The following is a 56,868-nucleotide window of genomic DNA, read 5'->3' on the forward strand; positions in this document are numbered from 1 at the left end:
CGATCGCTACGGGTACGCCCCGTGGCAGTACGGTCTGGTGTTCGCGGTGCCGTGCGGCGGCGGCCTGGTCGGCTCGCACCTCGCGCACCGGCCGGTGCCTGCGGGGTCTGGCCGGCGGGCGGGGCCGGGGGCTGCTGGGGCTGCTGGGGCTGCGCCTGCGGCTGCTGCTGCGGAGTCGGAGGCGTGGTCATCGGGCTTCCTCGCTGTCGCGCTTGGTCATCTCGGGGGACGCGGGGGCCTGCGGGGCGGCACCGGCGTACGGGTTCGGCTGCGCGCCCGCAGGCGCGCCCGGCGCGCCCTGCGGCATCGCGAACGGCTGACCGCCCTGCTGGGGCGGCGGCGGGGCGTACCAGCCGGGCTGCCCGTGGCCGGGCACCGGCGCCTGCGGCTGCGGCACGGCGCCGGGCGGGAGCTGCTCCTGGAGGCCCGCGCGCTGGTCGACGGTCGAGCGGTAGTCGACGGCGCCCTGCGTCATCCGCATGTACGCCTCCTCCAGCGACGCCTGGTGCGGCGACAGCTCCCAGAGGCGGACGTCGGCGTCGTGCGCGAGGTCGCTGATGCGGGGCAGTGCCAGGCCCATGACACGCAGCGCGCCGTCCGCCTCGGGCAGCACCTGGCCGCCCGCCTCGGTGAGCGCGGCGGTCAGCTTCTCGCGCTGCTGCGGCTCGGTGTCCGGCGTCCGCACCCGGGCGAAGTCCGCGGAGTTCGCCGAGATGAAGTCCCGGACGCTCATGTCGGCGAGGAGCTGCCCGCGCCCGATGACGATGAGGTGCTCGGCGGTCAGCGCCATCTCGCTCATCAGGTGCGAGGAGACGAAGACCGTACGGCCCTCGGCGGCGAGCGACTTCATCAGGTTCCGCACCCAGAGGATGCCCTCGGGGTCGAGGCCGTTGACCGGCTCGTCGAAGAGCAGCACCTGGGGGTCGCCGAGCAGCGCGGCGGCGATGCCGAGGCGCTGGCCCATGCCCAGCGAGAAGCCCTTGGAGCGCTTCTTCGCCACGTCCTGCAGGCCGACGACGCCGAGGACCTCGTCCACGCGCCGCGCCGGGATGCCGGAGAGCTGCGCCAGGCACAGCAGGTGGTTGCGGGCGTGCCGGCCGCCGTGCACCGCCTTGGCGTCGAGCAGGGCGCCGACCTGGCGGGGCGCGTTGGGGAGCTTGCGGTAGGGGTAGCCGCCGATCGTCACCTGGCCGGCCGTGGGCGCGTCGAGGCCCAGGATCATGCGCATGGTCGTCGACTTGCCCGAGCCGTTCGGCCCCAGGAACCCGGTCACGGTGCCGGGCCGCACCTGGAAGGAAAGGTTGTACACGGCTGTCTTGGCGCCGTAGCGCTTCGTCAGGCCGACTGCCTCGATCATTCTCCGCACCCATCGAACCGTTCAGGACGTCGGGGCACACGCCCCCGTAAGGGTTAGGAGGATATCCGCGGGCTGACGGTTCCGCCCAAGGCACTTCTGGCGGGGCGCCCTCCGCGAAGCCTGGCACGGGCGCCCTGGGCGGGGTTTGGCGTGGGCGCCCTCGGCGGAGCCTGGCGCGGGCGCCCTGGGCGGGGTTTGGCGTGGGCGCCCTCGGCGGAGCCTGGCGCGGGCGCCCTGGGCGGCATCACCCCGCCAAGCTCTGGCGGCCCGCTCCTCCCTGGCGCCTGGCTCCTTCCTGGCGGCCTGGCTCCTCCCTCCCTCCCACCCGCCCGCCCGTGCTGCCCCGGCGCCCCGCGCTGGCGGCTGGCGCCCCACGCCTCGCCCCTGCCGCGGCGGCCCACTTTCCCACCCACCCACCCGTGCTGCCACGGCGGCACACGGGAGCCTCGGCCGGCGGTGCAGGGTCCGTGCACGGGACGGGCAGTCGGGCCTTCCAGCCCGTCCGGCGTTTGAGGACGAGCGCGGAGCGCGATGGGGGCGGGTGGGTGGGAGTGCCCCGCGGGAGCGGAGCCGGGGCCGGGCCCGGGGGACCGGTCGAGGCGCCCCGCCAGGTCACGCGTCGCGCCTGCGCAGCAGCACGTACCCCCCCACCAACGCCGCCACCGTCCACGCCACCATGATGGCGAGGCCGCCCCAGGGGCCGTAGGGCGTGTCGTCGTCGAAGGGGGCCTTCACCTGCATGATCCTGCTGCCGGCCTGGTCGGGCAGGAAGCGGCCGATCTTCTCGGTGGCGGAGACGTTGCCGAGGATGCTGGAGATCAGGAAGAAGAACGGCATCAGGATGCCGAGGGACAGCATCGGGCTGCGCAGCATCGCGGCCACGCCCATGGAGAACACCGCGATCAGCGTCATGTAGAGCCCGCCGCCGATGACCGCGCGCAGCACCCCCGGGTCGCCGAGCTGCGCCCGGTGCGAACCGAGCATCGCCTGCCCGGCGAAGAAGGCGGCGAAGCTGGTGACGAGTCCCACCACGAGGGCGAGCGCCGCGGCCACCAGGACTTTGCTGAAGAGAAACGTGCCGCGCCGGGGGACCGCCGCGAGGGAGGTGCGGATCATGCCGGTGCTGTACTCGTTCGACACGACCAGGACACCGAAGACGATCATCGCGAGCTGGCCGAGGGACATGCCGGCGAAGCTGATGAAGGTGGGGTCGAAGGTGAGCTTGTCCTCGCGGCTGAGGTCGTCGTAGTCGTTCTTGGACAGGGCGCTGATCAACATGCCGAGCGCGATCGTGACGACGGCCGCGAGCGACAGCGTCCAGACGGTCGACGCCACCGAGCGGATCTTCGTCCACTCGGACTTCAGGACCTGTGTGGCGGCCATGGCGGCCTCACACTCCCTTCCGGCGCCGCTGCCAGCCCTCGCCCCAGCCGGCGCCGCCCGGCCCCGACGGCGTCCCACCCGGCCCCGGTGGCGTCCCACCCGGCCCCGGTGGCGTCCCGTCCGGCCCCGGCGGCGTCCCGCCCGGCCCCGGCGGGGCCCCGCCCGGACCGGACGGGGCCGTCCGGGGGTCCGTGTGTGCGTGGTACTCCACCGACTCGGCCGTCAGCCGCATGAAGGCCTCCTCCAACGACGCCTGCTGCGGGCTGAGTTCGTGCAGCACGAGCTGGTGGTGCGCCGCCAGCTCCCCGAGCCGCTCGGCGCTCGTGCCGTCCGCCTCCAGCGCCCCGTCGCCCGCCTCGGCCACGGTGACACCGGCCTCGTGCAGCACGTCCAGGAGGCGTTCGCGCTGCGGCGAGCGCAGACGTACGTACGACCGGGAGTTCTGGCGGATGAAGTCCGCCATGGACGTGTCGGCGAGCAGGCGGCCCTGGCCGATGACCACGAGGTGGTCGGCGGTCAGCGCCATCTCGCTCATCAGGTGCGAGGAGACGAAGACCGTGCGGCCCTGCGCGGCGAGGGACTTCATCAGGTTGCGGATCCAGTGGATGCCCTCGGGGTCGAGGCCGTTGACCGGCTCGTCGAACATCAGGATCTCGGGGTCGCCGAGCAGCGCGCCCGCGATGCCGAGCCGCTGGCCCATGCCGAGGGAGAAGCCCTTGGCCTTCTTCTTCGCCACGGCCGTCAGGCCCACGGTGTCCAGGACCTCGTGGACGCGGGCGCGCGGGATGCCGTTGGACTGGGCGAGGCAGAGCAGGTGGTTGAAGGCGCTGCGGCCGCCGTGCACGGCCTTGGCGTCCAGGAGCGCGCCGATGCGCTTCAGCGGGTCCGTGAGCTGCTCGTAGTGCTTGCCGTCGATGCGTACGTCGCCCGCCGTGGGGTGGTCGAGCCCGAGCAGCATCCGCATCGTCGTGGACTTGCCCGCGCCGTTCGGGCCCAGGAAGCCGGTGACCACGCCCGGCCGGACCGTGAAGGTAAGGTGGTCGACGGCCACCTTCTCGCCGTACCGCTTGGTCAGACCCTCGAGTTCGATCACGCCGGCACCTCGGTCATGCGGACACGCACCTCGGTCATGCGGACACGCTAGAACGTGACGAGGCCCCCTGCCACTCGGCTCGCGCCGGTCGGCAGGGGGCCCGTCCCGTTCACCCCGTGCTTGGTCGTTCCGCGTCAGCGGCTCTGCTGTGCCGGAACCCCCCGAGAGATCGGCTCGTCCTCCGAGGGCGTGCCCGCGGCGGCCACGGCGGCACCGGTGAGCGTCGCGAGCATCTCGCGGACGTTCGTGAGCTGGGCGTTGATGGAGTCGCGGCGGTTGGTGAGCGCCGCGAGCTCGCGCTCGGACTCGCTGCGGATGCGGTCCGCCTTGGCGTTCGCGTCCGCGACGATGTCCTCGGCCTGGCGCTGCGCGGTCTCCACCGTCTGGCGGGCCCGGCGCTCGGCGTCCGTACGCAGCTTCTCGGCCTCCAGGCGCAGCTGCTCCGCCCGGTGCTCGATCTCCGCGAGCCGCTTCTCCGCCTTGGCCTGGCGGGAGGCCAGGTCGCGCTCGGACTGGTCGCGCCGCTTGGCCAGGTTGGTCTCGAAGTCGGCGGCGGCCTGGGCCGCCTTGGCGCGGGTCTCCTCGAAGAGGGCGTCCGCCTCCTCGCGCTTGGACTGCGCGTCCTTCTGCGCCTCGGCCCGCAGTGCGTTCGCCTCGCCCTTGGCCTTCTCGACGATGCGGACACCCTCGTCCTCGGCCTTCGCCTTGCGCTCGGCCGCGAACGACTCGGCGTCGTTGCGCACCTGCTGGGCGGCCGACTCGGCGAGCTCGCGGTGCTGCTCGGCCGCGCGCCGGGCCTCCTCGCGCAGGTCCTTCGCCTCCTCCTCGGCGAGGCGGAGGATCTTCTCGACTCGGGCCCCGAGCCCGGCGTACGACGGCTCGGCGTCGGCGACCTGGGCCTGGGCGTTCTGCGTCTCGAGGTGCAGCTCCTCGATGCGCTTTTCCAGAGCAGTGATTCGGGTGAGGGCGGAGTCTCGGTCGGAGACGAGCTTGGAGATACGTTCGTCCACCTGAGCGCGGTCGTACCCACGCCGCACAAGCTCGAAGCCGTAGGGGGAAGTGTCGCTCATGGGGTTCCTGTCGAATGAGACCGGGTGAGGTGATAGAGGGAATCCTAGGGGGCGTTGCGGCGTGTCATCGAGCGTATGCCCGTTTGATCTGGAGAATGACACCCCTTTTGAGTGGTCAACCGCCAGAGTGCTTGCCAGCAACAGTGCCGAAGGTCCCGCTCAAGCACGCAAAAGGTCTCCTGGCTAGCCTTCTGACGACTTGCCACCCGAACGTGTAGCCCCCGCCGTGGCCCCCGCCTTGACGCCCGCGTCCTTGCCACCGCCCTGCGGGGCCTCGAACGATTCCAACGCCTCGAGCACGTCCTGGACACGGGAGATCTCCGCATTGATGTCCTCGCGGCGGCGCATCAGCACCTCCAGCTCGTGCTGGCCCTCGGCGACGACGCGCTCGGCCTCCGCCTGCGCCTCGGCCCTGATCCGCTCGGCCTCGCGCACCAGCTCCGCCTTCTTCTGCTCCGCCTCCTTGAGCAGCCCCTCGGCCTTCTTGACGGCGGCGATCCGCACCTTGCTGGCCTCCGAGTTGGCGTCGGACACCAGCTTCTCGGCCTTCGCCCGGGCCTCCTCGGCCTTCTCCTCGGCCTGCGCCAACTGCTCCTCGGCGGCCTTCACCAGGGCGTCGCAGCGCTCGCCCGCCGTCTTCATCGCCTCGGCCGACTCGCGCCGGGCCCGCTCGTGCAGCTCCTCGATCTCCGTGGTGACCCGGGCGCGCTGCTCCTCCGAGCGCTCCCTTATCGCGGTCGCGTCCCGGCGGGCGCCGATGAGCAGCTCGTCCGCGTCCGTCCGCGCCTTCTCCACCGCCATGTTGCCCTGGACCGTCGCCTCGGCGACGATCCGCTCGGCCTCCTTGCGGGCCGCGCCGACCATGGTGTCGGCCTGCGCCTCGGCGTCCGTGGTCGCCTTGAGCGCCTTCTCCTGGGCGTCCGCGGCCAGCTTCTCGGCCTCCGCCGTCGCCTCCGTGATGAGCTTGTCGACCTGCTCCGCGGCCTCCGTACGCCGCTTGTTGGCGGCCTGCCGCGCCTCGTCCAGGGTGCGCTCGGCCTCCTCGCGGGCCTCGGTGCGCAGCCGCTCGGCCTCGTCCCTGGCCTCCTCCTTGACGCGCTCGGCCTCGGTGCGGATCCGCTCGGCGTGCTGCTGCGCGGAGCCCACCGCCTCGGCCGCGTCCGCGCGCAGGCGCTCCGCGTCGCCGGTCGCGTCCGCGATCAGGCGCTCGGCCTGGGCGACCGACTCGGCGCGCACCCGCTCCGCCTCGGCCGCGGTCTCCGTACGGAGCTGCTCGGCCTCGGCGGCCGCCTCGGCGCGCAGCCGCTCGGCCTCGGCCGTGGACTCGGCGCGCAGCCGCTCCGCCTCGGCGGCCGTCTCGGTGCGGATCCGCTCGGTCTCGGCCGCCGTCTCCGTCGTGAGCCGCTCGGCCTCGCTGCGGGCCTCGCCGATCAGCGTGTCCGCCTGGTTCGCGGCGTCGCTGCGGATGCGGTTGGCGTCCTCGCGGGCGTCGGCACGGGTGCGCGCGGCGTCCTGGTCGGCCTGCGCGATGGTGTCCGAGGCCTCCGTACGCACCCGCTGGGCGTGCTCGGAGGCGTCCGAGCGCATCCGCTCGGCCTCCGCCATGGCCTCGGTGACCGTGCGCTCGGCCAGGGCCTTGGCGGCCTCCGCCGCCTCCGCAGCCTCCCGCCGGGTGCGGCTGGCGTCCTCGCTCGCCCGCTCCCGCTCGGCGTAGGCGTCGGCGCGCACGCGGTCCGCCTCGTCCTGCGCCTCCTGCTTCGTGCGCTCCGCCGCGTGCTCGGCGGCCGAGCGCAGGCCCGTGATCTCCTCCTGGGCCTGCTCGTGCATCCCGGCGACCGAGTCCCGTACGGACTGGGCCTGGGTCTCGGCGGCCGTGACCAGCTCCGTGGCGCGCGCCTCGGCCTCCTCGGTCAGGCGCACCGCCTCGGCCTCGGCCTCCTCCACGCGCTTGCGCGCCGCGGCGAGGAGCTCCTCGCTCTGCTCGCGGGCCCGCTGGCGCTCCTGGTCGGCCTCGGTGCGCGCGGCGCCGAGGGTCTCCTCGGCCTCGCGGCGGCGCCGGGCCGCCTCCTCCTGCGCGGCCGCCAGGGCCTCGGCGGCCTCCGTGGCGACGCGCTCGGCGGCGGCCGCCGCCTCCGCGCGCACCCGGTCCGCGCTGTCCTGGGCCTCCGTCTTCAGGCGCTCCGCCTCGGCGGCCGCCTCCGAGCGCAGCCGCACCGCGACGGCCTCGCCCTCGGCGCGCGACTGCGACGCGTCCGCGGCGGCCTCGTCGCGCAGCCGCTCGGCCTCGGCCTCGGCCTGTGCCTGGAGCGTCCGGATCCGCTCGGCGGACTCCGTGCGCAGCCGCTCCGTCTCCTCGGCCGCCTCGCGCCGCATGCGCTCGGCCTCGGCGCGCGCGTCGCCGAGCGTCTGCTCGGCTGCGGCCAGCTTCTCCTCGGCCTCCGACCGCAGCCGGGCCAGCTCCGCGTCGGCCTCGGCCCTGCGGGCCGCGATGGTGCGCTCGGCCTCCTCGCGCAGCTCGCGCGCGGCCGTCTCCGCCTCGGCCCGGACGGCCTCGGCCTGCTCGTCGACCTCCGTGCGGTGCCGCTCGGCCTCGGCGCGGGTGCGCTCCAGGGTCTCCTCGGCCTGCCGGCGCAGCGACGTGGCGCGCTCCACGGCCTCGGCGCGGACCCGCTCGGCCTCGGCGGCCGCGGCCTCACGCGCCTCGGCGGCGTCCGCCTTGGCCTTGGTGAGCAGCTCCTCGGCGGACCGGGCCGCCTCCTCGATCTGCTGGACGGCCTCGCGCCGCGCCTCGCCGCGGATCTTCTCGCCCTCGGCGACCGCGTCGGCCCGCAACTGCTCGGCCTCGCCGCGCAGCCGCCGCGCCTCCTCCTGGAGCTCGACGGTCTTGGCGCGGTACTCCTTGGTGTCGTCCTTCGCCGCGCCCTTGAGCTGCTCGGCGATGTCGTGCGCCTCGCCGCGCAGCCGGTCCGCCTCGGCCTCGGCCTCGGCGCGGACCCGCTCGGCCTCCTCGGTGGCGGCGCGCGTGGTCGCCTTCGCCTCCTCGGACGCCTTGGTCAGCACGTCCTCGGCGGTCTTGGCGGCCTTCGCGATCTGCGAGGCCGTCTCCTCGGCCGTGATCGACCGGGCCTTCTCCGCGGCCTGGGAGATCAGCTTCTCCGCCTCGGCCGCGGCGTCCGCGAGCTTCTGCTCGGCCTCCGCCTTGGCGGCCTCGGCCTCCTTCGTGGCCTCGCCGACGAGCCGGGCCACCTGCTCCTTGGCCGTCCGCGTGCGCTGCTCCCCGGCGGCCTCGGCGGCGGCGAGCTGCTTGGCCGCGGCCTCCTTGGCCTCGGCGACGACCTTCTCGGCCTCGGCGCGCGCCTCGCGCAGCGCCGCTTCGGCCTCGGCCATCCGCTCCTCGGCGGCGCGGCTGAGCTCCGTGGACCGGCGGCGCGCCTGGTCGGACTCGGCCGCCGTCGTCGAGCGCAGCGTCTCCGCGTGGTCGGCGGCCTCCTGGGCCTGCGTGGAGGCGGCGTTCAGCAGCCGCTCGGCGTCGGTGCGGGCGCGGCGCAGGATCGCCTCGGCCTCGGCGCGGGCGCTCTCGGTGTCGGCGGCGAGCCGCTGCCGGGCCGCCGCGGCGAGCCGCTCGGCCTCGGCGCGGGCGGCGGCCAGGGCCTGGTCGGCCTCGGCGCGGGACTCGTCGAGCAGGCGGCGGGCCTGCGCCTCGCTGCGGGCCCGGAGCTGCTCGGCCCAGGCCACGTTCTCGTTGACGTGCGACTCGACGGTCTGGCGGCGCTCGTTCAGCTCCTGGTCGAGCTGCTGGCGCCGGGAGACGGCCTCGGCGTGCAGCTCGGCCTGGAGGCGCGCCTGCTGCTCGGCGTGCTCCTGGAGGATGCGCTGCGTCTGGGCGCGGGCCTCGCGCAGCTCGCGCTCGGCGTCGGCGCGCAGCTGCTCGGCCTGGATCTGCGCGTTCCGCAGCATCTGCTCGGCCTGGTAGCCGATGTCCGCGCTGTCGTAGGCAGGCCGGGACGCGAGGTTGCGGCGCGCCTCGTGCAGCTTGGCGCGCAACACCTCGACCTGGTAGCCGAGGTCCTCGGCGTGCTGGACCGCCTTCTCCCGATCGGTCTTCAGCCGGTCCATCTCGGCTTCGAACCGCGAGAGGTGGTCGGCCTCAGCCGGTCGTCGGCTGTCCTGGCTCTCGTAGCCCCGCACTGCGCGGTCCCATCCGTCCCCTGGTCGCAAGTCTTCGACGTACGAGCCTCATCCGCCCTGGCGAACGAGGCCCCCGGGGAATGGTGTCAGATCAACAGCGGAGCTTGGGCTGCTGCCCCGACGCTCGTCCCCCGAAACCCGGACCCCGGCAAGCGACCGCCCACGGTGCGGACGGCCGCCCCTCACCCTACCGGCCCCGATAAGGGGAGGTCAGTGCTCGGTCCCCTCGGCGGGCGCGGAGGTCACGAGTTCGGTGAGGACTCCGTGGCAGTCCTTGGGGTGCAGGAAGGTGATGCGCGAGCCCATGGAGCCGACCCGCGGCTGTTCGTACAGGACGCGTACGCCCTTGCCGCGGATGGCCTCCGCGTCGCCGTCCACGTCCGCGGTGCCGAAGGCGATGTGGTGCACGCCCTCGCCGTTCTTGGCCAGCCACTTGCCCACGGCGGAGTCCTCCCGGGTGGGCTCCAGGAGCTGGAGGTACGAGGCCCCGCCGTCGGAGGTCTCGTTGATCTTCAGCATGGCCTCGCGCACGCCCTGTTCCTCGTTGACCTCGGTGTGGAAGACCTCGAAGCCGTAGGTGGCACGGTAGAACTCGACGGTGGCGTCGAGGTCACGACAGGCGATCCCGATGTGGTCGATTCGCGTCAGCATCTCTCAAGTGCAGCGCCTGCGGCCGTGATTACGCAACGTGCGCGCGATCACACTCGCCGCCCGGTGACGCGCGCCGTACCGCTCAGTACATTCGAGTAAACCCTCGTTCACAACTCCTCAGCTCCCCAGCTGGAAGGGGCCGTGCCACATGTCTGGAACGACCGGAACCACCTCAGTGATCGTCGCGGGCGCGCGCACGCCCATGGGGCGCCTGCTCGGCTCGCTCAAGTCCTTCTCCGGCGCGGACCTCGGCGGCTTCGCGATCAAGGCGGCCCTCGACCGGGCGGGGATCGGCGGCGACCAGGTGCAGTACGTGATCATGGGGCAGGTGCTGCAGGCCGGGGCGGGGCAGATCCCGGCGCGCCAGGCTGCGGTCAAGGCGGGCATCCCCATGAGCGTGCCCGCGCTCACGGTCAACAAGGTCTGCCTCTCCGGCCTGGACGCGATCGCGCTGGCCGACCAGCTCATCCGCGCGGGCGAGTTCGACATCGTCGTGGCCGGCGGCCAGGAGTCGATGACCAACGCCCCGCACCTGCTGCCCAAGTCCCGCGAGGGGTACAAGTACGGCGCGGTCGAGATGCTCGACGCGATGGCGTACGACGGGCTCACCGACTCCTTCGAGGGCATCGCCATGGGCGAGTCCACGGAGAAGCACAACGTGCGTCTCGGCATCAGGCGCCCCGAGCAGGACGAGATCGCCGCGCTCTCCCACCAGCGCGCGGCCGCGGCCCAGAAGAACGGCGTGTTCGACGCCGAGATCACCCCCGTCGAGGTCCCGCAGCGCAAGGGCGACCCGGTGCTCGTCTCGAAGGACGAGGGCATCCGCGGCGAGACGACCGTGGAGACGCTCGGCAAGCTGCGCCCGGCGTTCGCCAAGGACGGCACGATCACGGCCGGCACGTCCTCGCAGATCAGCGATGGCGCCGCCGCCGTCGTCGTGATGAGCAAGGCGAAGGCCGAGGAGCTGGGCCTCGCCTGGATCGCGGAGATCGGCGCGCACGGCAACGTGGCGGGCCCGGACAACTCCCTGCAGTCCCAGCCGTCCAACGCCATCCGGCACGCGCTGAAGAAGGACGGCCTCACGGTCGACGACCTCGACCTCATCGAGATCAACGAGGCCTTCGCGGCGGTCGCGGTGCAGTCAATGAAGGACCTCGGGGTGTCCACGGAAAAGGTGAACGTCAACGGCGGCGCCATCGCGCTGGGTCACCCGATCGGGATGTCCGGCGCGCGCCTCGTGCTGCACCTGGCCCTGGAGCTCAAGCGGCGCGGCGGCGGCATCGGCGCGGCGGCGCTGTGCGGCGGCGGGGGCCAGGGCGACGCCCTCATCCTGAAGGTCGCCAAGGCCTGACCCGGCCCGGCGGCGGCCCGCCCGGCGCCGAACCTCCCATTCTCGTATCCCCGCCGAGCACGCAGCACGCAGTACGCAGCACGTACGGAACGGAGCCGCTCATGCAGGACGTCCCCTCCCTGGTGGCGCAGGCCCGCGAGGGCAGGCCGCGGGCCGTGGCCCGGCTGATCTCGCTGGTGGAGGGGGCGTCGCCGCAGCTCCGCGAAGTGATGGCGGCCCTCGCCCCGCTGGCCGGGCACGCCTACGTCGTGGGGCTCACGGGCTCGCCCGGCGTGGGCAAGTCCACGTCCACGTCGGCGCTGGTCAGCGCCTACCGGCGGGCGGGCAAGCGGGTGGGTGTCCTGGCCGTGGACCCGTCCTCCCCCTTCTCCGGCGGCGCGCTGCTCGGCGACCGCGTCCGGATGTCCGAGCACGCGTCCGACCCCGGCGTCTACATCCGCTCCATGGCGACCCGGGGCCACCTGGGCGGGCTCGCCTGGGCCGCGCCGCAGGCCATCCGCGTCCTCGACGCGGCGGGCTGCGACGTGGTCCTGGTGGAGACCGTGGGCGTCGGCCAGTCCGAGGTCGAGATCGCCTCGCAGGCCGACACCTCCGTGGTGCTGCTCGCGCCCGGCATGGGCGACGGCATCCAGGCCGCGAAGGCGGGGATCCTGGAGATCGGCGACGTGTACGTGGTGAACAAGGCCGACCGGGACGGCGCGGACGCCACCGCGCGCGAGCTCAACCACATGCTCGGGCTCGGCGAGTCGCGGGCGCCCGGGGACTGGCGGCCGCCCATCGTCAAGACCGTCGCGTCGCGCGGCGAGGGCACCGACGAGGTCGTCGAGGCGCTGGAGAAGCACCGCGCCTGGATGGAGGAGCGGGGCGTCCTCGCCGAGCGGCGGGCCGCCCGCGCGGCCCGCGAGGTCGAGACGATCGCCGTCACGGCCCTGCGGGAGCGGATCGCGGACCTGCACGGGGACACGCGCCTGAGCGCGCTCGCGGAGCGCATCGTGGCGGGCGAGCTGGACCCGTACGCGGCGGCGGACACCCTGGTGGAGGGCTTGACGACGGCTTAGCCGCCTGACCGGGGCCGGGCGGGCGCAGCCCGGGAGCCGCGGGCGGGTGTGAAAAAAGGGCCCCGCCGCGGAAGCGGCGGGACCCGGTCGAGGCCCGGGGGGCAGGTCAGTCGTCGGCGGGGCCGGAGGCCACCCGGCCCGAGCCGAGGTCCACGTTCCAGTGGCTCTCGGCGCCCTTGCCGGACACCGTCTCCACCTCCCAGACGCCCTTGCCGGACCGGTCGTCGTCCAGGTCGACGGAGGTCACCCGGCCCTTGCCGGCGACGGCCTTCGCCGCCTCGGCGGCGGTGACCGTCGCGCCCTTGAGGGCCGCCCGCGCCTCCGCCGTGTCCTCGGCGTCCCGCTCGGTGTGGGTGCCGAGCACCTTGCCCGTGCCCGGGTCGATCTCCACGCTGTACCAGGTGTCGCCCTTGCCGAGGACGTCGACGTCCCAGACCAGGCCGCCGTCCTCGTCGTCCAGCTCGGCGGAGACGGCGGTGCCCGACGCCGACCTGAGCGCGGCGGCGACGGCGTCCGCGGCGCTCACCTTGGCGGCCTTGGCCGCGGCGGCCTCCCGCGCGTCCTCGTCCCGGTCGTCCCGGTCGTCGCTGTCATGACGGTCGTCGCGGTCGTCGCGGTCGTCCTGCGCGTCCCGCGCGTCGTCACGGCGGTCGTCGTTCACGTCGTCGTTCCGGTCGTCGCGCTCGTCGTCGTGGCGGTCGTCGGTCACGTCGTCGCGCTCGTCGTGGCGGTCGTCGCCCTTGAGCTGGACGCTCGACCTGCCCGCCGCCGACGTCTCACCGTCGCCGCCGAGGGCGAAGGCCGTGGCCGTTCCGCCTCCGACGAGGGTGGCGACGGCGACGGTGGCGATGACGATGTTGCGCTTCATGGTGTTCCTCCCGACTGGCTGGCCCCGATCCGTTCCGGAGCCGTCCGTTTCGACGAGGACCACGCTGCCTGAACGTTCCTGAAGCCCCCCTGAAGAACCCTGAAGAACTCTTCAGGTCCGCTCCGGCATGCTGAGCACATGCGCCCGCACGCCTCTTTCCACCCCCCGGCCGGGGACGCCTCGCGGCACCCCTGCCGCCTGCTGATCGTCGAGGACGAGAAGCGCCTCGCCCTGTCCCTCGCCAAGGGCCTGATGGCCGAGGGCTACGCCGTCGACGTCGTCCACGACGGCGCCGAGGGCCTGCGCCGGGCCACGGAGGGGACGTACGACCTGATCGTCCTGGACATCATGCTCCCGGGCCTGAACGGCTACCGGGTCTGCTCCGCGCTGCGCGCCGCGGGCGACGACGTACCGATCCTCATGCTCACCGCGAAGGACGGCGAGTACGACGAGGCCGAGGGCCTGGACACGGGCGCCGACGACTACCTGACCAAGCCCTTCAGCTACGTGGTCCTGGTGGCCCGCGTGAAGGCGCTGCTGCGCCGCCGCGCCGCGGCCCCCTCGCCGGTGCACCGCGTGGGGGACCTGAAGGTCGACACCGCGGCCCGCCGCGTCGTCCGGGAGGCGGCCGGGCAGGGCGGGGGCGAGATCGTGCTCACCGCCAAGGAGTTCGCGGTCCTGGAGCAGCTGGTGGTGCGCGCGGGCCAGGTGGTCTCCAAGGCGGAGATCCTGGACCACGTCTGGGACTTCGCGTACGAGGGCGACCCGAACATCGTCGAGGTGTACGTGAGCGCGCTGCGCCGCAAGCTGGGCGCCCACCTGATCACGACCGTCCGCGGCGCCGGGTACCGCCTGGAGGCACCGCGATGAACAGGCCCCCCGGCCGCGTCCGCGGGCCCTTCGGCCGCGTGCGCAGGCTCTTCGGCTCGGTGCGCGCCCGCGCTGCCGTGGCGGCGACCGCCGTCGTCGCGCTCGCGCTGGTCGCCGCGGGCGCGGCCGTGCTGCTCTCGCTGCGGTCGAGCCTGGTCGACCAGGCCGACACCCAGGCGGAGTCCGCCGCCCGCGAGGTGGCGTCCCAGCTCGCCGCCAACGTCGCGTACGGCGATCTGGAGCTGCCCGACGGCGACGACAACCCGGTCCGGGTCCTGGACGAGGACGGCCGCGTCGTCGCGCACAGCGACGAGCTGGAGCGGATCTCCGGCCGTCCGCTCGCGGCCGTACGCCCCGGGCCGACGGCCGGAGCCGACGCCTCCGCTCCCGCCCCGCCCGCCTCTGCCTCCGCGTCCCGGCCCGGGGCCGCCGCGCCGGCGCCCGGCAGCCGCGAGCCCGGCGACGACGACACGGACGCCGAGGATCCGAGCGACCCGGACGATCCGGAGGACGCCGCCGAGGACCGCGAGGAGGCGGCCCGGGACGCCGCCGAGGAGCGCAGGGACGCCGCGGAGGAGAAGGCGGAGGCGGCCGGGGAGGACGGTGACCGCCTCGGGCCCGGCGAGATCGACGACGAGACCCACGTCAGCGAGGGCACCGCGACCGTCGACGGCGAGACGCGCGACCACCGCTTCGCCGCCGTCCGGGTGAACACGGAGTCGAAGGGTGAGCTGACCGTCGTGGCGGGCGCGCCGCTGACCGCCGAACAGAACGCCGTCACCACCGCGCTGACCGCGATGCTGATCGGCTTCCCGCTGCTGCTTGCCGTGATCGCGGCCGTGACCTGGCTGGTCACGCGCCGCGCGCTGCGGCCCGTCGACGCGATCCGCGCCGAGATGGCCGCCATCACCGCGTCCGAGGACCTGGCGCGCCGGGTGCCCGAGCCGGACACGCACGACGAGATCGCCCGGCTCGCCCGGACCACGAACGAGACGCTGGCCGCCCTGCAGACGTCCGTGGAGCGGCAGCGCCGCTTCGTCGCCGACGCCTCGCACGAACTGCGCAGCCCCATCGCCTCGCTGCGCACCCAGCTCGAGGTGGGCGCCGCCCACCCCGAGCTGCTCGACGTGGCGGGTGCCGTCGAGGACACCGTGCGGCTTCAGGAACTGGCCGCCGACCTGCTGCTGCTCGCCCGCCTCGACGCGGGGGAGAAGCCCGGCCAGGGACGGGTGGAGCTGGCGGCCCTGGCCCGGGAGGAGCTGTCGCAGCGCCCGTCGGACCGCGTGCCGGTCACGCTGGAGCTGGAGAGCGTCGACGTGGCCGGATCGCGCGGGCAGTTGGCGCGGGTGCTGGGCAATCTGGTGACCAACGCGCAGCGGCACGCCCGCTCCCGGGTCACCGTCACCACGCGTACCGACGGGGACCGGGCGGTCCTCGCGGTGGCCGACGACGGGGACGGTGTGCCGCCGGCGGAGCGGGAGCGGATCTTCGAGCGGTTCGTGCGCCTCGACGACGCGCGCACCCGGGACGAGGGTGGCGCGGGACTCGGCCTCGCCATCGCCCGCGACGTGGCCGCGCGCCACGGCGGCAGCCTCACGGTCGACGAGGCCCCCGGCGGGGGAGCGCTGTTCGTGCTGCGCCTGCCGGTCGCGCGCTGAGGCGGCTCGGGTTCACCGCGGGGCGCCGTCCCGCGGCAGCCGGCTGCGGCGCGGCGGCGTCACGGCTTGCCGCGCAGGCTCCGCAGGTGCTCCGCGATCGGCGTCAGGGCCTTGTGCAGGTCGCTGAGCGCCTCCGGCGAGATCAGGTCGACGAAGTGCTGGCGCACGGAGGCCACGTGGTGCGGGGCCACCCGCTTCATGGTCGCCATGCCCTCGTCGGTGAGGACCGTGAACAGGCCCCGCCGGTCGGACTCGCAGTTCTCACGCCGGACCAGGCCCGCGTTCTCCATGCGCGTGATCTGGTGCGAGAGCCGGCTCTTGGACTGCAGGGTGGCGGCCGCGAGGTCGCTCATGCGCATCCGCAGGTCTTCGGACTCGGAGAGATGTACGAGGATGTCGTAGTCGTTCATGGTGAGGTTGAACGGCTGGAGATCCTTCTCCAGCTGGTACGTCAGCATCCTGTTGACCTCCACGTGGGTACGCCAGGCGCACTGTTCCTCGTCGGTCAGCCACTGCGGGGCCGTCTCGGTCTCCATGGAATCGATTCTACCTAAGAAGTTGAATGGTGAACGAGTGTTGGGGTGTGAGACGGCTCGCACCCCTCGGGTGACCGAGGGGCACAGGCGTTCGCCGTCACACTCCGCAGACTACCGCTCACAGGCCGAAGCGACGCTGGAGGTCTCCTAGTTGTCCGGGAAGGCGCGGTCCGGACGGCTGCTGTCCACGATGGCCAGGTTGACCCCGCCGGCCGGAGGAGCCGGAACCGCCCTGGCCGTCGTCGGAGCCGCGGGCTCCGGGCACCCCGGCCTGCTGGGGCACCGCGCCGGTGGCCACCTCGTCCATCAGCGACTCCGAGGACTGGAGCAGCACCGTGCCCGCGCCGACGAACTCGAACTGGTGCTCCTCGCCCGACGTACCGCCGATCCCGGTCAGTGCGCGCAGGCCGCCGAGCACCCCGGTCATGTACCCGTGGTCGTAGTGGTGGCAGGGGGAGGGGCAGTCCGCCCAGCCGACCAGCGCCTGCGGGTCCACCCGGATCGGCGGCTCCATGAACACCACCGGTCCGCTGGAGACGGCCACGAACTTGCCCGTGCCGATCAGCGTCAGGAAGCCGGGGACGATGGACTGCTTGAGCGAGAGACTTGGCTGAAAAGCGAGGAGGTTGCCCGCGCGGATGGTGAGGTTGCCGTCCTCCAGGTCGTAGGAGTTCGCGTCGAAGGCGCGGTCGGCGAGCAGCATCTTGCCCTCACCCTCGGCCACCACCCAGTCGTTCGCGTGCAGCGGGGAGTGGAAGGACGTGCGCAGGAGGCGGTCGAGGCGGCCGTGGCCGACGCCGTTGAAGTCGATGCGCCCGTAGTAGGCGATCATCTTGCCCTTCTGCAGGAACCACTGGGTGCCGCGGAGCTCCACGCAGAAGGTGTACGCGTTGACGTTGTCGTCGCTCGGCAGGGTCGCCGGGTCGAAGATCACGGGTGTGGTCACAGCTTCTCCTCCGAACCCTGGACGTACACCACGCCGGTGCCGCTGAGCTCCAGTTGGAACGCCTCTCCGGAACCGCGGCCCACCATGTCGCGCCAGCTCAGCGCCGTGGAGAGGCGGTTGCGCACATCGCCCTGGTGCGCCACGTAGGACTGCGGGTCGACGTGCACCGGGCGCTGCGGGGTGATGGGCAGCTCGACGACGCCGCCGTGGGCCATCACGGCGACCGCGCCGTCGCCCTTGAGGGTCGTCGTGAACAGGCCCTGGCCCGAGACCTGGCCGCGCACCATGCCCATCACGCCGCCCTGCGAGCCGAGGAACGCCGTGCCCTGCCGCAGCGTGCCGTCGAAGGCGAGCAGGCGGTCCGCCTCCACGTACAGCGTGTCGCCGGTCAGGGTGATCACGTGGACGTGGTGGCCGCCGTGCCCGAACATCACCGTGCCGTCGCCCTCGACGGTCATCAGCGGGACGGACTCGTCGGCGACACGGCGGCCGATCATGCCCATCAGGCCGCCCTGGCCGCCGGTGAGATTGGGGGTGAAGGAGACGTCGCCCTTGTAGGCGAGCATCGCGCCGCGCTGGCTGAACAGCTTCACGCCGGGGCGCACCGTCGCCTCGATCATCTTCGGAGTGACCTCACGGAACGGCATGTCACACGTCTCCCGCGATCGTGTCCCGCTCGCTGGGCTGGACGTACACCAGGCCCTCGCCCTCGAAGCGGATCTGGAAGGCCTCGCCGCCGCCCTCGCCGAAGAAGTGGCGGAAGGTGACGCCGGACTGGAAGCTCTGCTTGAGGCTGCCCTGGTGCGCCACGTAGGCGCCCGGGTCGACGGTGAGCGGGTGCTGCTTCGTCACGCGCAGGACCACCGCCGGGCCGTCCGAGATGATCGCCGCCTGACCGGTGCCCTCCACGGTCGTGGTGAAGACGCCGTTGCCCTGGCTCGCGCCGCGCAGGCCCGTGAACGTGGTGCCCGTGCGCAGGGTCGCCTCCGTGCACAGGACGTTGCTCGACTCCACGTACAGCTTCTCGCCCTGGAGGTGGACGAGGCTGATCTCCGCGGCGCGGTCGGCGAACCAGCACGTGCCGTGGCCCCGCACCTCCATCACCGTCATCTGTTCGTTGGTCAGCCGGCGCGTGACCATGCCGCGTATGCCCTCGCCGCCCCCTGTCAGCTTCTTGAAGTTCATCGTGCCGTCGTAGGCGACCATCGAGCCGTTCTTCGCCTTGACCGAGTCGCCCGTCATCTCGACGGCGAGCACTCTGCTGTCCTGCACCCGGAACGTAGCCACGACAGCGAAGGTAGCCGGGGCGCGGCGTCCGGCGACAGGGTTTCCGACCCTGATCGCACCCTGGCCGAACCCTGATGCCACAATGAGGGACGCTTGTGCATCCGTTCACAAGATCGACGTCGATCCCCGCCCCTCGAAGGTGACCCGTGGACATCAACACCGCTTCCGCACTCCGCCGCCTCCGCCTCATCTCCGTTCCGGAGGCCGTGTCCTTCCTGCTCCTGATCGTCTGCTCGGTGCTCAAGCGGACCACGGACTTCAACGCCGTGCCGGCGATGGGCATGATCCACGGCGTGCTCTTCATCCTCTACGTGCTGTTCTGGGCCGACGCCTGGAACCGCACCAAGTGGAGCCTGAAGACCGCCGCCCTGTACTTCGTCCTCTCCGTCCTGCCCGCCGGCGGCTTCTTCGCCGACCGCAAGCTCAAGCGGGAGGCCGAGGCCGCGGTCATCGCCTCGCGCGCCCGCCGCGAAGGGGTCGTGAACGCGTGATCGTCGCCTTCTCCGTGACGCCGCTGGGCGTCGGCGAGGACGTGGGGGAGTACGTCGCCGACGCCGTGCGCGTGGTGCGCGAGTCCGGGCTCCCGCACCGCACCGACGCGATGTTCACCTCGGTCGAGGGCGAGTGGGACGAGGTGATGGACGTGGTCAGGCGGGCCGTCGCCGCGGTGGAGGCCCGGGCGCCCCGGGTCTCCCTCGTCCTCAAGGCCGACATCCGGCCCGGGGTGACGGACGGTCTGACGTCCAAGGTGGAGACCGTGGAGCGGCATCTGTCCGCGGGGTGAGTCTCCGCGTCACAGGTGTTTCCAGCCTCCTGCCGGGGTGACCGGCGGGGGGCTTTCGCATGCCCGCGCTCGGGGCCCTGGCGGGGCTCTACGGGCTTCGCGGGCTCTACGGGCTCCGCAGGCTCCGCGGGCTCTACGGGCTCCGCGGGCGACACAGGGCAGTTGAGCGAGTGCTCAACATGCTGGTAGCTTGCGCGCACCGGTGTTTGAGCAGTCGCTCAAACACCGCGCCGAGCTGGGGGGAGTCGTCGTGAGCCTGTACATCGAGGCCCTGATCCGGGCGGACGTCGAGACGGTGTGGGAGCACACCCAGGAGCCAGCCCGGCACCAGCGGTGGGACCTGCGCTTCACGGAGATCGACCACCTGCCCGCCGTCACGGGCGAGCCGCAGAGCTTCCGGTACGCCACGCGCGTGCTGCCCTTCCTCACCGTCTCCGGGACCGGCGTCAGCGCGGGGGAGAAGCGGCGGCCCGACGGCACCCGCACCTCGGCGCTGCGGTTCGCCTCGGCGCACCCCCTGTCGCTGCTCGCCGAGGGCAGCGGCTACTGGCGGTACGTGCCGACCGGCGACGGCGTGCGCTTCCTCACGGGCTACGACTACCGGCCGCGCTGGGGGCACGCCGGCGCGCTCGCCGACCGGTTCCTGTTCCGCCCGCTGATGGGATGGGCCACGGCCTGGTCCTTCGACCGGCTGCGGCTCTGGCTGGAGCGCGGGGTCACGCCCGAGCGGGGGCTCGTGCGGGCCGCCGCCGAAGCCGGGGCGCGCGTGCTGTGCGTGGCCGCCGCGGGGGTGCTCGGCGGGCCCGTGGCCGGGCTCGCCGCGGCGGCGGTCGCGCTCCTGGTGCCGCCGCTGCCCGGGACGCCCGCCGCGCGGCGCTGTCTGCGCACGCCGCCGGCCCGCGCGCGTGCGCCCCGCCTCCTCGACCGCCTGCCCGCCGCCGCGACCGGCGCCGAACCCCAGGAGCAGTCCGCATGACCTCGATCTTCCGCACCGTCCTCGGCGACGGCTTCGAGCGGCTCCACCCGCAGCTCCAGCGGCGGTTCTCCGTCGGGCTCGACAGCGGCGAGGCCTGCGTCGGGCGGGGGGTGATGGACCGGATCTGGCACGGGCGGGGCTTCGTGAAGCCGTTCCTCGCGCTGGGCGGCACCCGCAACATCCTCGTCCCGCGCACGGGCCGGAACATCCCGTTCACCATCGAGAACGTGCCGTACGCCGACACCTTCGGCCGTGAGACGGTGAGCTTCGTGCGCACCTTCCACTTCCCCGGGCGGGCCCGGCGGTTCGACGCCCAGATGGTCCTGGCCCCCGAGGGCGACCGCGTGCTCGACTACCTCGGCACCCACCAGCACCTCGCCAGCGACCTGCACCTCACGGCGCGGCCGGACGGCTCGCTGGTCATCCGCTCCGGCGAACACCGGTTCCGCGAGGGGCCGGTGGACGTCCGCGTACCGGACCTCGTCGGCGGCGAGGCCGAGGTGCGGGAGTCGTACGACGAGGCCGCCGGGTGCTTCCGCGTCCGGGTGCGGGTGGTGAACCGGTACGTGGGGCCGCTGTTCGGGTACGAGGGGTCCTTCCGGGCGGAGTACCGGGACGTGCGGCGGTGCGGTGTGCGGCCGGGGCTGCGGCCGGTGCGCGAGGAGGCGCGCGCGTGAGCGCCGCGACGCGGGAGAAGCTGCTGGAGGGGGCGTTGCGGACGCTCACCGAGCAGGGCATCGCCAAGACGTCCGCGCGCAGTGTCGCGGCGGCGGCCGGGGTGAACCAGGCGCTGGTCTTCTACCACTTCGGGTCGGTGGACGAGCTGCTCTCGGAGGCGTGCCGGTACGGCACCGAGCAGCGGGTCGCCCGCTACCGCGAGCGGCTCGCCGCGGTGTCGACGCTCGGGGAGCTGCTGGAGTTCGGGCGGCTGATGCACGAGGAGGAGCGGGCCGCGGGGGCGGTGGCCGTGCTCGGGCAGCTCCTCGCCGGGGCGCAGACGCAGCCGCGGCTCGCGGCGGCGACGGCCGCGGGGCTCTCGCTGTGGGTGGCGGAGGTGGAGCAGGTCCTGGCGCGGGTGCTCGGCGCGTCGCCGCTGGGCGGGTTCGTGGACGCGGTGGGGCTGGCGCGGGCCGTGGCGGCGTCGTTCGTGGGGATCGAGCTGTACGAGGGGGTGGACGCGGAGGGGGCCCGGCGGGCGCTCGACGCGCTGGAGGAGCTGGGGGTGCTGGTCGCCGCCCTCGACGACCTCGGCCCTGTGGCCCAGCGGGCCCTGCGCCACCGCCTCCGCCGCGCGGCGCGCTGACCGCGCGGGACAGCCGGAGGGCCCGGGCGGTCCCGGGCCCCTGTGCCCTGGCGGGGCGGCACCTCGGCGGAGCCGAGCCCTGGGACGGTTGTCCACAGCGAACGCGGCCGGGCCCCGAGTCACGCCGTCGGAGCCGGGGAGGGTCGGGTGGCTGGGCGGGTGAGCGGGGCAGGCAACCCCGGGCGGGCAAACGTGGCATATACCACCCGGGCAGCCCCGCCCAGTTCGACACGCCGTCGTATGTCCCTTTTCGTGTGGGTATCGGCTCGTTCGATGACCAGAGGAGGGCGCTGTGCGGCCGGAGGGCTACGACTACGACACCCACAGCCGGCTGGCCGGACCGCTGACCGAACCGGAGGACGGTGGCGGCTACCGGGTCCAGTACCGGTCGCTCCTCGCCGGCGAGCCCCACCGAATACGCGCCGTGCTGCTGATGGTGCTCGCCCCCCTCCTGACCGGCGCCCTGCTCGTGTACCTGGTCTGGCCCGCGCACTGGACCGAGCGCGAGGGCGGCGACCGCTGGCTGGTCGGCCTGGACGCCACGATGCTGGTCGCGATCGGGCTGATCGAGGTGTTCATGCTGGTCAACGTGGTGTCCATCGCACACGCGACGATGGTGGCCCGCGACCCCGTGCCCGTCGTGCCCGAGCCGGGCACCCGCGTGGCGTTCCTGACGACGTACGTCCCCGGCAAGGAGCCGCTGGCCATGGTGCGCGCCACCCTCGAAGGCGCGGTCCGCATAGAGCACACCGGGCCGCTGGACGTGTGGCTGCTCGACGAGGGGGACGACGACGAGGCGAAGGCCCTGTGCGCGGAGCTCGGCGTGCGGCACTTCACCCGCAAGGGCGTGCCCGAGTGGAACCGCGAGAAGGGCCCGCACAAGGCCCGCACCAAACACGGCAACTACAACGCCTGGCTCGCCCGGCACGGCGGCGCCTACGACTTCTTCGCCTCCGTCGACACCGACCACGTGCCCCTGCCGAACTTCCTGACCCGGATGATGGGCTACTTCCGCGACCCGGACGTGGCGTTCGTCGTCGGACCGCAGGTGTACGGCAACTACACCTCGCCGGTGACCAAGGCGGCCGAGTCCCAGCAGTTCCTCTTCCACGCGCTGATCCAGCGCGCGGGCAACCGCTACCGCGCGCCGATGTTCGTCGGCACCAACAACGTCGTCCGCATCTCCGCGCTGCGCCAGGTCGGCGGCCTCTACGACTCCATCACCGAGGACATGGCCACCGGCTTCGAACTGCACCGGCACAGGAACCCCGCCACCGGGCGGCACTGGCGCAGCGTCTACACCCCGGACGTGCTCGCCGTCGGCGAGGGGCCCGCCTCCTGGACCGACTTCTTCACGCAGCAGATGCGCTGGTCGCGCGGCACGTACGAGACGGTGTTCCAGCAGTACTGGAAGGCGCCGTTCTCGATGCCCCCCGGACGGCTCTTCTCGTACACGCTGATGCTCGTCTACTACCCGATGACGGCCGTCAACTGGCTCCTCGGCGTGTTGAGCTGCGTGCTGTTCCTGTGGTTCGGGGCGTCGGGCACGCAGGTCGCCGCCTCCGTGTGGCTCATGCTCTACAGCGACGCCGCGGCCCTCCAGATCGGGCTCTACCTGTGGAACCGGCGGCACAACGTCTCGCCGCACGAACCCGAGGGCTCGGGCGGTCTCGCGGGCATGGCCATGTCCGCGCTGTCCGCGCCCGTCTACGCCAAGTCGCTCGGCTCGGCGATCCTGCGCCGCCCCTGCCGCTTCGTCGTCACCCCCAAGGGCGGCGGGACCACCGCCGACCGGCTCCTGACCTTCCGCATCCACCTGTTCTGGACGGCGGTGCTCGGCTGTTCACTCGTCGCCTCGTTCGTCCTCGGCCACACGCACGTGGCGATGCGCACCTGGGCCGTGCTCGCCATGGCCATCTCCCTCGCCCCGGTCGCGGTGTGGAGCGTCACCGCCGTCCAGGAGCGCAGGGGCCGCAGGGCCGCGGCGCGGCAGCGGCCCGCGGAGCACGGGACCGACGGCGAGCCGGAGCCCGCGTTCGCCACCGGCACGACCAGGGGAGGTAACTGACCCATGGCCCCGCGGTTCACCAAGTTCTCCCAGCGCACCAGGAAGATCGCCTTCGGCGCGGGGGCGGGCGCGCTGCTCATCGGCCTCAACGCCCCCGCGGCCATCTCCTTCGCCGAGGAGAAGTACCACGCGTACAAGATCTCCCGGCCCGGCTACAAGAAGAAGTACGGCTCCTGGAAGCAGCTCGACATCCCGAAGGAGTTCCGGACCAACGCCATCCACGCGGCGCTGCTGCACACCGGCAAGGTGCTGATCGTGGCGGGCTCGGGGAACGAGCAGCAGAAATTCGACGCCGGATCCTTCGACACGGTCCTGTGGGACCCGAAGAGGAACACCTTCAAGAAGGTGCCGACCCCGGAGGACTTCTTCTGCGCCGGGCACGCCCAGCTCCCCGACGGACGGCTGCTCGTCGCCGGCGGCACGGCCCGGTACGAGCTGCTCGACGGCGAGGTGGAGCGCGCCGGCGGCGGCATGCGCGTGAAGAACGAGAACCCGGATGAGCCGATCGTCCTGAAGAAGGGCACGAAGTTCCGCTCGCCCTCCGGGGTCGAGTACGTCAGCAAGTTCGACGTGGAGGTCCCGAAGGCCGAGCGCGACTTCGAGATCTCGTACGCGAAGTCCGGCGAGATGAAGCCCTGGAAGACGAAGATCCTCGCGAGCGAGGCCCGGGTCTTCGTGGAGGCGGTCCGCAAGGGCGAGGAGTCGGTCGCCGAGGAGTCCGCGCAGTACGAGATCCAGGGCCTCAAGGGCAAGGCCGCCGACAACACCTACGGCATCGCCGAGAAGCTCACCCTGGACAAGCAGGACTTCCAGGGCATCAGGGCGGCCTACGAATTCGACCCGGTGGCCGAGCGGTACGTCCCCGTGGAGCCGATGAAGAAGGCCCGCTGGTACCCCACGCTCGTGGGCCTGGAGGACGGCCGGGTGCTCGCGGTGTCCGGGCTCGACGACGTCGGCGTCATCGACCCGGGCGACAACGAGATCTACGACCCGAAGACCAAGAAGTGGACGGAGGGGCCCAAGCGCTACTTCCCGACCTACCCGGCGCTGTTCCTCACCAAGGGCGGCAAGCTCTTCTACCCCGCCTCCAACGCCGGGTACGGCCCCGCCGACCAGGGCCGCGAGCCGGGCCTGTGGGACCTGAAGAGCAACAAGTTCACCAAGGTGCCCGGGCTCGCCGACCTCGACCAGACCGAGACGTCGGCGTCCGTGCTGCTTCCGCCCGCCCAGGACCAGAGGGTGATGATCCTCGGCGGGGGCGGCGTCGGGGAGTCGGACAAGTCCACGCGCCGCACGGCCGTCGTCGACCTCAAGCAGGACAACCCGTCCTTCCGGACCGGGCCGCGGCTGCCCCAGGGCACCCGCTACCTGAACAGCGTGATCATGCCGGACGACACCGTCTTCACCACCAACGGCTCCTCCGACTACCGCGGGCGCAGCGCCAGCAACATCCTCAAGGCGCAGTTCTACGACCCGAAGGCGAACGCGGGCCGGGGCGCCTTCCGCACCGCCGCCGAGCCCACCGTGGGCCGCAACTACCACTCCGAGGCGCTGCTGCTGCCCGACGGCCGCGTCGCCACCTTCGGCTCCGACCCGCTCTTCGACAACGAGCAGAACACCAAGCTCGGCCACTTCGAGCAGCGCATGGAGGTCTACACGCCGCCCGCGCTGCACCGCTCGGGCAAGGACCGGCCCGTCCTCGGCGCCGGACCGCAGGTGCTGCCGGCCGACGGCCGCGCGACCTTCCGTACCGCGCACCCGGAGAAGATCGCCTCGGCCCGGCTGATGCGCCCGAGCGCCGTCACCCACACCACGGACGTCGAGCAGCGCTCCATCGCCCTCGGCGTGACCAAGGGCCCGGGCTCGGTGACGGTGGACGTACCGCGCGGCGACACGGCGCTGGTGCCGCCCGGCTGGTACATGCTCTTCGTGACGGACACGGACGGGGCCTCCTCGGAGGCCAAGTGGGTGCACGTCACGTAGCCGCGCCGCGCGGCCGAGGCCTCAGGCCGGGACGAACGCCCCGTGCCGCAGCACCGGCACCTGGCTGCTCGCGTCCAGCTCCGTCGCCACCGCCACGTCCTCGGCGAAGCCGCCCGCGGCCAGCTCCCGGCCGGAGGAGCCGCCCGCCACGGCGGCGCCCACGTCGACGGCCGCGGCGAACGCGGCCACGGCCGCGGCGGCCTCCGGGGACAGCCCGGTGCGGCCCTGCGCGCACAGCGCGGCGATCACGGCCCCCGCGCCGAGCAGGTCCTCGACGGCGGGCCGCAGGCTGCCGTCGGGCCACCGCTCACCCGCCGCGAACACCCCGACGGGGCGTTCGACGGTGCTGTGCCCCTGTCCGGCGAGCCACCGCCCGACGGCGGTGCCGTTGCGCAGCGACCCGGCGGCGACGGTCGCCGCGCCCGCCGAGGCCGCGATGGCCGAGCCGTTCGGCGAGGGCAGCACGAGACGGGGCGTGAAGGGCGCGCGGCGCAGCGCGGCCGGGGAGAGGGACCACGGCGAGTCCGCGGTGACGGCCCGGCGGCCCACCGCGAGGTGGGCGTCGACCTGCCGGGCGAAGGCCGTCGCGCTCTCGTCGCGCCACGGGCAGGGGAAGACCCGCGCGCCCGACTCCACGGCGACGGACACCGACGTGGAGAACGACAGGACGTCGACGATCACCAGGCAGGACACCGCCGGGGCGAGCTGCTTCGCCCCGGCCGGGCCCCACTCGAACCGGATGCCGTGGCCCGCTTGCGACAACTCTTCGCGCATGGGCCCCGAGGCTGCCAGTCCCGGGCGCCTTTTGGCCAGGGCGGTCGGCAGGTGGGCTAGGCCTTCGCGTTGCGCACCAGGCCGAGCGCGTAGTCGGGCCACCACTGGCCGGCCGCGGGGCCGCCGCGGCAGGGGCCGTCGGAGTCGCCGGGGCGCTTGATCCACAGGTAGGCGTCGAGCAGCGGGTCGCCCGTCCGGTCGGTGGGCGGGGTGCCGAGGCCGCGGCCCGGCGGGTTGCACCAGGCGTCCTCGCGGTCGCCCGCGAGCGGGCCGCGGCCGTTGCGGCTGGTGTCCATGACGAAGTGCTTGCCGCCGACGGTGGCGGAGAGCTCCCGGCCGTACCGCTTGGTGGTCTCGTCGCTCTGGAAGTTGGAGACGTTGAGCGAGAAGCCGTCGGCCTTCGCGACGCCGGCCCGCTGCAGCGGCTCGGTGAGCTTGCGGGCGTCGGTGATCCAGCCGGGGTTGCCCGCGTCCAGGTAGACCTTCACGCGCGGCTGCCGCTTGAGCCGCTGGATCGCCTCGGAGAGCAGCTGGTAGCGCTCCTCGTGGTACTCGGCCGGGGTGCAGCCGTCCACGATGTGCGGGATCGCGTCCGGCTCCAGGATCACCAGCGCCGGGCTGTCCCCGATGGCCTCGGCGAAGGAGCCGAGCCACTTCCGGTAGTACTCCGCGTCGTGCGCGCCGCCCGCCGAGTGCTGGCCGCAGTCGCGGTGCGGGATGTTGTACGCCACGAGCACCGCCGTGCGGTCCCCGTCGGCGGCGCCCCGGGTGGCCTCGCGGATGTCCGGGGCCGGGTCGTCGCCCGCCGGCCACACCGCCATCGGCTGCTCGGCGATCCGCTTGAGCGCCTGCGCGTCCCGGGTGCGGCCCTTGCGCTCCCACTCGCGCACCTGCCGCGCGGCGGCGCTCTCCGGGTCGACCCAGAAGGGGTGCGCGGGCTTTGCCGTGGCGGCGGCCGAGGGGGCGGCGCCCTGCTCCTTCGTGCCGGAGCCGCCGGAGTCGCCGGAACCGCCGGAGCCGGACGAGCACCCCGCCGCGAGCCCGAAGGCCGCGGCGGCCGTGAGTGCCGTGAACGTACGGAGCAGCCGGTGCATCCAGCCCCCTAGGGCGATGGTGACGTACGGGTCGGTGCCGGGCAATCCTGGCATAGGGGATTAATCGCTCGGGGGTGCGACACCGCCGACGGGGGCCGGTGTCGGCCGCCCGTGGGACAGGGGGCGTGTGCGGCGGCGCCCGTCGCGCGAGGGCGACCCGGGCGCTCCTCAGCCGCCCGTCGCCAGGGCGGCGCCGAGGGGCGTGCGCTCGTACAGCACCTGATGGCCGTACCGGCGCGCGTGCAGCAGGCCCGCCGCCCGCAGCGTCGACAGGTGCGCGGAGACCGAGGACGGGGCGAGGCCGAGGTGCTGGGCGAGCGCGGACGTGGTGGCCGGTTGGGCGAGCGCGGTCAGGACGGCGGCGCGGTTGCGGCCCAGGAGGCGCGCCAGGGCCTCGGGGGTGTGGTCCGCGGGCGCCGCCCACCAGTCCGCGATGCCGCGGGCGGGGTACACCAGGGTCGGCTGCCACGGCGGGTCGAACCCGCTGATCACCTCCGGCCAGCTGAAGACGCTCGGCATGAGCACCAGACCCCGCCCGTCCAGGCGGCGCGTGTGGCGGCCGTGCCAGCGCGCGGTCAGGGTGGTGCCCGCCTCCCAGGCGAGCCGCCGGTCGAGCTCCGGAAGCAGCGCCCCGAGGCCGACCTCCGCGAGCCGCCGCGAGTGGTACGCCACGTCCGCGTCCAGGAGCGACCGCAGCCGGGGCCAGTGCGGCTCCACCAGGGCGTGCCACGCCGCCTCCAGGGCCCCCGCCAGCTCCCGTACGGAGCGCGCCGGGTCGGCCAGGAGGCGGCGGCCGAGCGGGCTGTCCGCCGCGCCGGGGGTGTCCGCGAGGGCCTTCGCCAGGTCCGTGCGGGCGGCCTCGGGGTCGGCCGCGCGGACCGCCGCGATCTCCTCGTCGAAGGAGGCCGCCGGGCCCAGCGGCGGCGGCCCGAGGAAGTCGGGGTTGTGGCCGCGCACGGGCATCAGCAGCCACAGGGCGGCGAGGTCGAGCTCCTCGGCAGCCACCCGCGTCTGCCGCCGCCACCACGTGTGGGGGCCGTGCCGCCCGGGCGGCTTCAGCGCCCGCACCGCCGCCTGCGTCTCCCACAGCGGGGACACGGCGAACCGGCAGCGCAGCAGGTCGGCCTCGCCGAAGTGCAGTTCGAAGGGCACGGGACGCTCCACGACGACGAGGGCAACGGCGACAGGGCCAGGGGGCGGGTGCGGCGGAGTTTCGGCCGGAGCCGAAACTCTAGGAGCCGGGCCCGGCCGCCACCAGGGTGGGCGCATGCCCGAGCAAGCCACCCCCGCCACCCCCGCCGCCGCGCCCGGCAGCGGCTACCGGCGCGTCTTCGCCGTCCGCGAGTTCCGCGCCGTCTTCGCCGCCCACGCCCTGTCGCTGCTCGGCGTCGTCGTCAGCGAGATCGCGCTGACCGTCCTCGTGTACGAGCTGACCGGATCGCCGCTGCTCAGCGCGCTGGCCTTCGCCCTCGGCCTGCTGCCGTACCTCGTCGGCGGGACGCTGTTCGCCGGGGTCGCCGACCGGTACCCGCCCCGGCGCGTCCTCGTCTCCTGCGACCTGCTGTGCGCCGGGTGCGCCGCGCTGATGGCGCTGCCCGTCGCGCCGGTGGCCGCGCTGCTCGTGCTGCGCTGCGCGATCGCCGCCGTCGCGCCCGTCTTCAACGGCACGCGGATGGCGACGCTCGCCGACGTCCTCGGCGACGGCGACCTGTTCGTCCTCGGGCGCTCGCTGCTGCGGATGGTCTCGCAGAGCGCCGTCCTCGTCGGCTTCGGCCTCGGCGGGGTGCTGCTCACCCTCGTACCGCCGCGTGGCGCCCTGGTGATCACCGTCGGTACGTTCGCCGCCTCGGCGGTGCTGCTGCGCTGCGGCACGCGGCGGCGGCCCGCGCGCGGCGGCGCGCCGGGACCCGGCGGCGGGGCAACCCTGATGCGCCACTCCCTGGCCGGGGCCCGCGCGGTCCTCGGCGACCGCCGGCTGCGGGCGCTCCTGCTGCTGTTCTGGGCGCCGCCGATGTTCGCCGTCGCGCCGGAGGCGCTGGCCGCGCCGTACGCGGAGCAGATCGGCGCGGGCTCCGCCGGGATCGGCCTGCTGATGTGCGCGATGCCGGTGGGCACCATCGCGGCCGAGCTGTACGCGGGCTCCGCGCTCAGCACCCGGGCCCGCGCCCGGATCGTGCTGCCGCTCGCCGCCACCACGCTGCTGCCGCTGCTCGTGTACGCCGCCGCGCCGGGCCTCGCCCTCGCGCTGCCCGCCCTGGTGCTGGCCGGTGCCGGGTCGGCGTACACCCTCGGGCTCGACCGCTGGTTCGTGGACGCGGTGCCCCGGGAGCTGCGCGGCCGCGCGATGACCGTGCACACGACGGGCCTGATGACGCTCCAGGGCGTCGGCATGGCGCTCGCGGGCCTGGCCGCGGAGTTCTTCGCGGTGAGCACGGTGGTCGCGGCGGCGGGCGCGCTCGGCACGGCGTGCTGCCTGGCGCTCGTCGCGGAGGTCCGCAGGACGGCCCGGCGGCGCCCGCCGCCCGCCGTCCCGTGCCCCGCCACCGGTGACCGTGTCCCGAAAAGCGAACGTACGGCCGAATCGTGAGACCGGGGCTGACCACCCCCTGACCGGCGGCTAAGGTCGACGCTGTGCCGAAGCCGCTCAGCCTCCCCTTCGATCCCATCGCCCGTGCCGACGAGCTCTGGAAGCAGCGCTGGGGGTCCGTGCCCGCCATGGGCGCCATCACCTCCATCATGCGCGCCCACCAGATCCTGCTCGCCGAGGTCGACGCGGTGGTCAAGCCCTACGGACTGACCTTCGCGCGCTACGAGGCCCTGGTGCTGCTCTCCTTCTCCAAGGCCGGCGAGCTGCCGATGTCCAAGATCGGCGAGCGCCTGATGGTGCACCCCACCTCCGTGACGAACACCGTCGACCGGCTGGTGAGATCGGGCCTGGTCGCCAAGCGCCCGAACCCGAACGACGGCCGCGGCACCCTCGCCTCGATCACGGCCAAGGGCCGCGAGGTCGTCGAGGAGGCCACGCGCGAGCTGATGGCGATGGACTTCGGCCTCGGCGTGTACGACGCGGAGGAGTGCGGGGAGATCTTCGCGATGCTGCGGCCCCTGCGGGTGGCCGCGCAGGACTTCGAGGACGCGTGAGCGGGGGCCCGGCGCCCTCCCAGGGTCGGCCGAAGATCGCGTAAACCGGACGGTTACGCTCATACGCATGAAACGAAGCGTGCTGACCCGCTACCGCGTGATGGCCTACGTCACCGCCGTCATGCTCCTCATTCTGTGCGCCTGCATGGTGGCCAAGTACGGCTTCGACACGGGTGAGGGCCTGACGCTCGTCGTCTCGCAGGTCCATGGCGTGCTCTACATCGTCTACCTGATCTTCGCCTTCGACCTGGGCTCCAAGGCCAAGTGGCCGTTCGGCAAGCTTCTGTGGGTGCTGGTCTCCGGCACCATCCCGACGGCGGCGTTCTTCGTCGAGCGCAAGGTCGTGCGCGAGGTCGAGCCGCTGATCGCCGACGCGCCGCCCGCCGTCGCCAAGGCGTAACCGCACCGCCACGGGGCGTCCCGTGGCGGCTGCCCATCGACATTTGCTAGGACGTCCTAGTAAATTCGAGGTATGGACGCTCACGCCATCGAGGAGGGCCGCCGCCGCTGGCAGGCCCGGTACGACGCCGCGAAGAAGCGCGACGCCGATTTCACGACGCTCTCCGGTGACCCGGTCGAGCCTGCCTACGGGCCCCGGCCCGGGGACACGTACGAGGGCTTCGAACGGATCGGATGGCCGGGCGAGTATCCGTTCACGCGCGGTCTGCACGCCACCGGCTACCGCGGCCGCACGTGGACGATCCGCCAGTTCGCGGGGTTCGGCAACGCCGAGCAGACGAACGAGCGCTACAAGATGATCCTCGCCGCGGGCGGCGGCGGCCTCTCCGTCGCCTTCGACATGCCCACGCTGATGGGCCGCGACTCCGACGACCCGCGCTCCCTGGGCGAGGTCGGCCACTGCGGCGTCGCCATCGACTCGGCGGCCGACATGGAGGTCCTGTTCCGGGGCATCCCCCTCGGCGACGTCACCACGTCGATGACGATCTCCGGCCCGGCCGTCCCCGCCTTCTGCATGTACCTGGTCGCCGCCGAGCGCCAGGGCGTCGATCCGGGGACCCTCAACGGCACCCTGCAGACCGACATCTTCAAGGAGTACATCGCGCAGAAGGAGTGGCTCTTCGAGCCCGAGCCCCATCTGCGCCTCATCGGCGACCTCATGGAGCACTGCGCCCGCGAGATCCCCGCGTACAAGCCGCTCTCCGTGTCCGGCTACCACATCCGCGAGGCCGGCGCGACGGCCGCGCAGGAGCTCGCGTACACGCTGGCCGACGGCTTCGGGTACGTGGAGCTGGGCCTGAGCCGCGGCCTCGACGTCGACGTCTTCGCCCCCGGCCTGTCCTTCTTCTTCGACGCCCACGTCGACTTCTTCGAGGAGATCGCCAAGTTCCGCGCCGCCCGCCGGATCTGGGCCCGCTGGATGAAGGAGGTCTACGGCGCCAGGACCGACAAGGCGCAGTGGCTGCGCTTCCACACCCAGACCGCGGGGGTCTCCCTCACCGCCCAGCAGCCGTACAACAACGTCGTACGCACGGCCGTCGAAGCCCTCGCCGCGGTCCTCGGCGGCACCAACTCCCTGCACACCAACGCCCTCGACGAGACCCTCGCCCTGCCCAGCGAGCAGGCCGCCGAGATCGCGCTGCGCACCCAGCAGGTCCTCATGGAGGAGACCGGCGTCGCCAACGTGGCCGACCCGCTGGGCGGTTCCTGGTACGTCGAGCAGCTCACGGACCGCATCGAGGCCGAGGCCGAGAAGATCTTCGAGCAGATCAAGGAGCGGGGCCTCAGGGCCCACCCCGACGGGCAGCACCCCATCGGGCCGATGACCTCCGGCATCCTGCGCGGCATCGAGGACGGCTGGTTCACCGGCGAGATCGCCGAGTCCGCGTTCCGCTACCAGCAGGCCCTGGAGAAGGGCGACAAGCGGGTCGTCGGCGTCAACGTCCACCACGGGTCCGTGACCGGGGACCTGGAGATCCTGCGGGTCAGCCACGAGGTCGAGCGCGAGCAGGTGCGGCTCCTCGCCGAGCGGAAGGCGGCGCGGGACGACGCCCGGGTGCGGGCGTGCCTGGACGCGATGGTCGCTGCCGCGCGGGACGGGTCCAACATGATCGCCCCCATGCTGGAGGCGGTGCGGGCGGAGGCCACGTTGGGGGAGATCTGCGGTGTCCTCCGGGAGGAGTGGGGGGTGTACACGGAGCCGGCGGGGTTCTGACCCGGCTGGGGGCTCCCCAATCCCGCCCCTTTCCCGAAACCAGGGGCTGCCGCCCCTGGACCCCGCTTTTTCGGCGCTCCGCGCCTTGTCCTCAAACGCCGGACGGGCTGGAACCCTCCAGCGCGGCCGGGCGAACCCGCGAAGGCCTACGGCCAGGTCAGGCGGAACAGGGCGCCTCCGTCCGGGGGGCGTTCCGCGTGGAGTTCGGCGTCGTGGGCGTGGGCGATCTGGCGGGCCATGGCGAGGCCCAGGCCGGAGCCGGGGAGGGCGCGGGCCTTCTCGGCGCGGTAGAAGCGGTCGAAGACGTGCGGCAGGTCCTCCTCGGCGATGCCGGGCCCGTGGTCCCGCACGGTCAGCTCGCGCCGGGAGAGGGCCACCTCCACCACCCCGCCCGGAGGGCTGAACTTGGCCGCGTTGTCGAGGAGGTTGGTGACGAGCCGCGCCAGCCGGGCGGGCACGCCCGGCAGGGTGAACCCGGCCGTGTCCGGCGCCGCGTCGAGCGTGAGGACCACCCCCGGCCAGTGCCCGCGCGCCGCCTCCACCACGTGCGCCACGAGCGGCGCCACCGCCACGTCCTCGAGGAGCGGCCGCGGCTCCTCGTCGCGCGCCAGCTCGATGAGGTCGTTGACCAGGCCGGTCACCTCCCGGAGCTGCCGGGCGAGCGCGCCCGAGGCCCGGTTCCGCTGGGCCTCGTTCAGCAGGTCGGCCCGGGCCAGCAGCTCGGCGTTCGTGCGCAGCGCGGTCAGCGGCGTCCGCAGCTCGTGCGAGGCGTCGGCGACGAGGCGGCGGCGGGCCGCGACGGACTCCTCCAGCTCGCCGAGCATGGTGTTGAACGCGGCGGCAAGACGCGTGATCTCGTCCTCGCGGCCCGGCGGCCCCGGCGGCAGCTCGATGCGGTGCCGGGCGTCGCGGGTCGCCGCGATGCGCTCGGCGGTCGCGGTGAGCCGGGCCACGGGCGCGAGCCCCGTACGGGACACCCAGTAGCCGCCGAGCGCGGACAGCAGGACCCCCGCGCCGCCCACCACGGACAGGATCGCCGCGGTCTGCCGGACCCCGCGCTCGGCGATGTCCGCGCGCAGGGCGACCTGCACGGCGGTGCCCTTGCCGTAGGTGGTGGTGAGCATGCGGCCCGGCTTGCCGCCGGGCAGGGTGAGACCCGTGTAGTACGGCGCCCGCGCGCCCGCGGCGACCTGGCGGGTGGCGGCGGACACGGGCAGCAGCCACGGCTCGTCCGGGTCGTCGGCCGCGTCCGCCGGGACGAGCTGGGAGCAGGCGGGCGCGCCGAGGAAGCGGCACTCGCCGGTGACGACGCCGCGGTCCTGGTCCCGGTGCTGCTGGGCGATGAGGGTCGCGGACTGGGCGAGGTTCTGGTCGAGCTGCTGGTACAGCTTGTAGCGGATGACGAGGAAGGCGGCGGCGCAGACGCCGACCGCCACGACGGCGACGGCGGCGGACGCGGCCACCGCGAGCCGGGTGCGCAGGGGGTGGCGGCGGCGCCAGCGGGCTCCTGGGGCGCGGCGGGCACGGCGGGCACGGCGGGGCGCACCCTCGGCGCGCGGCGCGCTCACGCCGTCCTCGGCGCGGGCCGCGCTCACGGCGTACCGAGGCGGTAGCCGACGCCGTGCACGGTGTGCACCAGGCGACTCTCGCCGCCCGACTCCAGCTTGCGGCGCAGATACCCCACGTACACCGCCAGGGAGTTGGAGTCCGGCCCGAAGTCGCGGCCCCACACCGCCTCGTGGATCAGCTCGCGCGGCAGCACCTGGCCCGCGTTGCGCAGCAGCAGTTCGAGGAGCGTGGCCTCGGTGCGGCTGAACTCGATGCGGCGCCCGGCGCGCAGGCCGGTGCGGGTGCGGGGGTCCAGGGTGAGGTCCCCGTACGCCAGGGTGCCGTCGCCGCCCGGCCCGTCCGGGCCGTCCGGGTCGGGGGCCGCCCGGCGCAGCAGCGCGCGGACGCGGGCCACCAGCTCGTCCAGCGCGAACGGCTTGACCAGGTAGTCGTCGGCGCCCGCGTCGAGGCCGTCGACCCGGTCGCTCACCGCGTCCAGGGCGGTCAGCACGAGCACGGGGACGCGGTCGCCGACGGCCCGGAGCCGGCGGCACACGGCGAGGCCGTCGAGGACGGGCATCATCACGTCGAGCACGACGAGGTCGGGCTCCCAGCGGGCGACGGCGGTGAGCGCCTGCTGGCCGTCGGCGGCGCCGCGGACCCGGTGGCCGGCGACCGTGAGGGCGTCCTCCACCGCCGCGCGGACTTCGGGGTCGTCGTCGACGACCAGCACCTTTCTCGCCGGGGAGGTCGTCATGGGGTGGTCACCTGGGCCGGGGGTTTTCCCTGGGCCGGGGTGGCTGCCCCTGCCGGGGTGGCTGCCCCTGCCGGGGCCGGGGGGCCCTGCCGGGGCGGGGGCATTTTCCGTGGGGGGTGCGAGGGGCTGTCCGTCGGGTGCGGGTGTGCTGTGGCTTGTCGCGCAGTTCCCCGCGCCCCTTCCGGGGCCGGCAGTGGGGTTCTCGTCTGCGGGTGGCTTGTGGCTGGTCGCGCAGTTCCCCGCGCCCCTTCGGGGCTCGGTGGTTCGGGGCTCGGTGGTTCGGGGGTCGGTGGTTCGGGGGTCGAGGGGTGTCGGCTGGGCGTGTGGTGCATGCGTCCACCGTGCCGCACGTGGCTCTTAGAAGCCTCTTAGGGCGGGTGCCGAGGGTGGGGCCGTATGAAGGCAGCCGTCACTTCCGTCACCCCCACCGCAAGCCGTCCCGGTCCGCCCCGGGCCCTGTCCGTCGTGATCGGCGCGGGCGGTACCGGCGGGCACATCTACCCGGGGCTCGCCCTCGCCGACGCGCTGCGGCGGGCCGTGCCCGGGGCCGTGGTCTCGTTCGTCGGGACCGAGCGCGGCCTGGAGACCCGGCTCGTCCCCGAGGCCGGGTACCGGCTGCACACCGTCGACATGATCCCGTTCGACCCCGCGCTCGGGGCGCGCCGGTTCCTGCTCCCCGCCGACCTGCTGCGGTCCGCCGCGCAGGTCCGTGCCGTGCTGCGGGAGCGCGGCGCGCACGTCGCCGTCGGCATGGGCGGCTACCCGAGCGCCCCGGTGATCCTCGGCGCCCGCACGGCCGGGCTGCCCAGCCTCATCCACGAGTCCAACGCCGTTCCCGGCCGCGCCAACCGCTTCGCCGCCCGCCTCACCCCGCACATCGCCGTCGCCTTCGAGTGCGGCCGTGACCACCTGCCGGGCGGCCACCGCGCGCACGTCACCGGCATGCCCATCGCCGACGCGCTCGCCCGGCTCGACCGGCCCGCCCTGCGTGCCGAGGCGCGCCGCGCGCTCGGCGTGCCGGAGGGGGCGCGGCTGCTGCTCGTCAACGGCGGCAGCCTCGGCGCGGCCCGGCTCACCGAGGCCGCGCTCGGGCTCGCCGCGCGGTGGCGGTGGCGCGGCGACGTCCGCCTGCTGGTCAAGACCGGCCCGGCGGCGCTCGACGAGGCCCGGGACCGGCTGGCCCGCACGGGGGCCGACGCCGTCGCCCGCGCCGTGCCCTACCTGGACCGGATGGACCTCGCGTACGCCGCCGCCGACCTGGTGGTGTGCCGCGCGGGCTCCGCGACGGTCGCCGAGCTGGCCAGCACCGGCGTACCGGCCGTCCTCGTGCCCTACCCGCACGCGCCCGGCGACCACCAGACCCACAACGCCCGGGTCCTCAGCGACGCCGGCGCCGGTCTGCTCCTGCCCGACGCGGAGGCCACGGCCGACCGGCTCGCCGCGCTGGTCGGGCCGCTCCTCGACGCCCCCGCGCGGCTCGCCGCCATGAGCGGCGCCGCCGACCCCGGCCCCCACGCCCGCGCCGCCGACCTGCTCGCCGCGCGCGTCATCGACCTGGCCCGCACGGCGGACCACGGACCCCACCCCGCCCACGACGACCCCCTGGAGAACGCCGCATGACCACGCCGACCGCCCCCGTCACGCCCACCGCCGCCGCGCCCGCCTTCGACTGGCGCGACCGCACCGTCCTCGTCACCGGCGCCGAGGGCTTCATCGGCTCCGCCCTCGTCGACCTGCTCCTGGAGCGCGGCGCCCGCGTCCGCGCCTTCACGCACTACAAGCCGTACGCCGAGAAGGGCAACCTGGCGCACCTCCTCGACGACCCGCGGGTCGAGTTCGTCACCGGGGACGTCCGCGACGCCGGGCGCGTCGACGACGCCGTCGCCGGCTGCGACACCGTCTTCCACCTGGCGGCGCTCATCGGCATCCCGTACTCGTACGACTCCCCGGGCGCGTACGTGCAGACGAACGTCGTCGGTACGGAGAACGTCGCGGAGGCCTGCCGGCGGCACGCGGTACGGCGTCTGGTGCACACCTCGACCAGCGAGGTGTACGGGACGGCGCGGACCGTGCCCATCGGCGAGAGCCACCCGCTGCAACCGCAGTCGCCGTACTCCGCGTCGAAGATCGGCGCCGACATGACCGCGCTGTCCCACTGGCACGCCTTCGAGCTGCCCGTGGCGGTCGTCCGGCCCTTCAACACGTACGGGCCCCGGCAGTCGGCCCGGGCCGTCATCCCCACCATCCTCGCCCAACTCCACTCCGGGGCACGGGAGATCAGGCTCGGCTCGCTCACGCCGACGCGGGACTTCACGTACGTGACGGACACCGCGCGCGGGTTCCTCGCGGTGGCCGCGAGTGAGCGGGTGCTCGGGCACGTGGTGAACCTCGGGGTGGGGCGGGAGATCTCGGTGGGGGAGCTGGCGGCGGCGCTGGTCGCTGCGAGCGGGCGGGAGGCGGTGGTGGTGGCGGACCCCGCGCGGGTGCGGCCCGCCGGCAGCGAGGTCGAGCGGCTCGTCTCCGACAACACCCGGGCCCGGGAGTGGGCCGGGTGGACCCCCGAAGTCCCCCTCGCGGAGGGCCTGAAGCGCACTTCGGCCTGGGTGGCCGAAAACCTCTCCCGCTTCGCCCCGTCCCGCTACGAGGTCTGACCCACCGCGGGGCCCCGCCCCCACCGGGGCGACGCCCGGACCTGCCCTACACCGCGACGGCCGGGCCAGCCTCCACTGCGGCCGGGCTTGCCTCCGCTGCGGCGGCGGTGGGGCCTCCCTCCACTGCGGGCGGGCTTGCCTCCGCTGCGGCGGCGGGGTCCGCCCTCGCCGAGGCGGCGGCCGGGGCTGCTCCGCGCCGCGGCGGCGGGGCCTGCCCTGCCGTGGTGGTCGCCGGGCCCCGCGTACGGGCGGGCGGTATCCCCCACCCACCCGCCCTCCATCGCCGCTCCGCGGCTCGTCCTCAAGCGCCGGACGGGCTGGTTTCCCTTCCGTCTGTCCGTGCTTCGACGGGCGGCGTCCGGGCTGCCCCGCTGTGGTGGTCGCTGGGTCCGGTGTGTGGGCGGGCGGTATCCCCCACCCGCCCGCCCTTCATTGCCGCTTCGCGGCTCGTCCTCAAGTGCCGGACGGGCTGGTTTTCCTTCCGTCTGTCTGTGTCTCGTCGGACGGTGTCCCGCTGCGCGGTTGCCGGGCCCGGTGTGCGGGCGGGCTGGATTTCCCACCGGCCTGCCCTTCGTTGCCGCTTCGCGGCTCGTCCTCAAGCACCGGACGGGCTGATTTTCCCACCTGCCCGTGCCTCGTCGGACGGCATGTGGGCCGCAAGAGCGGTGCAGCGCCTGGTCAGTTGGGCTGTACCGGTGGGCGGGAAGACGGCAGGCGGCGTGCAGGCCGCTAGGTCGGGGCTGTGCTGGTCAGTTGGGTTGTAGGGGTGGGCGGGTGGGGGGCTCCGCCGCGTCAGCGGCGGGAAGCTGACGGACGGCGCGCGAGCCGCCAGGTCGGGGTGTGACCTGGTCAGCGGGGCTGTGCGGGTGGGCGGGTGGGAGACCCGGGCGGCGCCCCGGCCAGGTCAGGCTCCGGCCGGGTCAGGCCTCGGCCGGGTCAGGCCCTGGCCAGGTCAGGCCCCCGCCAGGTCAGGCCCCGCGCCAGGTCAGGCTCCGGTTGGGGTGGGGGCTGGTGTGGTGGTCAGGCCGGTGAGGAGCAGGGCGGTGAAGTGGCGGGCCCACTCCGCGTCCACCGGCTCGGCGCTCACCAGCGCCCGATGCACCACCGCCCCCGCGATCACGTCGAAGACGAGGTCGGCGGTGCGGGCCGCGGCCGCGGGGTCGGGCTCCACCGGCAACTCGCCCCGCACCTGCGCCCGCTGCCGCCCTTCCAGCACGAGCCGCTTCTGCCGTTCCACGATGGACGCGCGGACCCGCTCCCGCAGCGGGGCGTCCGTCGTCGACTCGGCCACCACCGCCATCAGCGCCGTCTTCGTCTCCGGCCGCCCGAGCAGCGCGGCGAACCGCAGGACCACGCCCTCGATGTCCGTGGCGAGGCTGCCGCTGTCCGGCAGCTCCAGCTCGTCGAAGAGCTCCGCCACGGCGTCCACGACCAGCTCGCTCTTGCCCGCCCAGCGCCGGTAGAGGGTGGTCTTGGCGACCCCCGCCCGCGCCGCGACGTCGCCCAGGGTCAGCTTCGTCCAGCCGAGGTCGACCAGGGCCGCGCGGGTCGCCTCCAGGATGGCGTGGTCCGCCGCGGCGCTGCGCGGGCGGCCTCCGGCGCGCGCGGGCGGTGTCCTGCGGCTCTGCATGTCCGCGACCATACCGGTCGGTACGGAGGTGCTGACCAGGCGTGCGTGAGGCAGATCACCCGAGGCCCGGTGCCGCCCCCGGCCGCCTCCAGTTACGCTACGAGCCGTAGCGAAAGCCGGGTGCGCCGGGCCACGGGCCCCGTACCGCGGCGGTCGCTGCGAGCGAGAACTCCACCGCCCCCAGGGCGGCAACCACGGCGCGGGGTGGGGACCCGGCGCGACGAACGGCACGGACGGTCCTCCTCGGGACCACGGAACCCGGCGCGTCCGGCGGCCCCGCAATCCAACGGGGCCGACGGACGGGAGCGGTTCCCGCGCGGCTTGGGGGAGGATGTACTCATGCAGCCACGGAACATGTCCATGAGCGGAGTCGTCGACCTCGCCGCGGTGAAGGCGGCCCAGGAGGCCAAGGCGAAGGCGGAGCAGGCGCGCGCCGAAGCGGCCAGGCAGGGCGGCGGGGGCGCGGTGACCCCGGCCGACCTGGTGATCGACGTCAGCGAGGCGGACTTCGAGCGTGAGGTCCTCCAGCGCTCCACCGAGGTCCCCGTCGTCATCGACTTCTGGGCCGAGTGGTGCGAGCCGTGCAAGCAGCTCAGCCCGCTGCTCGAGCGGCTGACGCGGGAGTACAACGGCCGCTTCGTCCTCGCGAAGATCGACGTCGACGCGAACCAGATGCTGATGCAGCAGTTCGGCGTGCAGGGCATCCCCGCGGTGTTCGCGGTGGTCGCCGGGCAGGCCCTGCCGCTCTTCCAGGGCGCGGCGCCCGAAGCGCAGATCCGCCAGACCCTCGACCAGCTCGTCCAGGTCGCCGAGGAGCGCTTCGGCCTCACCGGCCTCACCGTCGACGCGGACGCCCCGGAGGCCGACGCCCGGCCCGCCGCCCCGGCGGGACCGCACGACGCCGCGCTCGCCGCCGCCGTCCAGGCCCTGGACGCGGGCGACTTGGGCGGCGCCGTCCAGGCGTACCAGAACGTGCTGAACGACGACCCCGGCAACTCCGAGGCCAAGCTCGGCCTCGCCCAGGCCCAACTCCTGCTCCGCGTGCAGGACATGGACCCGCAGGCGGTCCGCAAGGAGGCCGCCGCGCAGCCGGGCGACGTCCGGGCGCAGATCGCCGCCGCCGACCTCGACCTGGTCGGCGGGCACGTCGAGGACGCCTTCGGCCGCCTGGTCGAGACGGTCAGGCGCACCGCGGGCGAGGACCGGGACGCGGCGCGCGTACGGCTCCTTGAGCTCTTCGAGGTGGTGGGCGCGGACGACCCGCGCGTGACGGCGGCGCGCACGGCGCTCGCCCGGGTGCTCTTCTGAGCGACCCTCCGGACGCCGCGCGTCCGGACCCTGACGTTCCGCCGGTTTTGCCCCGACCTGGGTGCCGATCCGTCCGCTGACCGGTCACCCGGGGGTGGGGCTGGTGGTGCCCGAGGGGAAACTTCGTCCAGGCAGTGCCACAGTGGCCGCGTTTTGCCAAATCTTGGCAAACGCGGCCACTGTTACTCGCAGTAAGTCCAGGGCGGTGTTCTGTCCGTTTCTGTTCCTCAATATCCGGATGTCGTCCATCTCTTGACAGCACCGTCCGTCGCTGGTCGGTGTCACCCCGTCGAGCCCCGGTTATCGGAGCGTTACCGATGAGTAACGATCCCCCTTGTGCGGGCGACCGGAATGCACCACGATCGGCCACGCTCGGTCCGTTCCCCCGCACCCCGGCCGCCATTCGGGAGACGGGTCCCACGGGTCCCCACCGGGCGGTCCAGCGACGCCGTCGCCGGACCCGGACAGGGGTCGCCGCCACCGGCAACGGCGGGGCCCGTCCGGCAAGGCCGTGCGTGACGCGTCAGGCGCGGCCAGTGGTTGTCGCTCGGAGGTGATCGCCGGTGACTCAGGCGCGGTGCGCCTGGCGGCGTCGGCGCTCTCCTGGCCGAGGACGTAGCACTTCTCCCATCCCCGCCCGGCCGTACGGCCCGTGAGGGAGCGGCACGGGCCGGAGATGTACGTCCGAGAAGGAGGAAAGTCATGGAATCCGTGGCTCGTGGCGGAACCAGATGGAAGCGGTTCGCCGTGGTCATGGTGCCGAGCGTCGCGGCCTCGGCCGCGATAGGCGTGGCCCTCTCGCAGGGTGCGCTCGCGGCATCGTTCAGTGTGTCCGGCCAGCAGTTCAAGGTGACGGCCAAGCAGCTCGACGGCACGGGCTTCGTCCAGTACGGGGCGCTCGACGAGGGCGCGGGGAAGGACCGCCCCGTCGCCGTCGTCGGCATGGACGAGGCGCATATCCGCAATCTGTGCCAGTCCGTGGTCGTCCCGATCCCGCTGTTCGGCAACGTGTCGATGAAGCTGACGGCCGGCGGCAAGGGCAGCCCGCGGGTCTACGCGAAGCGGCTCTACATCGACGCCGACGACCTGCGGGCCAACGCGGAGTTCACCAACATCGACATCGGTGTCTCGGTCGACCGTACGACGAAGGGGCCCGGCCCCAACCCGGGCGACAAGAAGAAGTACCGCCCCGACTCGTTCGCCCAGCAGGCCGAGAAGGTCCGCTTCACCGACGTCAAGCAGCGCGCGTGGGCCACCACGGCCGGCACCTTCAAACTCTCCGGCCTGCACATGTCGGTCAAGAAGGGCAAGGACGAGTGCTACTGAGGCGGATGACGCCCGGTCCGCGCACGTCTCCTCCGCACGTCTCCTCCGCTCCGTGCCCGTCGAGGGGCGCACCGGCCCGGCGCGGCCGTCGAGCCGCGGTCGGGGCCGTCGCCGAGGCCCTTGCCGGCTGAGCGCGTGTCGCGCCAACGGCCGGGCGCGGGGGCGCCGTCCACCGTGACGTCGTCGATGAGCCGTCCCCGTGCCCGACACCGCACACACAGAACCGAACGCCCTTCCCGAGGAGCTGTACGACATGAGCGCCGAAGCGCAAGTGGGCCTGGGTGGCAAGCTCGGCCGGATGCGCCAGGGTTTCCGAGGGTGGCGCGGGCAGCGCCCGTTCTGGGGCGGCCTGCTGACGTTGCTCGGCGGCGTCCCGATCATGTACTTCCCGTACGCGAACCTCACGCTCGGCACGATGACCATCCGGATGGCGACCACCGCCGGGGCCGGATCGCTGATCATCGGCGTGCTGCTGATCGTGCTCGGCCTGACCATGTGGTTCCAGCCGCAGTCCCGCGTGTTCGCGGGCGTCGCGGCGATCCTGCTGGCCCTGGTCTCCCTGGTGGTGTCCAACTTCGGCGGCTTCGTCATGGGCTATCTGCTCTCCCTGATCGGCGGCGCGCTCGGCGTGGCCTGGGTGCACGAGAAGCCGGTACGGCCCGCGCGGCGCGCGAAGGCGCCGGCCGCGCGCGAGACGGCGGGCGGCCCGGCCGACGAGGCCCCGCCAGCGGGTCCGGTCGACGGGACGAACGGGAGGCACCGTGCCGGCTGACGAGCAGCGCCGCGGGACGGCCGCGGCCACGTCCCGGGGCAGAACGGGACCGCGCCACGCGGCCCCGAGGAAGCCGCTGCTGACACGCGTCCCCGTCGGCAAGGCCATCGCCCTCGCGGCCATGCCCACCGCCGTCCTGATGGGTATGGGGCTGACCCCGCAACTCGCGCAGGCCAAGCCGGGCGTCCCCAAGAACCCCTTCCGCGACGGGCCGTGCGTGACGGTCCCGGACGAGCAGCCCGGGGACGACGGCACGGACACCGCGAGGAAGCCCCCGCGGGACGAGGCCGGGCGAGGGGCCGAACGCCGGAAGAAGGCCGAGCGCCCTCGGCACGAGCCCGGCCCGAAGACCCCGGGCAGGGCCGCTGACACACGGGACCCCGACACGAAGGCCCCCCACACCAAGGCCCCCGAAAGGAAGGCCCCAGGCCCGGAGCCCTCCGAACCGGCGAACCCCCTGGACCCGCTGGGCGTCGGCAAGGCCCTCAAGGACCTCCTGACTCCCAAGGAGAAGAACGACAAGGAGGAGAAGGAGGAGAAGACCGAGCACGAGAAGGAGGCAGAGGCGCCGCGCACGACGTCACCGGCCCCCGAGCGGGAGCGCGACCGGCCCGGCGAACCCGAGAAACGCGAGCAGCCCGAGCCGTCCAAGCAGCCCGAGCAGCGCAAGCAGCCCGAACCGTCCAAGCAGCCCAAGCCGTCCAAGCAGCGCGAGCAGCCCAAGCCGCCCGAGCAGCCCGAGCCGCCCAAGCCGTCCGAGCAGCCCCAGGACCCCATGGCCCCCGACGAGGACGGCAAGAAGCCGTTCCCCTGTGTCGTGGAGAAGAAGGTCGAGGGCGACGACGAGCAGACGCCCGTGCCGATCCCGGACCAGCCCTGGCACCTCCAGGCCAGCTCCCTGCTGCTCAAGGGGGCGGACTACCAGGGCGTCGTGAACCTGACGATGCCCGACGGCCGCACCAAGCAGGCGCTGAAGTACGTCGTCAACGACGGCACGGAGATCGGGGACCTGCACCAGACCGTCACCGGCCCGGCCGGGAAGACGTACCACGTGCAGGCGGCCAAGGGCTCCACGTCCACGATCACCGACGGCGCCACGACGATGTACACGGAGCGCATCTCGGGCAACCTCTTCGGGCTCATCCCGGTGACCTTCGACCCGGAGCACCCGCCGCCCCTGAACATCCCGCTGATCTACTTCACGCACGTGAAGGTCCAGCAGGCGGGCCAGTTCGGCGGCACCCTCACCATCCCGGGCCTCCACCAGTCGATCACCGACTGAACGGCACCGACTGAACGGCACCGACTGAACGGCACCGGCTGAACAGCGAAGGAGGGCGCCCCCGGCCGGGGGCGCCCTCCTCTCGCGGTCGTACGACGTCAGTCGCGGCAGCCGTTGCCCAGGTGGTGGACCCGGACCATGTTCGTGGTGCCGGGGACGCCGGGGGGCGAGCCGGCGGTGATGACCATGGTGTCGCCCTCGTTGTAGCGCTGGAGCTTGAGCAGCTCGGCGTCGACGAGCTCGACCATCGCGTCGGTGTTGTCGACGTGCGGCACGACGAAGGACTCCACGCCCCAGCTCAGCGCGAGCTGGTTGCGGGTCTCCTGGTCGGTGGTGAAGGCCAGGATCGGCTGGGCCGCGCGGTAGCGGGACAGGCGGCGGGCGGTGTCGCCGGACTTGGTGAAGGCCACCAGGGCCTTGCCGCCCAGGAAGTCCGCGATCTCGGCGGCGGCGCGGGCCACCGAACCGCCCTGCGTACGCGGCTTCTTGCCGGGCACGAGCGGCTGGAGGCCCTTGGAGAGGAGCTCCTCCTCGGCCGCCGTGACGATCTTCGACATGGTCTTGACCGTCTCGATCGGGTACGCGCCGACGCTGGACTCGGCCGACAGCATCACCGCGTCCGCGCCGTCCAGGATCGCGTTGGCGACGTCGGACGCCTCGGCGCGCGTGGGGCGGGAGTTGGTGATCATCGACTCCATCATCTGGGTCGCGACGATCACCGGCTTGGCGTTGCGGCGGCACATCTCCACGAGGCGCTTCTGCACCATCGGGACCTTCTCGAGGGGGTACTCGACGGCCAGGTCGCCGCGCGCGACCATGACGCCGTCGAACGCCGCCACGACGGCCTCCATGTTCGCCACCGCCTGCGGCTTCTCCACCTTGGCGACGACCGGGACGCGGCGGCCGACCTCGTCCATGACGCGGTGGACGTCCTTGACGTCGTCCGCGTCCCGGACGAAGGACAGCGCGACCAGGTCGCAGCCCATGTTCAGGGCGAAGCGCAGGTCGTCGATGTCCTTCTCGGACAGGGCGGGCACGTTCACGGCCGCGCCGGGCAGGTTGATGCCCTTGTGGTCCGAGATGACGCCGCCCTCGACGACGATCGTCTTCACCCGCGGGCCGTCGACCTCGACGACCTTCAGCTCGACGTTGCCGTCGTTGATCAGGACCTGGTCGCCCTTGGAGACGTCGCCGGGCAGGCCCTTGTACGTCGTCCCGCAGATCGACTTGTCGCCGGGCACGTCCTCGGTGGTGATGGTGAACTCGTCACCGCGCACCAGCTCGACCGGACCCTCGGCGAAGGTCTCCAGGCGGATCTTCGGGCCCTGGAGGTCGGCGAGGACGCCGATGGCGCGGCCGGTGCGCTCCGCGGCGGCGCGGACGCGGTCGTACCGCCCCTGGTGCTCGGCGTGCGTGCCGTGACTGAAGTTGAAGCGGGCCACGTTCATGCCGGCCTCGATCAGCGAGACGAGCTGGTCCTCGGAGTCGACGGCGGGGCCCAGGGTGCAGACGATTTTGGAACGGCGCATGGGGCGATCCTATCGGTTTGTTTCGCTACGGAATATTCCGTCTGGCGGAATCTACAAATGGGCGGGTGGTTGCTCAGTTGTTCTTTCCGGCCAGGGCATAAGTCTGCGTCGCGATTTCCAGTTCTTCGTCGGTCGGCACGACGGCGACCTTCACTCGAGCGTATTCCGGGGAGATCAGCCGGGGCTCGTCGCCACGGACGGCGTTCAGGTCGCCGTCCACTGCGAGGCCCAGTTCCTCCAGGCCCGCCACGGCCGCCTCGCGCACGGGCGCCGCGTTCTCGCCGACGCCGGCGGTGAAGGCGACGGCGTCCACGCGGCCGAGGACGGCGTAATAGGCGCCGATGTACTTCTTCAGCCGGTGAATGTAGATGTCGAAGGCGAGACGGGCCTGTTCGTCGCCCTCGTCGATCCGGCGGCGGATCTCCCGCATGTCGTTGTCGCCGCACAGGCCGACGAGGCCGCTCTTCTTGTTGAGCAGGTCGTCGATCTCGTCGACGGAAAGGCCGCCGACGCGCGCCAGGTGGAAGATCACCGCCGGGTCCAGGTCGCCGGAGCGGGTGCCCATCACCAGGCCCTCCAGCGGCGTCAGGCCCATCGAGGTGTCCACGCACTTGCCGCCGCGCACGGCGGAGGCCGACGCCCCGTTGCCGAGGTGCAGCACGATGACGTTCACCTCCTCGGGGGCCTTGCCGAGCAGCTCGGCGGTGGCCCGCGACACGTACGCGTGCGAGGTGCCGTGGAAGCCGTAGCGCCGTACGCGGTGCCGGTCGGCGGTCTCCACGTCGATCGCGTAGCGGGCCGCCGACTCCGGCATCGTGGTGTGGAAGGCGGTGTCGAAGACCGCGACCTGCGGCAGGTCGGGCCGCAGGGCCTGGGCCGTGCGGATGCCGGTCAGGTTGGCCGGGTTGTGCAGCGGGGCCACCGGGATGAGGCGCTCGATCTCGGCGAGCACGGCGTCGTCGACGACGGTCGGCGCGGTGAAGTGCTTGCCGCCGTGCACGACCCGGTGGCCGATCGCGGCCAGGTCGGGCGAGTCCAGGCCGAGCCCGTCCGCGGCCAGCTCCTCGGCGACCGCCTTCAGGGCGGCCTCGTGGTCGGCGATCGGCCCGGTGCGCTCCCGCTCGTCGCCGCCCGTCAGCGGGGTGTGCCTGAGCCGGGAGGTCTCCTCGCCGATGCGTTCGACGAGGCCCACCGCCAGGCGGCTGCGGTCGCTCATGTCCAGGAGCTGGTACTTCACCGACGAGGAGCCGGAGTTGAGGACGAGTACGCGGGTCGCGGTCACGGAGGAAGTGCTTTCTGGGTGAGGGGCGGGGGCCCGGTTACGAGGCGGGGGACTGGGGCTGGGACTGGGTCTGGGACTGGATCGCCGTGATGGCGACCGTGTTGACGATGTCCTGGACGAGCGCGCCGCGGGACAGGTCGTTCACGGGCTTGCGCAGGCCCTGGAGCACCGGGCCGACGGCGATCGCGCCGGCCGAGCGCTGCACGGCCTTGTAGGTGTTGTTGCCGGTGTTCAGGTCCGGGAAGATCAGCACGCTGGCCTGGCCCGCGACCTCGGAGTCCGGCAGCTTGGTGGCCGCGACCGAGGGCTCGACGGCGGCGTCGTACTGGATCGGCCCCTCGATCTTCAGGTCCGGGCGCCGGTCGCGGACCAGCTCGGTGGCCTCGCGGACCTTGTCGACGTCGGCGCCCGAGCCGGAGGTGCCGGTGGAGTACGACAGCATCGCGATGCGCGGCTCGACGCCGAACTGCGCGGCCGTGGTCGCCGACTGGACGGCGATGTCCGCGAGCTGCGCCGCGTTCGGGTCGGGGTTGACGGCGCAGTCGCCGTACACGAGGACCTTGTCGGCCAGGCACATGAAGAACACGGACGACACGATCGACGCCTCGGGCCGGGTCTTGATGATCTCGAAGGCGGGACGGATCGTCGCGGCCGTGGAGTGCACGGAGCCGGAGACCATGCCGTCGGCGAGGCCGCCCTGCACCATCAGCGTGCCGAAGTAGTTGACGTCCGCCACGACGTCGTACGCCAGCTCCACGGTCACGCCCTTGTGGGCGCGCAGGCGGGCGTACTCCTCGGCGAAGCCCTGGCGCAGCTCGGACGTGTGCGGGTCGACGAGCTGCGAGTCGGCCAGGTCGATGCCCAGGTCGGCGGCCTTCTTGCGGATGTTCTCCACGGGGCCGAGCAGCGTCAGGTCGCACACGCCGCGGCGCAGCAGCACGTCCGCGGCGCGCAGGACGCGCTCCTCGGTGCCCTCGGGCAGCACGACGCGGCGGCGGTCGGCGCGGGCCCGCTCCAGCAGCTTGTGCTCGAACATCATGGGCGTGACCCGGTCGCTGCCGAACACCGACAGGCGCCGGGTCAGGTCCGCGGTGTCGGTGTACCGCTCGAAGAGGCCGAGGGCGGTCTCCGCCTTGCGCGGCGTCGCCGCGTTCAGCTTGCCCTCCAGGGCGAACAGCTCGGCGGCGGTCGGGAAGGAGCCGCCGGAGACGGCGATCACGGGCGTGCCGGGCGCGAGCCGGTCCGCGAGGCGCAGGATCTCCGGACCCGGCCGCTCGTTCAGGGTGAGCAGCACGCCCGCGATCGGCGGGGTGCCCGCGCTGTGCGCGGCGAGCGCGCCGACGACCAGGTCCGCGCGGTCGCCGGGGGTGACGACCATGCAGCCCGGGGTCAGGGCGTTCAGGAAGTTCGGCAGCATGGCGCCGCCGAAGACGAAATCGAGGGCGTCCCGGGCCAGGCCCGAGTCGTCGCCGAGGAGCACCTCGCCGCCGAGCGCGTGCGTGATCTGCGAGACGGTCGGCGCGGCCAGGGCGGGCTCGTCGGGCAGCACGTGGCAGGGCACCGGCAGCAGACTGGCCAGGCCCTGGTGGATCTCGTCGCGGTCGGCCGGGGCCACGCGGTTGGTGACCATGGCGAGGACGTCGCAGCCCAGGCCGTCGTAGGCGCGGTAGGCGTTGCGGGTCTCGGCGCACACCGACTCGGCGCTCTGGTTCTTGCCGCCGACGACGGGCAGCACCGAGGCGCCGAACTCGTTCGCGAGCCGCGCGTTGAGCGCCAGCTCGTCCGGGAGCTGGGTGGCGGCGAAGTCGGTGCCGAGCACGAGCACCACGTCGTAGTCCCGCGCCACCCGGTGGAAGCGGTCGACGAGCCGGGAGACCAGCTCGTCCGTGCCCTGCTCGGCCTGGAGCGCGGACGCCTCGTGGTAGTCCATGCCGTACACCGACGCGGAGTCCTGCGAGAGCCGGTAGCGGGCGCGCAGCAGCTCGAAGAGGCGGTCGGGTCCGTCGTGGACGAGCGGGCGGAAGACGCCCACCCGGTCGACCTGGCGGGTCAGGAGCTCCATGACTCCCAGCTCGACGACCTGGCGGCCGTCGCCACGGTCGATCCCGGTCACGTACACGCTGCGGGTCACGCGCGCTCTCCGTTCCTACGTCTGCTGTGCCTGGTGTGGCTGTTGTCTGCTGTGGATGATGTGTGTCTGGTGTTGTCCGTACGTCTTGCCCGCCGCACGCCGTGTACGTCTTGTACGCCGTACGGTGGTGGCAGGGCCGCCGGGCCGGGCGGCCTCGTCCGCGCCGCTCGCGGCCGCGGTGGCCGGGTGCCGGGCATCGCCGCAGGTGGGGGCCCCGGCATGGGCCGCGGCGGAGCCGGAAATACACCCGATATTGTTGGCTGTGCCCTCTTGACAATACCTCTGCGGCTGGCTAGGTCGCCCGCCGGACATGGCTGAGGGCTCCCCGGGGCCACAGGCCTCGTACCCCATAACGGCCGGACCATCGGCGAGCGGCGTCGCTCCGCGCGCCGTGGAACAATCGGACCGGCTCTCACGTAACAGCAGCGAGCAGGAGACTCAGCGCGATGCGTATCGGAATTCTCACCGCGGGCGGCGACTGCCCCGGCCTCAACGCAGTGATCCGGTCGGTCGTGCACCGAGCGGTCACGAACTACGGCGACGAGGTCATCGGCTTCGAGGACGGGTACGCGGGTCTCCTCGACGGGCGCTACCGCCCCCTCGACCTGAACGCGGTCAGCGGCATCCTGGCCCGCGGCGGCACGATTCTCGGCTCCTCCCGCCTGGAGCGCGCCCGCTTCCGCGCGGCCTGCGTCAACGCCAAGGAGCTGATCGAGAAGAGCGGCTTCGACGCGCTCATCCCGATCGGCGGCGAGGGCACGCTCACCGCGGCCAAGATGCTCCACGAGGCCGGTGTGCCGGTCGTCGGCGTGCCCAAGACCATCGACAACGACATCTCCTCCACGGACCGCACCTTCGGCTTCGACACGGCCGTCGGCGTCGCCACCGAGGCGATGGACCGGCTGAAGACGACCGCCGAGTCCCACCAGCGCGTCATGGTCGTCGAGGTCATGGGCCGGCACGCGGGCTGGATCGCCCTGGAGTCCGGCATGGCGGGCGGCGCCCACGGCATCTGCCTGCCCGAGCGCCCCTTCGACCCGGCCGACCTGGTCGCGATGGTCGAGGAGCGGTTCGCGCGCGGCAAGAAGTTCGCGGTGATCTGCGTCGCCGAGGGCGCCCACCCCGCCGACGGCACCATGGACTACGGCAAGGGCGCCATCGACCAGTTCGGCCACGAGCGCTTCCAGGGCATCGGCACGGCCCTCGCGTACGAGCTGGAGAAGCGGCTCGGCAAGGAGGCCAAGCCGGTCATCCTCGGCCACGTCCAGCGCGGCGGCACCCCCACCGCGTACGACCGCGTGCTCGCCACGCGCTTCGGCTGGCACGCGGTGGAGGCCGTGCACCGCGGCGAGTACGGCCGGATGACCGCGCTGCGCGGCACGGACATCGAGATGGTGCCGCTCGCCGAGGCCGTCACGGAGCTGAAGCGGGTGCCGAAGGACCGTATGGACGAGGCCGAGTCGGTCTTCTAGACCCCCTCGCCGGGGCGGCGGCGGCCGCGGCCGGGCGGCGGACGGCTCCCCGGGCGGCCGGGTGCTCAGGAGGCGTCCGCGAGGAGCGGCCAGAAGTGGTCCAGGATCCGGTCCAGGAAGTCCCGGCCCGCGTGCCCGGAGGCGTCCGCGCTCGCGCCCCCGCCCCAGCTCAGCGTGCGCACCATCCGCGACTGGTACGTCTCGTGCAGCCGGCGCAGCGGCCCCTCCACGGTGCGCTTGTCCACGGCGAGCAGCTTGCCGACCGGGCGCGTGTACCCCTGCCAGCGGGTGGTCACCGCGCTGCGCAGGAGCTCGGCGAGCTCGTCGGCGCGGCCCGTGACCGTGACCAGGTCCGGCAGCGAAAGGCGCAGCGTGCGCGCCAGGTCGGCGGACTGCCGGGCGCTGCCGCGCCACCGGCCGGTCTCCTCCATCCGCAGGTACGCCTGGAGTTCGACGCCCGCGCCGCGCGCCACGTCCTCCGGGGCGAGGCCGCGCGCGAGGCGGTGCTCCCGCAGGGTGGTCGCGGCGCCCATGAGTTCGCCGGGCGAGCACCACAGCGTGGCCGCGAGCGCCGCGAGCTCGGTGGCGTCGGGCGTGGCGAGGCCGCGCTCCCAGGCGATGACGGTGTCCGGCGTGACGTGCTCGAGTCCGTAGCCGGCCCGCATGCCGTACGCGACGTGCCCGGGGTCCATGCCCAGGGCCTCGCGCAGGCGGCGCACGGCGGGAAAGTTGAAGGGCCCGGTGGGCCGGCTCGGTCGCACGGGGCACACGCTAGGGGTGCGCGGGGTGGACGACTACGGTGCGTTCGTCCAAGCCCGGGGCTCATGCGAAGCCACAGCGCACGGGGCGCCCCGTCGTGCGCCCCGCACGCCGCCCGGGCCACTCTCGCGCCGCCGGGCCCGCCCGCGCCGCCCCGGACCCCGCGCCGCCGGGGCCGGACCGGCCCCCGCTCAGCCCTTCACCGCGCCCCCCAGGGCGAAGCCGCCGCCCAGGCGTCGGGCGATCAGGACGTACAGGAGGATCACCGGCGTCGAGTAGATGAGGGAGAACGCGGCGAGCTGGCCGTAGACGATGGCGCCCTTGCTGCCGAAGAAGTCGTTGATGCTGACCGCCGCCGGCATCTGGTCGGGGGAGAGGAGCAGCATGAACGGGACGAAGAAGTTGCCCCACATCATGACGAAGCAGAAGACCGTCACGACGGCGACGCCCGGCCCCATGAGCGGCAGCACGATCCGCACCAGGGACTGGAGCGGCGAGGCGCCGTCCGTCCAGGCCGCCTCCTCCAGCTCCTTGGGGACGCCGTCCATGAAGTTCTTCATCAGCCAGATGGCGAACGGCAGTTGGGAGGCGGCGAAGAAGAAGATGGTGCCCTCCATCGTGTCGATCAGGTCGACGCGGACGAAGAGCGCGTACACCGGCACCATGATCGCCGTGATGGGCAGGCTCGTCGCGAACAGGATCGACAGCATGAAGGGGCGGTTGAGGCGGGAGGAGTAGCGCGACAGGGGGTACGCCGCGAGGGCCGCGCTCACCACCGTCAGGAGGGTGCCGCCGCCGCACAGCAGCAGGCTGTTCAGCATCGGCGTGAAGGTGATCTCGTCGGTGAGGACGGCGTCGAAGTGGTCGAGGGTGAGGCCGTCGGGGGCCTTCACGCCGACGTCGGCCTTCGGGTCGAGCGCGGACAGGACCACCCAGGCCAGCGGGAGCGCGAACGCCGCGGCCAGCGTGAGCAGGCCCAGGTCGGCGGCGAGCGCGCGGCTGCGGGCGCGGCGTGCGGACACTCAGACCTCCGTGCGCAGCAGACGCATGTAGACGACCGAGAACAGGGAGCCGACCAGGAGCAGGAGCAGCGCCACCGCGGTGCCGTAGCCGATCATGCTCTTCTGGAAGGCCTGTTCGTACATGAACAGCGGCAGGGTCTGGCTGCGGTTGCCGGGGCCGCCGCGCGTCATCACCCAGATGAGGCCGAAGACGGACAGGGTCTGGAGGGTGTTGAGCATCAGGTTGGTGCCGATGGAGCGGCGGATCATCGGCAGCGTGATGTGCCACATCCGGCGCAAGCCGCCCGCGCCGTCCACCTCCGCGGCCTCGGTGATCTCCTGGGGGATCTCGCTGAGGGCCGCCGAGTAGACCAGCATCGAGAAGGCCGTGCCGCGCCACACGTTGGCGAACGACACCGCGAGGATCGGCAGCGTGAACAGCCAGTTCTGCGACGGCAGATGGAGCGCGTCGAGGACCGCGTTGAGCGTGCCGTCGCGGCGGAAGAAGGCGTACAGCAGGAAGCCCGCCACGACCTCCGGGATCACCCACGCGGTGACGACGACCGCCCCGGTCAGCGTGCGCACCGGCTTCGAGGCCCGCCGCATCAGCACGGCCAGGGCGAGTCCGAGCGTGTTCTGCCCCACGATCGACGACAGGAACGTGAAGACGAGGGTCAGCCACACGGCGTTGACGAAGTCCTCGTCGCCGAAGGCCGTGCGGAAGTTCTCGAAGCCGACGAAGCTCTCGCGCGCCTGCCCGGTGAGCTGGAGGTCGGTGAAGGCGATGTACGCGCAGTAGCCGATGGGGCCCACGAGGAACAGGGCCATGAGGACGACGGCGGGGGAGACGGGCAGGGCGCGGGACAGGGACCGGAGCAGGCGCCGGCGGCCGCCCGGCGCGGCGGCCGCCCGCGGAGCCTTCCGCGGGGCCGTCGCCGGGGCCGTCACCTCTCGATCACCTCGCCGTCCGTGGCCGACCTGACCTCCTCGTCGTAGTCACCGGCCGCGTCGTCCACCGAGCCGTCCCCGGTGGTGACCTTCTCCATGGCCTCCTGCATCGCGGTGGAGACCTTCGGGTACGCCGGGTAGGCGGGCCGGAAGTGGGTGACGGGGACGAGCCCGGTGAAGAACCGGGTGCCGGGCTGCGCCCCGATGTACTCGGGGTCCTTCGCGACGTCCTCGCGGACCGAGATGCCGGAGTTGGCGATGTACCACTTCTTCGCGTTCTCCTTGGTCTGCATCGTCTTGACGAAGTCGAACGCGAGGTCGGGGTTGGCCGCCTTCGCCGGGATCGCCCAGGTCCAGCCGCCGGACATGCTCACCTTGCCGGGCGGCTGCCCGTGCTGCGTGGGCATGGCGGCGAGGCCCAGCTCCTTCGACCACTCGGGCCACTCGTGGCCGGAGCCCTCCAGCCAGTCCTGCGGCAGCCAGGAGCCGTCGAGGTTGATGGCCAGCTTGCCCTTGGGCAGGAACTCGCCGCGGACGCGGGTGGCCATGTTCGGGTCGAGCGCGTCGGACACGTCCGGCCCGAGCTTCTCCTTGTAGACGGTCTCGACGAACCGCAGCGCGTCCTTGAACCCCTGGCTGCCCACCACCCACTTCTTCGCCTTCGGGTCGTACAGCGGGTCCTTGCCGGTGCCGTACAGGAGCATCTCCATGCCCTGCATGGCCGAGGTCTCGCCGCCGGGCTTGCCGGTGTACACGTTCAGCGGGACGACGCCGGGCACCTTCCTCTTCACGGTCCGGGCGGCGTCCAGCACGTCGTCCCAGTCCTTCGGCTGCCAGTCGGCGGGCAGCCCGGCCTTCTCGAAGACGTCCTTGCTGAACCACAGCCCGCGCGTGTCGGTGCCGTCCGGCACGCCGTACGTCTTGCCGTCCTCGCCGCGCGCCGCCCGCTTGGCCGTGTCGAGGAACTTGGGCCACTCCGACCACTTCTCCAGGTACGGGTCGAGCGGCTTCAAGTACCCGCTGGTGATGTCGGAGTTGATGAGGAACGTGTCCTCGTAGACGAGGTCCGGCGCGGTCTTCGGGGAGCGCAGCATCTGCTGCACCTTGGTGTAGTACTCGGCGTCCGGCGCCTTGATGGGCACCAGCTTCACCTTTTTCCCCGGGTGGGCCTTCTCGAACTGCTTCTTCACCGACTCCAGGTAGTCGTCCATCACCCGGATCTGGTTGTCCATGGACTGCTTGTACGACACCTTCACGGTGTCCGGGTCGTCGCCGGAGCCGCCGCCGCACGCGGTGAGGGCTCCGGCGGCGAGCACGGCTGCGAGGAGGAGAGGGGCGGGGGCGGTGGGGCGCACGGCACGACCTCCTACGGTCCGGCGCGGCCGCGCTGCCGCGCGCGGCTGCTGCCCGAAGGTAAGCGGTTGCTGCGACCAAGGTCAATGCCCCGTACGCGCCACGCCGCACCTCAGCGGCGGGCCAGTGCAAGCACGCTGAGCCCGAACATCAGGACGCCCAGGGGGAGGTGCACGGACGGCACGTGCGCGATGCCCACCACCACCTGGACCGAGGCGAGGACCAGGAACCCGGTGGCGTACCCCACGGGCCGCGGCGAGCCGCCGCCCGGCTTCCACGCCAGCACCGCCGCGAGCAGGTACAGCATGGACGCCCCGTACATCACCCGGGCTCCGACGCTGTGCAGCACCTCCCCGTAGGACGAGGTCAGCAGCAGTCCGGCGGACACCGCCTGGAGGAAGATGGTCGCGGTCTGCAGTCCGATCGCCGCGCGCAGGAACCAGAAGCCGCGTCGTACGTCCGGTGTCACCTCGGTGGCCATGTCGCCGTCCTCTCCTCCCGCCCGCGGGCGGGAGATCGATAAGGTCTCACCAGGCCGACGACATGGGCCTGCCAAAGGTAAGGCGAGGGGGCGGCCGGGGGCATGAGGGCCGGCGGGACCGGCGCCGACGACGTCATCGGTGAGCGGCGCCAACTGATCAACGTGGCCTACCGGTTGCTGGGTTCGGTGACCGAGGCCGAGGACGCCGTACAGGACGCGTACGCGCGCTGGTACGGGTTGTCGCGGAGCCGGCAGCGGGAGATCGTCTCCCCCGGTGCCTGGCTGACGACGGTGACCGGCCGCATCTGCCTGGACCTGCTCGGCTCGGCGCGGGCCCGCCGCGAACGCTACGTCGGCGCGTGGCTGCCCGAGCCGCTGCCCGACCGCGCGGAGTGGCGGCACGGGGGCGGGGCCGACCCCGTGGACCAGATCGTGCTCGACGAGTCGGTGTCCATGGCCTTCCTCGTCGTCCTGGAGTCGATGACGCCCGCCGAGCGGGTGGCGTTCGTCCTGCACGACGTCTTCCGGTACCCGTTCGCCGAGATCGCCGGTGTCCTCGGCCGGACCCCCGCGGCCTGCAAGCAGCTGGCGGCCTCGGCCCGGCGGCGGGTGGCCGGCGCGCCCGCTCCGGGGCCGGCGGCCGGCCAGGGCGACGTGGTCCGGCGGGTCAAGGAGGCGTGGGAGGCCAAGGACATCGCGGGCCTTCTCGGGCTCCTCGACCCGGACGCCGTGATGACCGCCGACGGCGGCGGCATGGCGGGCGCCGTCCTGCGCCCGGTGGAGGGCGGCGCGCGCATCGCCCCGTACATGGTCGCCGTCGCCGACAAGGCCCCGGGGCTCGAACTCCTGGAGCGGACGGTCAACGGCACCCCGGGCCTGGTGGCCCGGCGCGGTGGCGCGGTCGTGACCGTCGCCTCGTTCGAGGTCTCCGACGGGCGCGTCACCCGGATCTGGGTGGTCCGCAACCCGGAGAAGCTCCGGCCGTGGCCGCAAGCGAGCTAGGGCCGACCGTACGGCCAACGAACCAGAGACAGTTGTCCGGGCGTCATTGCCTGACTAAGGTCAGAGAATGGATGGAGATCAGATCGCCCAGGTGCGGCGGTTCAACCGTGTCGTCACCGAACGCGTGGGGGTGCTCCACGATCGCTACCTGGGCCGCGACCGGCCCGTCGGTGAGGCCCGTTTGCTGTGGGAGATCGGCGCGGAGGGCCAGGACGTCCGGCGCCTCCGTGAGCGCCTCGGGCTCGACTCGGGGTACGCCAGCCGCCTGCTGCGCTCCTTGGAGGCCGACGGCCTGGTGACCCTCGCGCCGCAGCCGGATGACCGGCGGGTGCGCACCGTCCGGCTCACCGAGGCCGGCCGCGCGGAGCGCGCCGTGCTCGACAGCCGGAGCGACGAGCTGGCCGCCTCCATGCTGGAGCCGCTCAACGCCGGCCAGCGCGCGCGGCTGGGCGGCGCCATGGCCGAGGTCGAGCGGCTGCTGACCGCCGCGACGGTCAGGCTGGACGTCGTCGACCCGGAGCACCCCGACGCCCGGTCCTGCCTGGAGTCCTACGCCGCCGAGGTCGACGAGCACTTCGACACCGGCTTCGACCCCGCCCGCAGCCTCCTGCCCGACACCAGTGAACTCCGGCCGCCCAGAGGCTTGTTCCTCGTCGCCCGCCTCTACGGCGAGCCCCTGGGGTGCGCAGGCCTGAAGACACCGCCCGACGCCCCGGCCGAGGTCAAGCGGATGTGGGTCGCCCCGCGCGCCCGGGGCCTGGGCCTCGGGCGCCGCTTCCTCGCCGACCTGGAGACCCGGGCCGCACGCGCGGGCCACACACTCCTGCGCCTGGACACCAACAAGTCGCTCCACGCCGCGATCGGCCTGTACCGCTCCTGCGGCTTCGAGGAGGTCGAGGCCTTCAACGACGAGCCGTACGCCGACCATTGGTTCGAGAAACGGCTCACGGGACGGGCGGAAGATTCCAGCCCGTCCGGCGTTTGAGGACGAGGCGCGGAGCGCCGAGAAGCGGGGTCCAGGGGC

49 protein-coding genes are annotated in these 56,868 nt (G+C 73.3%); 24 read left to right on the forward strand and 25 right to left on the reverse strand.

Features of this window, described 5'->3' with window-relative positions; translation table 11 throughout:
- Positions 1 to 187: 187 nt before the first annotated feature.
- The 6 genes from QK440_RS18295 to mce all read right to left on the reverse strand — a co-directional run bounded on the left by QK440_RS18295 (position 188) and on the right by mce (position 9,742).
- Positions 188 to 1,357, reverse strand: a complete 1,170-nt coding sequence (locus tag QK440_RS18295; protein WP_282794193.1) for an ABC transporter ATP-binding protein — start codon at positions 1,355 to 1,357, stop codon at positions 188 to 190.
- A gap of 612 nt (positions 1,358 to 1,969) precedes the next feature.
- The gene (locus QK440_RS18300; RefSeq protein ID WP_282794194.1) at positions 1,970 to 2,740 is read right to left on the reverse strand and encodes an ABC transporter permease; all 771 of its coding nucleotides are present in this window, start codon (positions 2,738 to 2,740) and stop codon (positions 1,970 to 1,972) included.
- 7 nt (positions 2,741 to 2,747) lie between these two features.
- Entirely contained in the window at positions 2,748 to 3,833 is a 1,086-nt protein-coding gene (locus QK440_RS18305) for an ABC transporter ATP-binding protein (RefSeq protein WP_282794195.1), read from the reverse strand.
- 134 nt (positions 3,834 to 3,967) lie between these two features.
- The gene (locus tag QK440_RS18310) at positions 3,968 to 4,903 is read right to left on the reverse strand and encodes a cellulose-binding protein (protein WP_190140618.1); all 936 of its coding nucleotides are present in this window, start codon (positions 4,901 to 4,903) and stop codon (positions 3,968 to 3,970) included.
- A 183-nt stretch (positions 4,904 to 5,086) separates the two neighbouring features.
- Entirely contained in the window at positions 5,087 to 9,091 is a 4,005-nt protein-coding gene (gene scy / locus QK440_RS18315) for a polarized growth protein Scy (RefSeq protein WP_282794196.1), read from the reverse strand.
- A gap of 210 nt (positions 9,092 to 9,301) precedes the next feature.
- Positions 9,302 to 9,742, reverse strand: a complete 441-nt coding sequence (gene mce / locus QK440_RS18320; protein ID WP_282794197.1) for a methylmalonyl-CoA epimerase — start codon at positions 9,740 to 9,742, stop codon at positions 9,302 to 9,304.
- 148 nt (positions 9,743 to 9,890) lie between these two features.
- On the opposite strand from mce, the gene QK440_RS18325 reads away from it, so the two are divergent.
- Both QK440_RS18325 and meaB read left to right on the forward strand, forming a co-directional pair.
- Positions 9,891 to 11,093 carry an acetyl-CoA C-acetyltransferase gene (locus QK440_RS18325; RefSeq protein ID WP_282794198.1) on the forward strand — a complete coding sequence of 401 codons (1,203 nt, stop codon included), beginning with the start codon at positions 9,891 to 9,893 and terminating at the stop codon, positions 11,091 to 11,093.
- A gap of 101 nt (positions 11,094 to 11,194) precedes the next feature.
- The gene (meaB, locus tag QK440_RS18330; protein ID WP_282794199.1) at positions 11,195 to 12,151 is read left to right on the forward strand and encodes a methylmalonyl Co-A mutase-associated GTPase MeaB; all 957 of its coding nucleotides are present in this window, start codon (positions 11,195 to 11,197) and stop codon (positions 12,149 to 12,151) included.
- Positions 12,152 to 12,257: 106 nt separating this feature from the next.
- Here meaB and QK440_RS18335 read toward each other — a convergent pair whose 3' ends face one another.
- A complete protein-coding gene (locus tag QK440_RS18335) occupies positions 12,258 to 13,019 on the reverse strand; it encodes a PepSY domain-containing protein (protein ID WP_282794200.1) in 762 nt (253 codons plus the stop codon).
- A gap of 138 nt (positions 13,020 to 13,157) precedes the next feature.
- Between QK440_RS18335 and QK440_RS18340 the strand changes: the two genes are divergently transcribed.
- Both QK440_RS18340 and QK440_RS18345 read left to right on the forward strand, forming a co-directional pair.
- Positions 13,158 to 13,889: a response regulator transcription factor gene (locus QK440_RS18340; protein ID WP_282794201.1), complete on the forward strand. Its 732-nt coding sequence runs from the start codon at positions 13,158 to 13,160 to the stop codon at positions 13,887 to 13,889.
- A gap of 38 nt (positions 13,890 to 13,927) precedes the next feature.
- Positions 13,928 to 15,547, forward strand: a complete 1,620-nt coding sequence (locus QK440_RS18345) for a HAMP domain-containing sensor histidine kinase (protein ID WP_282794242.1) — start codon at positions 13,928 to 13,930, stop codon at positions 15,545 to 15,547.
- A gap of 59 nt (positions 15,548 to 15,606) precedes the next feature.
- Here the strand turns inward: QK440_RS18345 and QK440_RS18350 are convergent, their stop codons facing one another.
- From QK440_RS18350 to QK440_RS18365, 4 genes are all read right to left on the reverse strand, one after another.
- A complete protein-coding gene (locus QK440_RS18350; protein ID WP_282794202.1) occupies positions 15,607 to 16,083 on the reverse strand; it encodes a MarR family transcriptional regulator in 477 nt (158 codons plus the stop codon).
- A 118-nt stretch (positions 16,084 to 16,201) separates the two neighbouring features.
- Positions 16,202 to 17,029, reverse strand: coding sequence for an AIM24 family protein (locus tag QK440_RS18355; protein WP_282794203.1), 828 nt, complete (start codon positions 17,027 to 17,029; stop codon positions 16,202 to 16,204).
- A complete protein-coding gene (locus QK440_RS18360) occupies positions 17,026 to 17,676 on the reverse strand; it encodes an AIM24 family protein (RefSeq protein ID WP_282794204.1) in 651 nt (216 codons plus the stop codon). Before QK440_RS18360 ends, QK440_RS18355 begins: the two co-directional genes overlap by 4 nt.
- Position 17,677: 1 nt before the next feature.
- Positions 17,678 to 18,316 (reverse strand): AIM24 family protein, encoded by a 639-nt coding sequence (locus QK440_RS18365; RefSeq protein WP_282794205.1) that lies wholly within the window; start codon positions 18,314 to 18,316, stop codon positions 17,678 to 17,680.
- A gap of 146 nt (positions 18,317 to 18,462) precedes the next feature.
- Here QK440_RS18365 and QK440_RS18370 point away from each other — a divergent pair, with 146 nt between their 5' ends.
- From QK440_RS18370 to QK440_RS18400, 7 genes are all read left to right on the forward strand, one after another.
- Positions 18,463 to 18,807, forward strand: a complete 345-nt coding sequence (locus QK440_RS18370; protein WP_190137199.1) for a DUF3817 domain-containing protein — start codon at positions 18,463 to 18,465, stop codon at positions 18,805 to 18,807.
- Positions 18,804 to 19,100, forward strand: a complete 297-nt coding sequence (locus QK440_RS18375; RefSeq protein WP_282794206.1) for an MTH1187 family thiamine-binding protein — start codon at positions 18,804 to 18,806, stop codon at positions 19,098 to 19,100. The genes QK440_RS18370 and QK440_RS18375 overlap by 4 nt, the downstream gene beginning before the upstream one ends.
- A gap of 250 nt (positions 19,101 to 19,350) precedes the next feature.
- Complete coding sequence (locus tag QK440_RS18380) at positions 19,351 to 20,076, forward strand: hypothetical protein (RefSeq protein WP_282794243.1); 726 nt, start codon at positions 19,351 to 19,353, stop codon at positions 20,074 to 20,076.
- Positions 20,073 to 20,753, forward strand: coding sequence for a DUF4166 domain-containing protein (locus QK440_RS18385; RefSeq protein ID WP_282794207.1), 681 nt, complete (start codon positions 20,073 to 20,075; stop codon positions 20,751 to 20,753). The genes QK440_RS18380 and QK440_RS18385 overlap by 4 nt, the downstream gene beginning before the upstream one ends.
- Positions 20,750 to 21,379, forward strand: a complete 630-nt coding sequence (locus tag QK440_RS18390) for a TetR/AcrR family transcriptional regulator (protein WP_282794208.1) — start codon at positions 20,750 to 20,752, stop codon at positions 21,377 to 21,379. The genes QK440_RS18385 and QK440_RS18390 overlap by 4 nt, the downstream gene beginning before the upstream one ends.
- A 292-nt stretch (positions 21,380 to 21,671) precedes the next feature.
- Positions 21,672 to 23,447 carry a cellulose synthase catalytic subunit gene (locus QK440_RS18395; protein ID WP_282794209.1) on the forward strand — a complete coding sequence of 592 codons (1,776 nt, stop codon included), beginning with the start codon at positions 21,672 to 21,674 and terminating at the stop codon, positions 23,445 to 23,447.
- A gap of 3 nt (positions 23,448 to 23,450) precedes the next feature.
- Positions 23,451 to 25,430 carry a kelch motif-containing protein gene (locus QK440_RS18400; RefSeq protein WP_282794210.1) on the forward strand — a complete coding sequence of 660 codons (1,980 nt, stop codon included), beginning with the start codon at positions 23,451 to 23,453 and terminating at the stop codon, positions 25,428 to 25,430.
- Between the two features lie 21 nt (positions 25,431 to 25,451).
- On the opposite strand, the gene QK440_RS18405 is transcribed toward QK440_RS18400, so the two are convergent.
- From QK440_RS18405 to QK440_RS18415, 3 genes are all read right to left on the reverse strand, one after another.
- Positions 25,452 to 26,204: a 2-phosphosulfolactate phosphatase gene (locus tag QK440_RS18405; protein WP_282794211.1), complete on the reverse strand. Its 753-nt coding sequence runs from the start codon at positions 26,202 to 26,204 to the stop codon at positions 25,452 to 25,454.
- A 56-nt stretch (positions 26,205 to 26,260) separates the two neighbouring features.
- Positions 26,261 to 27,298, reverse strand: a complete 1,038-nt coding sequence (locus tag QK440_RS18410) for a glycoside hydrolase family 6 protein (protein WP_282794244.1) — start codon at positions 27,296 to 27,298, stop codon at positions 26,261 to 26,263.
- A 168-nt stretch (positions 27,299 to 27,466) separates the two neighbouring features.
- Positions 27,467 to 28,450 carry a DUF5937 family protein gene (locus tag QK440_RS18415; protein ID WP_282794212.1) on the reverse strand — a complete coding sequence of 328 codons (984 nt, stop codon included), beginning with the start codon at positions 28,448 to 28,450 and terminating at the stop codon, positions 27,467 to 27,469.
- A 115-nt stretch (positions 28,451 to 28,565) separates the two neighbouring features.
- On the opposite strand from QK440_RS18415, the gene QK440_RS18420 reads away from it, so the two are divergent.
- The 4 genes from QK440_RS18420 to QK440_RS18435 all read left to right on the forward strand — a co-directional run bounded on the left by QK440_RS18420 (position 28,566) and on the right by QK440_RS18435 (position 32,612).
- Positions 28,566 to 29,885 carry an MFS transporter gene (locus QK440_RS18420; protein WP_282794213.1) on the forward strand — a complete coding sequence of 440 codons (1,320 nt, stop codon included), beginning with the start codon at positions 28,566 to 28,568 and terminating at the stop codon, positions 29,883 to 29,885.
- 44 nt (positions 29,886 to 29,929) lie between these two features.
- Complete coding sequence (locus tag QK440_RS18425; RefSeq protein ID WP_190137189.1) at positions 29,930 to 30,439, forward strand: MarR family transcriptional regulator; 510 nt, start codon at positions 29,930 to 29,932, stop codon at positions 30,437 to 30,439.
- Between the two features lie 67 nt (positions 30,440 to 30,506).
- Positions 30,507 to 30,839: a DUF3817 domain-containing protein gene (locus tag QK440_RS18430; RefSeq protein ID WP_282794214.1), complete on the forward strand. Its 333-nt coding sequence runs from the start codon at positions 30,507 to 30,509 to the stop codon at positions 30,837 to 30,839.
- 72 nt (positions 30,840 to 30,911) lie between these two features.
- Positions 30,912 to 32,612, forward strand: coding sequence for a methylmalonyl-CoA mutase family protein (locus QK440_RS18435; RefSeq protein ID WP_282794215.1), 1,701 nt, complete (start codon positions 30,912 to 30,914; stop codon positions 32,610 to 32,612).
- A gap of 146 nt (positions 32,613 to 32,758) precedes the next feature.
- Here the strand turns inward: QK440_RS18435 and QK440_RS18440 are convergent, their stop codons facing one another.
- Together QK440_RS18440 and QK440_RS18445 are read right to left on the reverse strand one after the other, a co-directional pair.
- Positions 32,759 to 34,075, reverse strand: a complete 1,317-nt coding sequence (locus tag QK440_RS18440) for a HAMP domain-containing sensor histidine kinase (protein WP_282794245.1) — start codon at positions 34,073 to 34,075, stop codon at positions 32,759 to 32,761.
- A gap of 128 nt (positions 34,076 to 34,203) precedes the next feature.
- Positions 34,204 to 34,917, reverse strand: coding sequence for a response regulator transcription factor (locus QK440_RS18445; RefSeq protein ID WP_282794216.1), 714 nt, complete (start codon positions 34,915 to 34,917; stop codon positions 34,204 to 34,206).
- 465 nt (positions 34,918 to 35,382) lie between these two features.
- Here QK440_RS18445 and QK440_RS18450 point away from each other — a divergent pair, with 465 nt between their 5' ends.
- Both QK440_RS18450 and QK440_RS18455 read left to right on the forward strand, forming a co-directional pair.
- On the forward strand, positions 35,383 to 36,537 hold the full coding sequence (locus tag QK440_RS18450) for a UDP-N-acetylglucosamine--N-acetylmuramyl-(pentapeptide) pyrophosphoryl-undecaprenol N-acetylglucosamine transferase (RefSeq protein ID WP_282794246.1): 1,155 nt from the start codon (positions 35,383 to 35,385) through the stop codon (positions 36,535 to 36,537).
- A complete protein-coding gene (locus QK440_RS18455; RefSeq protein WP_282794217.1) occupies positions 36,534 to 37,568 on the forward strand; it encodes an SDR family NAD(P)-dependent oxidoreductase in 1,035 nt (344 codons plus the stop codon). The genes QK440_RS18450 and QK440_RS18455 overlap by 4 nt, the downstream gene beginning before the upstream one ends.
- A 985-nt stretch (positions 37,569 to 38,553) precedes the next feature.
- On the opposite strand, the gene QK440_RS18460 is transcribed toward QK440_RS18455, so the two are convergent.
- Positions 38,554 to 39,198 (reverse strand): TetR/AcrR family transcriptional regulator, encoded by a 645-nt coding sequence (locus tag QK440_RS18460; protein ID WP_282794218.1) that lies wholly within the window; start codon positions 39,196 to 39,198, stop codon positions 38,554 to 38,556.
- 339 nt (positions 39,199 to 39,537) lie between these two features.
- Between QK440_RS18460 and QK440_RS18465 the strand changes: the two genes are divergently transcribed.
- From QK440_RS18465 to QK440_RS18480, 4 genes are all read left to right on the forward strand, one after another.
- Entirely contained in the window at positions 39,538 to 40,506 is a 969-nt protein-coding gene (locus QK440_RS18465) for a tetratricopeptide repeat protein (protein ID WP_282794219.1), read from the forward strand.
- 702 nt (positions 40,507 to 41,208) lie between these two features.
- Positions 41,209 to 41,832 carry a DUF6230 family protein gene (locus QK440_RS18470; protein ID WP_282794220.1) on the forward strand — a complete coding sequence of 208 codons (624 nt, stop codon included), beginning with the start codon at positions 41,209 to 41,211 and terminating at the stop codon, positions 41,830 to 41,832.
- A gap of 253 nt (positions 41,833 to 42,085) precedes the next feature.
- Positions 42,086 to 42,604: a DUF6114 domain-containing protein gene (locus tag QK440_RS18475; protein WP_282794247.1), complete on the forward strand. Its 519-nt coding sequence runs from the start codon at positions 42,086 to 42,088 to the stop codon at positions 42,602 to 42,604.
- The gene (locus tag QK440_RS18480) at positions 42,594 to 43,886 is read left to right on the forward strand and encodes a hypothetical protein (RefSeq protein WP_282794221.1); all 1,293 of its coding nucleotides are present in this window, start codon (positions 42,594 to 42,596) and stop codon (positions 43,884 to 43,886) included. The genes QK440_RS18475 and QK440_RS18480 overlap by 11 nt, the downstream gene beginning before the upstream one ends.
- A gap of 98 nt (positions 43,887 to 43,984) precedes the next feature.
- On the opposite strand, the gene pyk is transcribed toward QK440_RS18480, so the two are convergent.
- The 3 genes from pyk to pta form a co-directional block, all read right to left on the reverse strand.
- Positions 43,985 to 45,415, reverse strand: coding sequence for a pyruvate kinase (pyk, locus tag QK440_RS18485; protein WP_190137177.1), 1,431 nt, complete (start codon positions 45,413 to 45,415; stop codon positions 43,985 to 43,987).
- Positions 45,416 to 45,488: 73 nt separating this feature from the next.
- Positions 45,489 to 46,697, reverse strand: a complete 1,209-nt coding sequence (locus tag QK440_RS18490) for an acetate kinase (RefSeq protein ID WP_282794222.1) — start codon at positions 46,695 to 46,697, stop codon at positions 45,489 to 45,491.
- Between the two features lie 37 nt (positions 46,698 to 46,734).
- On the reverse strand, positions 46,735 to 48,828 hold the full coding sequence (gene pta, locus QK440_RS18495; RefSeq protein ID WP_282794223.1) for a phosphate acetyltransferase: 2,094 nt from the start codon (positions 48,826 to 48,828) through the stop codon (positions 46,735 to 46,737).
- Between the two features lie 446 nt (positions 48,829 to 49,274).
- Between pta and QK440_RS18500 the strand changes: the two genes are divergently transcribed.
- A complete protein-coding gene (locus tag QK440_RS18500; protein ID WP_282794224.1) occupies positions 49,275 to 50,300 on the forward strand; it encodes an ATP-dependent 6-phosphofructokinase in 1,026 nt (341 codons plus the stop codon).
- Positions 50,301 to 50,365: 65 nt separating this feature from the next.
- Here QK440_RS18500 and QK440_RS18505 read toward each other — a convergent pair whose 3' ends face one another.
- The 5 genes from QK440_RS18505 to QK440_RS18525 all read right to left on the reverse strand — a co-directional run bounded on the left by QK440_RS18505 (position 50,366) and on the right by QK440_RS18525 (position 54,842).
- Positions 50,366 to 51,061 carry a helix-turn-helix transcriptional regulator gene (locus tag QK440_RS18505; protein WP_282794225.1) on the reverse strand — a complete coding sequence of 232 codons (696 nt, stop codon included), beginning with the start codon at positions 51,059 to 51,061 and terminating at the stop codon, positions 50,366 to 50,368.
- A 189-nt stretch (positions 51,062 to 51,250) separates the two neighbouring features.
- Positions 51,251 to 52,081 (reverse strand): carbohydrate ABC transporter permease, encoded by an 831-nt coding sequence (locus QK440_RS18510; RefSeq protein WP_282794226.1) that lies wholly within the window; start codon positions 52,079 to 52,081, stop codon positions 51,251 to 51,253.
- Complete coding sequence (locus QK440_RS18515) at positions 52,082 to 52,888, reverse strand: sugar ABC transporter permease (RefSeq protein ID WP_282794248.1); 807 nt, start codon at positions 52,886 to 52,888, stop codon at positions 52,082 to 52,084.
- Between the two features lie 116 nt (positions 52,889 to 53,004).
- Positions 53,005 to 54,363: an extracellular solute-binding protein gene (locus tag QK440_RS18520; RefSeq protein ID WP_282794227.1), complete on the reverse strand. Its 1,359-nt coding sequence runs from the start codon at positions 54,361 to 54,363 to the stop codon at positions 53,005 to 53,007.
- A gap of 110 nt (positions 54,364 to 54,473) precedes the next feature.
- Positions 54,474 to 54,842, reverse strand: coding sequence for a hypothetical protein (locus QK440_RS18525; RefSeq protein ID WP_282794228.1), 369 nt, complete (start codon positions 54,840 to 54,842; stop codon positions 54,474 to 54,476).
- Between the two features lie 102 nt (positions 54,843 to 54,944).
- Between QK440_RS18525 and sigJ the strand changes: the two genes are divergently transcribed.
- A complete protein-coding gene (gene sigJ, locus QK440_RS18530) occupies positions 54,945 to 55,844 on the forward strand; it encodes an RNA polymerase sigma factor SigJ (RefSeq protein WP_282794229.1) in 900 nt (299 codons plus the stop codon).
- A 67-nt stretch (positions 55,845 to 55,911) separates the two neighbouring features.
- Positions 55,912 to 56,829 (forward strand): helix-turn-helix domain-containing GNAT family N-acetyltransferase, encoded by a 918-nt coding sequence (locus tag QK440_RS18535; RefSeq protein ID WP_282794230.1) that lies wholly within the window; start codon positions 55,912 to 55,914, stop codon positions 56,827 to 56,829.
- The last annotated feature ends 39 nt before the right edge of the window (positions 56,830 to 56,868 follow it).

Source organism: Streptomyces sp. CC224B, from assembly GCF_030010595.1.
Lineage (GTDB): Bacteria > Actinomycetota > Actinomycetes > Streptomycetales > Streptomycetaceae > Streptomyces > Streptomyces longispororuber.

Coding starts and splice junctions, on each gene's coding strand:
- QK440_RS18340 (WP_282794201.1), top strand. CDS start 13,158: ATGCGCCCGCACGCCTCTTTCCACCCCCCGGCCGGGGACGCCTCGCGG.
- meaB (WP_282794199.1), top strand. CDS start 11,195: ATGCAGGACGTCCCCTCCCTGGTGGCGCAGGCCCGCGAGGGCAGGCCG.
- QK440_RS18475 (WP_282794247.1), top strand. CDS start 42,086: ATGAGCGCCGAAGCGCAAGTGGGCCTGGGTGGCAAGCTCGGCCGGATG.
- QK440_RS18535 (WP_282794230.1), top strand. CDS start 55,912: ATGGATGGAGATCAGATCGCCCAGGTGCGGCGGTTCAACCGTGTCGTC.
- QK440_RS18385 (WP_282794207.1), top strand. CDS start 20,073: ATGACCTCGATCTTCCGCACCGTCCTCGGCGACGGCTTCGAGCGGCTC.
- QK440_RS18360 (WP_282794204.1), bottom strand. CDS start 17,676: ATGCCGTTCCGTGAGGTCACTCCGAAGATGATCGAGGCGACGGTGCGC.
- QK440_RS18310 (WP_190140618.1), bottom strand. CDS start 4,903: ATGAGCGACACTTCCCCCTACGGCTTCGAGCTTGTGCGGCGTGGGTAC.
- QK440_RS18460 (WP_282794218.1), bottom strand. CDS start 39,198: ATGCAGAGCCGCAGGACACCGCCCGCGCGCGCCGGAGGCCGCCCGCGC.
- sigJ (WP_282794229.1), top strand. CDS start 54,945: ATGAGGGCCGGCGGGACCGGCGCCGACGACGTCATCGGTGAGCGGCGC.
- QK440_RS18435 (WP_282794215.1), top strand. CDS start 30,912: ATGGACGCTCACGCCATCGAGGAGGGCCGCCGCCGCTGGCAGGCCCGG.
- QK440_RS18350 (WP_282794202.1), bottom strand. CDS start 16,083: ATGGAGACCGAGACGGCCCCGCAGTGGCTGACCGACGAGGAACAGTGC.
- QK440_RS18325 (WP_282794198.1), top strand. CDS start 9,891: ATGTCTGGAACGACCGGAACCACCTCAGTGATCGTCGCGGGCGCGCGC.
- QK440_RS18455 (WP_282794217.1), top strand. CDS start 36,534: ATGACCACGCCGACCGCCCCCGTCACGCCCACCGCCGCCGCGCCCGCC.
- QK440_RS18430 (WP_282794214.1), top strand. CDS start 30,507: ATGAAACGAAGCGTGCTGACCCGCTACCGCGTGATGGCCTACGTCACC.
- pyk (WP_190137177.1), bottom strand. CDS start 45,415: ATGCGCCGTTCCAAAATCGTCTGCACCCTGGGCCCCGCCGTCGACTCC.
- QK440_RS18525 (WP_282794228.1), bottom strand. CDS start 54,842: ATGGCCACCGAGGTGACACCGGACGTACGACGCGGCTTCTGGTTCCTG.
- QK440_RS18500 (WP_282794224.1), top strand. CDS start 49,275: ATGCGTATCGGAATTCTCACCGCGGGCGGCGACTGCCCCGGCCTCAAC.
- QK440_RS18515 (WP_282794248.1), bottom strand. CDS start 52,888: ATGGCCCTGTTCCTCGTGGGCCCCATCGGCTACTGCGCGTACATCGCC.
- QK440_RS18445 (WP_282794216.1), bottom strand. CDS start 34,917: ATGACGACCTCCCCGGCGAGAAAGGTGCTGGTCGTCGACGACGACCCC.
- QK440_RS18470 (WP_282794220.1), top strand. CDS start 41,209: ATGGAATCCGTGGCTCGTGGCGGAACCAGATGGAAGCGGTTCGCCGTG.
- QK440_RS18465 (WP_282794219.1), top strand. CDS start 39,538: ATGCAGCCACGGAACATGTCCATGAGCGGAGTCGTCGACCTCGCCGCG.
- QK440_RS18295 (WP_282794193.1), bottom strand. CDS start 1,357: ATGATCGAGGCAGTCGGCCTGACGAAGCGCTACGGCGCCAAGACAGCC.
- QK440_RS18400 (WP_282794210.1), top strand. CDS start 23,451: ATGGCCCCGCGGTTCACCAAGTTCTCCCAGCGCACCAGGAAGATCGCC.
- QK440_RS18420 (WP_282794213.1), top strand. CDS start 28,566: ATGCCCGAGCAAGCCACCCCCGCCACCCCCGCCGCCGCGCCCGGCAGC.
- QK440_RS18300 (WP_282794194.1), bottom strand. CDS start 2,740: ATGGCCGCCACACAGGTCCTGAAGTCCGAGTGGACGAAGATCCGCTCG.
- mce (WP_282794197.1), bottom strand. CDS start 9,742: ATGCTGACGCGAATCGACCACATCGGGATCGCCTGTCGTGACCTCGAC.
- QK440_RS18410 (WP_282794244.1), bottom strand. CDS start 27,298: ATGCACCGGCTGCTCCGTACGTTCACGGCACTCACGGCCGCCGCGGCC.
- QK440_RS18335 (WP_282794200.1), bottom strand. CDS start 13,019: ATGAAGCGCAACATCGTCATCGCCACCGTCGCCGTCGCCACCCTCGTC.
- QK440_RS18405 (WP_282794211.1), bottom strand. CDS start 26,204: ATGCGCGAAGAGTTGTCGCAAGCGGGCCACGGCATCCGGTTCGAGTGG.